The sequence below is a fragment of the Oscillatoria salina IIICB1 genome (assembly GCF_020144665.1).
Classification (GTDB): Bacteria; Cyanobacteriota; Cyanobacteriia; order Cyanobacteriales; family SIO1D9; genus IIICB1.
Genome location: NZ_JAAHBQ010000010.1, coordinates 1 through 57,671, shown reverse-complemented (window position 1 = coordinate 57,671; position 57,671 = coordinate 1). Strand labels below are relative to the sequence as shown.

The window sequence follows — 57,671 nt, the reverse complement described above, 5'->3', positions numbered from 1 at the left end:
ATTTGTACTGTAGCACCCATTCCCACAGCAATTCGGGCTGCTTCCGTACCGACAACACCGCCACCTAAGATTACTACTTTACCAGAACGAACTCCAGGAATACCGCCAAGTAAAACGCCTCTTCCTCCTTGTTGACGTTCCAAATACCTTGCGCCAAACTGTACGGAGAGCCTTCCCGCGATAATACTCATAGGTGTCAGTAAAGGAAGTCTACCATCAGGAAGTTCAACTGTTTCATAGGCGATCGCACTTACCCCCGAATCGAGTAACGCTTTGGTTAAACTGTGACTAGCGGCTAAATGTAGATAAGTAAACAATAGTTGCTCTTTTTGCAAATACTGATATTCTTCTGGTAGTGGTTCCTTAACTTTTACTACCAGTTCTCGGTTCCAAGCTGTTGCTGCATCGGAGACAATTTTCGCTCCCGCTTTTTCATAATCTTCGTCGGTAAAACCAGCACCAGTACCAGCATTCTTTTCCACAAACACGGTATGATTTTTGTCGCACAGCAGCCGTACGCTGTCGGGACTCAAACCAACTCGAAATTCTTGGTCTTTGGTTTCTTTTGGTACACCTATTTCCATAATCGCTCTCTATTCATTACCTTTACTACTGTAGGACTTGCTGCTGGTTAGTTTTGTATTTTCAAGCAAAATTGGGGATTTTGGTGATTGGGGACTGGGGAGGTGGGGATTGGGGATTGAGGATTGGTGATTGGGGACTGGTGAGTGGTGACTGGGGATTGGGGACTAGTGAGTGGTGACTGGGAGAGGATGATGACAAAGAAGCTGACAAGGGAATATTTTTTCGCTTCATGTGATTGATTTTCAGCCGGGAAAGCTAAGGAAATGGGGGAAAATAGAGCAGGTAAAACTTAGGAAATTTCGCCCTTAATTTTTGCTCCGATTCGCGTCAGTGCTTGAAAAGCATACACTGGTGAGAGGGAGAAGAATTGAGCGAATTGGAAGGTAAACTAATAACTGGTCGCTGAAAACTGCTAAATGCACCCTACGTGAAAATTAATCCCCAGTCACCACCTCCCCAGTCACCACCTCCCCAGTCACCACCTCCCCAATCACCACCTCCCCAATTTCGGTAGAATAGGAGAAACAAGTAAAGATTTGTAACTATGAGCGAGCAGGAAAACGCCGTGACGACTACAGAAGCAAAAACCCAACCCACAGTTACACCCAGCTTAGAAGAACCAAAATTTGGGTTTAACGAATATGCAGAACGATTGAATGGTAGAGCAGCGATGATTGGCTTTGTGCTAACCTTGGCGATTGAATATTTTACTGGTCAAGGATTATTATCTTGGTTAGGGTTGCAGTAGCCAGTAGCGATCGCCACTATCGCCAATTCTAACTCGTAAATCAATTTTGTATCTTTCCCCGATCTTAATTTCGGGGTCACTCTAGAATTTTTATTTCCTCATCTCAAATCAAATGTCAGCAAATCGCTAGTAAACTAAGTAATTTTCTCTACTACGGTATAAGCCATTTGGTGGGTAGATAAGATAATCTGAAATTAGAATCAAGCAGAATCTGGATATAAACCAACGTGATGAACGCATTGTTGCCTCGGTTTGTGAAGTTAGCCTACCGTAAAGAGCCGATTTCAAGCTTTATATTGATTATCGGTGTAGTTGATGCGGTAATAGGCGGCGTAGGCGAACGCTGGACGTTAGCAAGTTTTGGTATAACGGTAATGTTAGCAGCGATCGCGGTGCGTTGGTGGCAAACTCAACGTCACCATGATAATACCCCCGATGAAGGCGTAAGAGCTTTTCTTCCTCCAAGTTCGTCAAATGCTCCTTTACCTCTACTCACAACGCAAAAAAAACGCCGTCATTAAGTTAAAAAAAGAGGGAGAGACACTGGAAAGAGAGTTTATGATTTGATTTGCTGCGTATTCCTGACGATGTCACAGCTAAATAACAGTAAGATATGCAATCTATAGTGCAATTACTTAAAATTGGTGAAGTAGCTAAAACTAGCGGTTTACCAGTAAAAACGATTCGTTACTACGATGATTTTGGCTTATTAACTCCGGTAGTACAACGCTCTCCCTCTGGCTATCGTCTTTTTCAGGAACCAGTTTTTAATCGACTAGCCTTTATTAAACGGGCGCAATCTCTGGGATTGGATCTCAAGGAAATTAAGGATATACTAGAAGTTCACGATGCGGGGCAATTGCCTTGTGGCGTTTTAAAAGAACATCTCCTAACCAAATTAAAGGTTATTCAAGAACAAATCGAAGCTCTCGAACTTTTACAACAAGAATTACAAGGTATCCTCTCTGGATGGCAAGATTCGCCCCCAAAAAACTTAGCTAACCGCACGATTTGTCCGAATATTCAATCTCAGTAAACAGAATCTATGCTCTTGAGTAGGAAAAGATTGGCGTTAGTATGGGCTATAGCTATTTTTGCTGCTGGTTTACCTCGTTTATCTACGGCTGAGGAATTTAGCGAACCTTTACCACTACCAGATTATCTTCCGGAAATTGACAAGTTACCAGCTTCGGAACCTTGGGAAAAAGTAGAATTATTTCGTACTCTCCAAAGTCACGAAACTACTGTGGATGCGCTAACTTTTAGTCCTGATAGCCAAATGTTGGTTAGTGGTGGTAGTTATAATGAGGGACTATTGCGATTGTGGTGGGTAAGAACAGGAACCCAAATCGATCGCTTCCGCATTCACAATACCAGAGTTTTAGCAATGGCGTTAAGTCCCGATGGGGAAATTTTGGCTAGTAGCGGACAAGATACGAGAATTAATCTCTGGAAATGGGACACTGGAGAATATACGCATACTTTTCTTAACCACTTTCATAATGTGCTTTCTCTCGCAATTACTCCTGATAGTGAAGTGTTGGTTAGTGGTGGTTTGGATGGAATTAGACTGTGGAATTTAAAGACGCAACGACCAATTTATACTTTAGTTCGTTTCGAGAGTCCGACTTACTCGTTAGCTATTAATCCTAATGGCTTTATTTTAGCTAGTGGCGGTCGGGAAGGTGAACTTAAGTTGTGGAATTTGCGAACCGGAGATTTGATCTCGGAAAATATCGGTCATGGGGGTAAGGTTACGGCTTTGGCGTTCACCCCAGATGGTAATATTCTGATATCCGGTAGTAGCGATCGCACGATTAGAGTTTGGGATATTGTTCAAGGTGAGTTACTTTATACTCTCATTGGACATACTGGGGAAATACGCTCGATTGCTATCCATCCTGACGGACAAACCCTTGCTTCTGGTAGTCGCGATGGGGTGCGTTTGTGGAATTTAGCTACGGGTAGGTTACTCACTCAACCTCAAGGACATTCTGATTGGGTACAGTCGGTTACTTTTAGTCCTAATGGACGCTTTCTGGCTAGCGGTGATTTTCAAGGTAAAATTATTCTCTGGCAAGATGCTCGCGTTAAACTTGTTTCTGACGATAATTGATTATGTCTCCCCAACCAGACCAAAAACATCCACGAGAAAAAAGCGATCGCGAAGAGGTTAACCGCATTTTACAGGAAGGACGCAGCGATTACAACCTTGCAGAAGTCGCCCGCTTGCAAATTCGCTATCAGCATTTTCCCGGAGCAAGAGAAATTCAAGCCGATTTAGCTAAAATTCTTAATAATTGGGGCTTGACAGAAGATGAATTGTATGAAATTACTCGCAAGTTACATTCCCAACAAGCAGTTTACAAACCTCGTACCAATGAAAAGGAACAACAAGATTGGAGTTAAAATAACTAAATTTAGCTTGTCTTACCTTTGAGATCAAATCTGAACCTCTCAGCTCGTCTTCTGGAAACAATTATCTCTCAATCGGGATGATTTTCTTTTCTATTAAGGGAAAAGAAAATCATCCCAAATTTATTATCAGTCTCAGTCTCTCATCACCAATTGTTAATTTTACAATATTTTAAGTTATTCCAACAATTCAATTTATTTTGAAATTTAAGTTTTACAATAGGAATAGCCAATTGATAGATTGACAATTAGCGGTAAAAATATTTTTCTTGGTTACATTTGTCTAAAATTGCTCGGTAAATAATTATTAATTTTACTTGAAATCTCAACTCTGAGCTAGTAAAGAGCGCCTCGATGAACTCAAAAAAAATTTTATTTCCAGTGCAAAAAACTGTTCGTAAAATACCATTGCGTTTAATCTTAGCAATTCCATTTGTCTTGCAAATTTTTGCTGCGGTGAGTTTAACTGGATGGCTATCTTTACACAACGGACAAGAAGCAGTTAATCAAGTCGCTACTCAACTACGCAGTGAGATTACTACTCGGATTAAAGAGAAATTACAAAATTACTTGGAAACTCCCCATTTAATCAATCAAATTAATGCTAATTTACTACATTCTAATTTACTAAACAAGCAAAATATTGCCAATTTAGAAAATCATTTTTGGCAGCAAATCCAATTATTTGAGACAGTAAGTTATATTTATTGGAGTAACGAAGAAGGAGGATTTACCACAGTTGCACGAGAAGAAAACAACCAACTAGTAATTTATACAACACCAGGAATGGTTGCGGGAGATTTAATTAAATATACAACTGATAGTCAAGGTTTGCGTCACAACAAATTAAGCGTTACTCCTAATTATGACCCGCGAATTCGCCCTTGGTATCAAGAGGCAAAAAAAGCCAAGAAACCAAGATGGACAGACATTTATTTATTAGTTCCCGAACTTGAATTAGCTATCTCAGCCAATCAACCTTTTTACGATCGAAATGGTCAACTTGAAGGTATCTTAGGAACTGATTTAGTTTTAACCCAATTTACCGATTTTTTACAAAGTTTAGAAATTGGTCGTACGGGAAAAACATTTATTCTCGAACGTAGCGGGAAAATTGTTGCTAGTTCGACAACAGAATTACCTTATTTAGTCACTGAAGACAGCGAAAAACAACAAAGACTGAAAGCCACAGAAAGTCAAGAAGCTTCGATTCGTTTGACCACAGAATTTTTGCTAAAAAAATTTGGCAATCTTCAAGAAATTGACAGTAGCAAACAACTAGATTATCGACTAAAAGGACAGCGCCAATTTGTTCAAGTCACACCGATTATCGACCCTCGGGGCATAGATTGGTTAATTGTCGTAGTCGTACCAGAAGCTGATTTTATGGAACAAATTCAGGCTAATACACGCACGACAATTTTATTATGTTTAGCAGCCTTATTTTTAGCTACTGAACTAGGGCTAATTACCTCTCGTTGGCTTGCTTCACCTATCCTAAAAATGAGTATTGCCTCGGCAGCAATTGCTAAGGGTAATTTAGCACAAAAAGTCCCAGAAAATTCAGTTAAAGAAATAGCAATTTTAGCTAATTCTTTTAATCAAATGGCAAAACAACTGCAAGAATCTTTTACTGCTTTACAACAAGCAAATTTAGCTTTAGAGAAAACAAATGAAGAATTAGAAAATCGAGTCGAAGCACGTACAGCAGAACTAAAAAAAGCGAAAGAAACTGCTGATGCTGCTAATCGTGCTAAAAGCGAGTTTTTATCCAATATGAGTCACGAGTTAAGAACTCCTTTGAATGCTATTCTAGGTTTTACGGAATTACTAAATAATAGTTCGCTAACTTGGGAACAACAGCAAGAATATTTGGGGATAATTAGTCGAAGTGGAGAACATTTACTAGCCTTAATTAATGACGTGCTAGAAATGTCAAAAATTGAAGCAGGCAAAAATATTTTATCTGCAAAGATTTTTGACCTTTATAACTTGTTAGATAGTTTGAGAGAAATGTTTAGCTTGCGAGCTAAAGCCAAGGGTTTACAACTAATTTTCGAGAGGGATCGCGAGCTTCCTCAGTACGTAAAAACTGACGAGCAAAAAATACGTCAAGTATTAATTAATTTACTGTCAAATGCCATTAAATTTACAGAAGAAGGAGGTGTGTGTTTGCGCGTAAAAGTGGGAAAAAAGGAAAAGTGGGGAAATAAAGAGCGACCAGCAATTACCAACCAGAAATTATTAACCAGCGAACTAATTTTTGAAATTGAAGATACAGGAGTAGGAATTAATCCAGAAGAAAAAGAGAAAGTTTTTGCCGCTTTCATGCAGACAGAAATTGGTAAAAAAGCTGCCCAAGGAACGGGTTTAGGTTTGCCAATTAGTCGCAAATTCGTACAGTTAATGGGCGGAGAAATTACGTTTAATTCAGTTGTAGGTGAGGGGACAACTTTCCAGTTTAACATTTCAGTAAAAGTAGCCGAAGCAGGAGAAATTCCGACTAAATTTACAAGAAAGCGAGTAATTGGACTTATGCCTAATCAACCAATTTATCGAATTTTAGTAGTTGACGATGCTTTCGAGAATCGACAACTACTTGTTAAAATTTTAGAACCACTAGGATTTGAGGTAAAAGAAGCTAGTAATGGTGTAGAAGCGATCGCCATTTGGTCAAGTTGGCAACCACACCTAATTTGGATGGATATGCGAATGCCAGTGATGGACGGCTATGAAGCAACCAAACAAATTAAATCACATCTTAGAGGTCAAGCTACAGCGATCGTTGCTTTAACAGCCAGTGCTTTTGCAGAAGAGCGATCGCTGGTATTATCAGTTGGTTGCGATGATTTTGTCCGTAAGCCATTTCGACAAGAAGTTTTGTGGGCAAAAATGGCAGAACATCTGGGATTGAGGTATATGTATGAAGAAGAAGCGTTGACTGATTTATCCCAGCAATCGCCAAAAGCCGAGTTAACCAGCGAAAGCTTATTGGTAATGCCGAGAGAGTGGATAGAGCAACTAAACCAAGCTGCAACTAAACTCAATTCCAAGTCAATCTTAGCCGCGATCGCGGAAATTCCCGACGACGATCTCGAGCTTGCCCAAGCTTTAACCAAGTTAGCAAATAATTTTCGCTATGACATAATAATTGATTTAACCAAAAAAGCTCTTAGCGTATGAGTAGCGATCGCACCGATACCTTCAACGGTAAAATACTGATTGTTGACGATCTACCAGATAACTTACGCTTGCTGGCTAATGCTTTGCAAGAGCGAGGTTATGAAGTTCAGTGTGCCATCAATGGTGAACTAGCATTGTTGGGAGCAGTTGCCGATCCACCTGAGTTAATTTTACTCGATCTTAAAATGCCCGAAATGGATGGTTTTGAGGTTTGTCGCCGTCTCAAAGCTAACCAAGAAACCAGCGAAATTCCCGTAATTTTTATTAGCGCCTTAGAAGAAACTTTCGATAAAGTTGAAGCTTTTGCAGTTGGAGGAGTAGACTATATTACGAAACCGTTTCAAGTCGAAGAAGTTATTGCGCGAATCGAACATCAGCTAACTATTATAAGAGCAAAAGCCGAAATTATTCGCTTAAACAGCGAACTCGAACAAAGGGTAGAACAGCGCACAGCAGAACTTCGAGAAGCTTATGTAGAATTGCAAGCAAGCGAAGAACGCTTTCGTTTGATGGCAAATGCTGCACCGGTGCTGTTATGGATGACTGATACAGAGGGAAACTGTAATTTTTTAAATCAGGGTTGGTTAGATTTTACCGGACGTAGCCTCACTCAAGAGTTAGATGACGGTTGGGTAGAAGGAATTCATCCAGACGAAGCACAAAAGTGTTCAACTCAGTTTCGCGCTGCCTTTGAAGCGCGGGAAACCTTTAAAATGGAGTATCGCCTCAAACGAGCAGACCAAAAATATGTGTGGATTTTAGATACTGGCGTACCCAGGTTTTTAGCCGATGGAACCTTCGTCGGCTATATTGGTGCTTGTATCGAGATTAGCGATCGCAAAGAAGCCGAAAAAAACTTAGCGCGAGAAAAAGCCCATCTCGTCGCCGCCCAACAAGTAGCTCATGTTGGTAGTTGGGAATACGATCTCCTCAATCGGAAAATTTGGTGGTCTCAAGAGACTTTTCGCATTTTTGGGCTTGAACCAGCCAAATCCGAAACATCAAGCTTACCGGCTGATTCAGAGACCTTACAGCCAATGTCTATCCAGCAGTTCAAGCGGCAAATTCATCCCAACGATCGCCCCTTGTATAAACAAGCGATTCAAGAAGCGATCGCCTTCGGGAAAACTTATGAATTTGAGTTTCGCATTCGACGACCAAATCGAGAAGTAAGACTGGTTTTTACCAAAGGAAGACCAATTTGTAACGAACAGGGACAGGCGATCGCCTTATTTGGTACAGTCCTCGATATTACCGAACGCAAGCAAGCTGAAGCAGCACTCTTAGAAACCGAAGAACGTTATCGCCGATTATTCAACAGTACCAACGATATAATCTTCGTCCATCACTTTAACTCAAAAGGAATGCCGGGAAAGTTTATCGAAGTCAACGATCGCGCTTGCCAAAAACTCGGCTATACCAGAGAAGAATTATTGGAATTATCCCCAGCAGAAGTAGACATTCCCGAACAAGAAAGCGAGACAAAGGCGCTCGTCGAAGAGCTAAAAATCAAAAAATTTCACGTTTTCGAGCGAGTATTATTAGCTAAAGACGGACGCCGAATCCCCGTAGAAAATAGCACCCAAGTGTTTTTTTTCAAAGGGAAACTAACTTGTTTGACAATTTCTCGTGATATCACCGAACGCAAACAAGCAGAATCAGCTTTACTCAAAAGCGAAGAACAATTTCGTCTCGCTTTTGAACTAGCACCAATTGGAATGGCGATCGAAACCCTAACAGGTGAGTTCATCCAAGTAAATCAAGCATTATGTAAAACTCTTAGTTATCGCAGTCACGAATTACGCAATCGAACCTGGTTAGATGTAACTTATCCAGAAGATTTAGCAGTTTCTCTAGCTTTACATGAAAAGTTATTTAAAGGAGAAATATCTCACTTTCAAATCGAAAGTCGCTACTTAACAAAACAAAATCAGATCGTCTATGCAGTATTACAAGTTGCCGTAGTGCGAGATGCTCGGGGCGAACCTTTACACTTGCTCGGTCAATTTTTAGATATTAGCGATCGCAAACGAGCAGAAGAACAATTAATTTACGATGCACTGCACGATGCTTTAACAGGTTTAGCAAATCGAAACTTATTAATGGAGCGTCTCGAACTCGCTCTGAAACGCAAAAAGCGACATCCAGATTATTTATTTGCCGTCCTATTCCTAGATTTAGATCGCTTTAAAGTCGTCAATGATAGTTTAGGGCATTTAGTCGGCGATTGCTTGTTGATCCAAGTTGCTAATATTCTTAACAAAGTTGTCCGCTCAACCGATTTAGTTGCTCGCCTTGGCGGAGATGAATTTATTATTCTCTTAGAAGAATTAAGAGGAATTAGCGATGCAACTCGCATCGCCGAACGAATTTTAGCAGAAGTACGAGAGCCATTTTTACTTGACGAGCGCGAAGTCTTTACTACTGCAAGTATTGGCATTGTCTTCAGTTCCTCAGAATACCAACAAGCATCAGAATTGCTCCGGGATGCAGATATCGCCTTATATCGGGCTAAAGAAAAAGGTAAAGCACGATCTCAAATTTTTGACCGCGAAATGCACTTCCGCGCCCTTCAACAATTACAACTAGAAAATGATTTACGTCAAGCACTAGAAAATCAGGAGTTTTTAGTTTATTATCAACCTATTGTCTCCTTAGTTACAGGTATGCTGACAGGTTTTGAGGCACTAATTCGCTGGCAGCATCCCCAGCGAGGTTTAGTTTCTCCTGATGAGTTTATCCCCATTGCTGAGGAAACCGGATTGATTGTTCCCATCGGTAAATGGGTGCTACACGAAGCTTGTCGAAGGGCGAAAACTTGGCAAGAAAAATTTCCTCGTCAACAGCCGTTGAGAATGAGCATTAATCTTTCCGTGCAACAACTGCGAGAAACCGACTTAATCGCACAAATTGACGAAATTCTCGCGGCTACACAACTAGACGGCAGCAATCTAACCTTAGAACTAACCGAAAGTATGCTTGTCGAAAACGTCGAATCAGCGATCGCTTTAATGCACCAGCTCAGATCCAGAAAAATACAACTCTCGATCGATGACTTCGGTACGGGTTACTCATCCTTGAGTTATTTATATCGTTTTCCCGTTAACGCCCTGAAAATCGACCGCTCCTTTGTCAATCGGATTGGAGAGGGCTGCACCGATCTTGCCGTACGCGGCTCAAATCGCCAAATCGTCGAAACAATTATCACCTTAGCACGCCAACTCGGCATGGAAGCGATCGCTGAAGGAGTTGAAACTCCCCAGCAACTCGCCCAACTCAAAGCTTTATCCTGTCAAAAAGCCCAAGGATACTTTTTCTCCCCCCCACTCAATCGCCAATCCGCAGAAGCTATACTGCTTGCCAATATACGCTGGTAGATTAGCAATTCTGAAACTGGAGAGTGGTGATTAAAGAAAAACAATGAGGAGGGGGAAGTCAAGAAAGATACACTGATAACTGATAACTAATAACTGATAACTCGATATGCTTGTTCCGTTTCAACTCAATTTGGATACTACCACTATTGCAGGAGTTTCTCTCTGGGCGCTTGCTTTATATTTGTTTTTACCGTCACTAAGAGATTGGATCGCTAAACAAATTAACCGATGGTTAAATTTCGCCGAGCGATCGCTCTACTTTTCTGCGGAGGAATTCGAGAAAACTCGCCCCGCTAGAGAGTCTCAAAATGCTTTTTACGCTTCGCTGTTGAGTATTTTTCCCTTTTTAGGCGCCGGAATTTTCTGCAACTGGGGTATTGAAGTTAGTCTCGGTCAAAGTTGGGCAATCAGCACAGGTATACTTGCTTGTATGGCTTTAGGCGTTTACGAGTTGGGGCGTCAATCTCAAATGTAATTTTGCTCGCTCCTTGCCAAATTACCCTTGCTTTACCTCTCGATCTCAGTTTTGCCGCTTTTTCTCGCCAAAAAGCAACAAGTTCTCATCAGTTAAGTATTTTTTCTGAAGAGAGAAAAATATCGCGATCGCCTCACTAGCAGAGATTTTTCTTCAATGTATTTTAGAACACCACATTACCCACTCTGAACCACTAAAACTAAATTGCTTCCCCAAATCATTGCACTTAAAATAAATATAAGTTATAAAATAACTTACTGAGTGATAGATTCAGAAACAGCACAGCCTAGATTTAAGCTATTCAGATAACAAGTAGTAATTAAAAACAACTTAATGTATTATATCTTACTTTTTTCAAGCAGCTATTTCGAGTCGCCAAGAAGTGCGACTATCTCAATATTACCAAAATATTTAAGATTCGCTCAAACAATGACCATTGCCAAACAAATTTACGCGGCACCAGCCCGGCAAATTAGTCTAGCCATTGCCAACTCTAACTTTTTCCTGAAAGTAGAGTGGAAAAAACGCGATCGGATCTTTTTAAATCTAATCAACTGACTAAATTTCTTTCCTTGACTAACTACGTCAAGGATTTTTTTTTCTTAGATTGAACTTACCCCATTTTTTGAGATGAAAGTCAATCAACCAAACTTAATTTTTATCGTTGATGACAACTCCAATAATCTCCGAATTTTATTTAACTTCTTAAAATCTACAGGTTTTCGAGTTTTAGTATCAACAAATGGAGAAGATGCCTTAAGAAAATTAACCGAAATTTCTCCAAATTTAATTTTGTTGGATGTCAGAATGCCAACAATTGACGGCTTTGAAGTCTGTCGTCGTCTGAAAAAAAATCCAGCCACCCAACACATTCCCATCATCTTTATGACAGCCCTTGCCGACCTAGACAATAAAATACAAGGTTTTGCTTTAGGAGCAGTAGATTATATTACCAAACCTTTCCAACAAGAAGAAGTTTTAAGTCGTATTTCCCTACACCTAAGACTACACGAATTAACTTCCACTCTCCAAGAAACAAATCAGCAATTAACCCAAGAAATTGCCGCCAGAAAAACTGCTGAAAACCAATTAAAACAACTCAATCAACAACTAGAACAGCGAGTTATCGAACGTACTCGAAAATTAAACGAAACTCTACAAAAATTACAAGCACGAGAAGAAAAACTAATTTACGAAGCTTCTCACGATTTACTGACAGGTTTATTAAATCGTGCTTGGTTAATGCAACATTTATCGGAAATTCTCGGAACAGAGCAACTTTTAAAGCGTGATTGCGCAGTCTTATTTCTCGACTTAGATCGCTTTAAAAGTATTAACGATCGCTTCGGACACCTCCAGGGAGATGAATTACTTAAAAAAGTTGCCAAGCGGCTACAAACAAGCCTCGATTCTAGCGCCAACATAGTTCGATTAGGAGGAGATGAATTTTTGATTTTATTAGCGGGTAAATGGCAATTAGATCGACTAAACAAAATCGCCAATCATCTTCTATCACAACTGAGAAATCCTTTTTATATGACCAACTATCAAGTATTCTTAGATGCTAGCATTGGTATTGTTCCTTCAATTACTAGTTATCTTCAACCCACAGCAGTTTTAAGAGATGCTGATATCGCTATGTATCAAGCCAAAGCTAGAGGCAGAGGTAATTATGTTTTTCTAACTGCTAAAATGCAAACTAAAGCCATAGCAAGAATTCAACTAGAAGCCGATTTGCAGCGTGCAATCAAACAAGAAGAATTTTGTCTTTATTATCAACCAATTTTTGAGCTTGCTACCCAAAAACTCGTTGGTTTTGAAGCCTTAATGCGCTGGCGACATCCCGAAGAAGGACTTCTCTCTCCAGCAAAATTTATTACACTAGCAGAAGAAATTGGACAAATTCAAGCACTCGATCTTTTAGGCTTTCGGTTAGCTTGCGAACAATTAAAAAATTGGCAAAATCAATTTGGTGCCCAAAATTTACCCACAATCAATGTTAATTTTTCGCCAACTCAATTTCAGAAATCGGAACTTTTTGAGCAAATTAGTTTAATATTAAATCATGCCGAAATTGTTCCCCAATTTATCAAAATTGAAATTACCGAAAGTGTTTTTTTAGAAACCGCTAGTAAAGCCATCCAGTTTCTTCATCAAATTCACAACTTAGGAATTAAACTTTGCATTGATGATTTCGGTACTGGTTATTCTTCCTTAAGTCGCCTACATTCTTTTCCTCTAGATACTTTGAAAATTGACCGTTCTTTTATCCTCCGTTTGCAAGAAAACTCCGAGGGAACCCAGATTGTCCAAACAATTATTTCTCTCGCCCATAATCTCGGAATAGATGTAGTTGCCGAAGGAATTGAAACGGAAGAACAGCTAGCCAAATTAATTGAATTAGAATGTGAATTTGGACAAGGATATCTTTTTGCCAAACCTATTTCTAGCCAACAAGCAACCCAACTTTTAAACGATCGCCTTCACCTTTTTTTAACGATTAACTAATTTATGAATCTTGACCAACAAACCACCCTGCTAATTGTCGATGACAATCCCACCAACATTAAAGTTCTCTTTAATTTTTTGAAGAACGCAGGATTTAGAGTTTTGGTGGCAAAAGACGGTAAAGATGCTCTGAAAAAAGTAGAAGTCGCAATTCCTGACTTGATTTTATTAGATGTCATGATGCCAGGAATTGATGGTTTTGAAACCTGTCGTTTTTTGAAAGAAAATCCTCAATATCACGATTTACCTATTATTTTTATGACCGCTTTGGCTGACACAAAAAACAAAGTCAAAGGTCTTTCACTAGGAGCAGTAGATTATATTACTAAACCTTTCCAGCAGGAAGAAGTATTAGCGAGAATTAACCTCCATTTGCAACTTTGTTTCTTAAGGAAAGAACTGGCTGAAAAAAACGAGCGCTTAAGCGAACTTAATACTCAATTAGAACAAAAAGTTTTAGACCGAACTAGCCAACTTGCAAAACTTCAATCTCAATTAATTTTAAATGAAAAAATGTCTTCTTTAGGACAATTAGTTGCCGGAATTGCTCATGAAATTAATAATCCAATTAGCTTTATTGTTGGCAATCTGACTCATGCAGAAGAATATGCCCAAGACTTGATTAATTTAATTCAATTATATCAAAAATACTATCCCGAACCTGCGACAGAAATTGCTGAGAAAATGGCAGCTATCGAATTGGATTATTTAACTAAAGATTTTTGTCAACTTATCACTTCAATGCAGTCAGGAACCAAACGTATTCTGCAAATTAGCCATTCCATGCGGACTTTTTCTCGTGCTGACTTAAATAAGAAAGTAAAATTCAATCTTCACGAAGGACTTGATAGTACCCTTTTAATTCTGAAACATCGGCTCAAAGCTAATCGCAATCGTCCGGCAATTGAAGTGAAGAAAAAATACGGTAATTTACCAGAAATTGATTGTTATCCCGGACAGCTAAATCAAGTATTTATGAATTTACTTTCTAATGGAATTGATGCTGTTGAAGCAGCTAATTGTGGAGTTAGTTTTGCTGAGATCCAAGCCAATCCAAATTGCTTGATAATTGAAACCAAATTGTTACCAACAGAACCAGAAATTATGATTATAATTAGAGATAATGGCATCGGGATCGAACCAGAAGTACAAGCAAAAATCTTTGACTATTTGTTTACGACCAAAGAAGTAGGTAAAGGTACAGGTTTGGGGCTAGCTATTGCACGTGAAATTGTCGAAGATAAACATGGCGGAACGATCGCCTGTTCCTCAAAAAAGGGAGAAGGAACTGAATTTAGGGTCATTTTACCAATACAATCGAGCTAAAACTTGAGAATAACTACTTGAGGTGATTCATCATGAAAAGCTTAGGAAAATCTCAATTATATTCTATACCAAAAACTCTCCTAGGGATCGGGATAGTAACTGTAACTTACTTTGTCATAGCACAACTAGCTCTATCTTTAGCTACATTATCAGGAAAAGTGAGCGTAATTTGGCCCGGTTCTGGTTTAGCGATCGCGGCAGTTTTGCTTTGGGGATATCGACTTTTACCCGGTATTTTTCTGAGCAGTTTGCTCTTAGTAATTACCACACAAGAACCGACACTTGTTGGTTTAGCGATCGCAGTAATTATTCCAATAGCTAATACGACAGAAGTTTTAATTGGTGCATTTTTAGTCAACCGTTTTATCGGTTATCGTTACTGGTTAGACAAATCTCAAAACTTATTTAAATTTATCTTTCTTGCTGCCCTAATCAGTCCAACAGTAAGTGCAACTATCGGCATAACAGCACTTTGCCTGGCTGGTCAAACTCCTTGGAGTAACTACGGCGAATATTGGCAAACTTGGTGGACGGCAAATGTAGTGGGTATTCTTGTTTTTACACCTTTATTATTAACTTGGGGAAAAAATCAGAGAAAATTATGGAAAAATTTTCTGGGGGAGTTTTGGCTATTACTTGGAGTTTTACTTGCTATTAGTTACCTGGCTTTTGGGCAAAGTTATCCGGTAGAATATATGCTGATCCCAGTGCTTATTTGGGCAGCATTTCGCTTTGAAGCTTCAATTGTAACCTTATTAATAGCGATCGCTGTTTTGATTGCTATTATTGCTACTGCCCAAGGTTACGGTTCCTTTGTTAATAAAATTCACAATCCGAATATCGCTTTATCAATCTTAGAGTTAAATCATCAATCGCTGGTGTTACTGCAATCTTTTATTGGTGTTGTTACTGTCACTACCCTAGTTTTGAAAGCTTTAGTGACAGAAAATAAACAGGCAGAACTGAAATTGAAAAAAGCCAATCAAGAGTTAGAGGAACGAGTACGACAAGAAACAGCTTCCTTAAGAAAAAGTGAAGAGCGTTTTACGGCGATCGCCAGTCAAATGCCAGGAGTAATTTACCAATCTAGTTATCGCAATGGTAATTGGCAAATCGACTATGTCAGCGATCGCATTATCGATCTTACAGGGGTGAGTGCTGTTGCGATCGCTGAAGACTTTAATAACTGGATTGAAGCAGTACATCCCGAGGACCGAGAAAATTATTTAACTTCTTCTGTTGCAGCCGCAGTTGAGGAAGAAAAATCTTGGCATTACCAAGGACGTATTTTAAAGACTAATGGTGAAATACGCTGGTGTCAAGCTGATGCTACTATCTGTCGCAACGAACGAGGCGAAATTTTTTCCTATGGTGTAATCACTGATATCAGCGATCGCGTTCTTGCTCAAACTGCTTTAGAAGCCAAAAATACGATTTTAAGTAATCAAAATCGGGTTTTAGCAGAACTTACTGCCGATCCTGCATTACGTCAAGGAAACTTACAAACTAACTTGCAAAAAGTCACTGAAGCTTGTGCTAAAACCACCTTTACCGAACGAGTTAGCATTTGGTTATCCGAACCAGAAAATAATTTGCATTGGTCTTGTCTGGATCTTTATCAGTTAAGTTCAAATTCTCATTCCTTGGAACCAGATTTGCATCTTGCAGACTATCCTAATTATTTTCAGGCTCTACAAACTGAACAAGTTATTGCTGCTAGCGATGCGCAAAACGATCGACGTACTTGTGAGTTTAGGGAATCTTATCTAATTCCTTTAAATATTACCTCAATTTTAGAAATTCCTATTCGGAGTAACGGTCAAACAGTTGGGAGTTTTTGTCTCGAACAGATTAATCAACTCCGCAGTTGGACTATTGAGGAAGAAAGTTTTGCTCGTTCTCTTGGGAATTTAGTTACTCTGGCGATCGAAGCTTACTATCGTCAACAAGCCCAAGAAAATTTAAAAATAGCGAAAGAAGCAGCCGAAGTTGCTAACCAAGCAAAAAGCGAATTTCTCGCTAATATGAGTCACGAATTGCGTACTCCTCTTAATGGGATTTTAGGCTATACTCAAATTTTGCAACGCGCTGAAGACCTTAATTTCCATCGTTCAGCTATTAAAATTATCGAGCAGTGTGGAACTCATTTGTTAAATTTAATTAATGATGTTCTCGATTTTTCTAAAATTGAAGCTCGCAAAATGGAGCTTTATCCCCAAAATTTTAATCTCCCTTCTTGTTTATCTGGTGTAGTAGAAATGTCCCGTATTCGTGCCGAACAAAAGGGTATTGATTTTGACTATGTCCCTGACAATGATTTACCAGAAGTAGTCTGCGCTGACGATAAACGTTTGTGTCAAGTTTTGATTAATTTATTAAGCAATGCAATTAAATTTACCGATCTAGGTTTTGTGACTTTTTCTGTCCGTAAGCTGAAAATTAATTCTTCGGTTGTTTCCCTGCGTTTCTCAGTTCAAGATACAGGTGTTGGTATTCCAGCAGAGAAACTTGAAAGTATTTTTCTACCTTTTGAACAAGTAGGTTTATATTCTCGTCGCAGTGAAGGTACTGGTTTAGGATTGGCGATCGCTCAAAAAATTGTTCGGATGATGGGTAGTAGTTTAGAAGTTAGTAGTATTCTAGGTCAAGGTAGTACGTTCTGGTTTGATGTTGAGTTGCCAATCTCTCATGAATGGAAACATAATATTACTTTTACCGAACGCGGTAAGATCGTTAGTTATCATGGCAAAGTACGCAAAATTTTGATTGTTGACGATCGACAAGTTAATCGTGATTTTTTATGCGAACTTTTGACTTGTTTAAATTTTAATTGTGCTGTGGCTTCTAATGGTGAGGAAGGATTAAATTTAGTTGCTGATTTTGAGCCTGATTTAGTTATTACTGATTTAGTAATGCCTGTCTTGGATGGTTTTGAATTTAGCCGCCGTTTGCGTCAATCTCAACGCTATCGAAGGACGATTATTATTGCTTCTAGCGCAAGTGTTTTGAATGAAGATCGAGCTAAAAGTGTTGAGTCAGGTTGCCATGATTTTCTTCCTAAACCTGTGGAGGTGGAAAAACTTTTACTCTGTTTAGAAAAATATCTCGATTTACAATGGATTTATGCAGAAAATAAGCTTGATTCTGCTGAGGATCTTTCTTTAGGAGAAACTACACCTGCTGATTTGATTTTACCTCCTAAAGAACTATTGCAAATAATTTATGCGGCGGCGAAAATTGGCGATATCGAACAAATTGAAACTGAAGCGATCTCTCTGCAAAGGGCTAATCCACAATATCAAGCTTTTGTCAAGCGAATTTTAGAGCTTGCTGCTAATTTTGAAGACCAAGCTATTGTCGATTTGATTGACCAATCTTAAACTAAAATTTAGTTGATTATTTCCAGTTCTTCCCCAATTATCTTAGCTAATTTTTCGGCTGCACCAATTTCTCCGCGTACTTGTCTGAGTCTCTCGCGCATTGACTCTAATTTTGTTGGATTTTCTAAATAATCGATCGCCATTCCAGCGACATCTTCTGCTTGCAAATTTCCTACTAATTCTGGTACAATTTCCGCATTCGCCCAAATGTTAGCCCAAGCATAAAAGTGTTTTTTTCGCAAGACTAACCAGTTAATTATTTTGGCGAAATTACCACCGATTAGTGGTAAATTAGCAAGTAGACCCGGGATGCCATCCCAGGCTCGCATCACATCTAATTGTTGTGTCGGTAGTAAAACGATCATTGGGACAGCTAAAGCAGCTAATTCGGCTGTATTAGCGCCAACCGTAGTTAAACAAAGAGAACATTTGGCTAATAATTCGTAAGCAGGAAATTCGGTGAAAAGTTCTATTTTTAAACCGTTAATTGTTTCGAGATAAAAGTGAGATTCATCGGTAACTAATTTAGCACTAACATTACCGAATTTAGGAATTACTGGGTTATGTTGGCGATCGCCAAATCGTGCTAAAGTTTCTATATCGAGCGTCGGTGCAACTGGGATGACAAAACGAGTTTGCGGACGTTGAGAATGAATGTATTCGGCGATCGCACAAGTAAATGGTACTCCCGGAATTAGCTTCAAACTCTTCGATCCCGGTAAAATACCAATTATTTCCTCTTCTCTCTCATCGCTCACCTGGGCAATATCTGCCATTAAGTCGCCAACTACGGTAAACTTAGGATGGTATTTTTCTGGCACTTTCGCAATTATTTCCGGTTTCCTGACCCCGAAGCGATCGCCGAACTGATACCAACGTGCTTCCACTTCAGCGTAAATAACTGTACGATAACCCAAACGCTTACCGATAACAACGGGAAAAAATTGATCCCCGCCTAAAAAGACTACCACGCCCTTATCGCACCAGTCCCAATTTTGAGCCGTTTTCCCCCAAAGTAAAAACGGGAAAAAATCCTTTGCTGCTTGCGTTCGGTCTACTTCTGGGTAACTTTGCGCGACTTGTGCTTCAGTTCCGGTAGCATGACTACAAGGAGATAATACCACCGAGATTCTGATTTGTCTGGTCTGACTAGCTAACTTTTCTCGTAAAGCTTTCACCACAGGTCGCACCCAAGTCGTTACTTCTCCGGGTCCGTTAGCTAAAATCAGGATGTCATACTTTACCATTTTGTTTGGGACTGGGGACTGGGGACTGGTGACTGGGTTCAGTGAACAGTTATCAGTTATCAGTTATCAGTTTATACTCCTTGTCTCCCTAATCCCTAATCCCTAATCCCTAATCCCCAATCCCCAATCTCAAAGAGTAAACACTCACATATTTGTAAATAATTGTAAAGAAAATTTGCAAAATTGTTATCGAATTGTGTCAAATCAAGCAGAAAATAGCTAAAAGGTAAACATTTTTTGATAAAAAAATCCTAAGTGCCTTTTTTCAGCAGTCAATGGTGATAAACTGCTGAAGCCTCGATCTGACGCGACAAAGAGCGTGTCTGTATCTTTACCAGCCATTGCTTCAACGAAGGAGAATAACTGAATGTTCACATCAGTAAAGTCCACCATTCGCCACATAGCACCAGATAACCTAAATGGACGATCGCTTGTCAAGGTGGTCTATGTCGTGCTAGAGCCTCAGTATCAAAGCACATTATCAGCCGCCGTGCGATCGCTGAATGAGAATTATACTAATGTAGCTTTTGAAATCAGTGGCTACTTAATCGAAGAGTTGCGCGACAAGGACAATTACGAAGATTTTAAGCGAGATATTGCCGAGGCGAATATATTTATTGCTTCGTTGATTTTTATTGAAGATTTAGCGGATAAAGTAGTAGAAGCAGTACAACCCCATCGCGATCGCTTGGACGCAGCCGTCGTCTTTCCCTCAATGCCCCAAGTAATGCGCTTAAATAAATTGGGCAGCTTTTCGATGGCACAATTAGGACAGAGTAAAAGTGCGATCGCGCAATTTATGCGGAAGCGGAAAGAACAATCTGGGTCTAGTTTCCAAGATGGTATGCTCAAACTGTTGCGGACATTGCCGAAAGTCCTGAAATATATGCCGATTGATAAGGCACAGGATGCTCGTAATTTTATGCTCTCGTTCCAATATTGGCTAGGAGGTTCGGACGAAAACCTGGCAAACTTCCTGTTAATGTTGGCGGATAAATATGTTTTGAAGTCTAAGGATGGACAACCCGGTTCAGTTGCTAGGGAAAATATTAAATATTCCGATCCCGTAGTATATCCCGATATGGGTATTTGGCATCCTCTCGCACCGAAGATGTTTGAGAATGTAGAAGAATACTTCGCTTGGTTTAATTCTCGCACGGATATTCCGAAGGATTTAAAAGACCCCCTTGCGCCCTGTGTAGGTTTAGTCTTACAACGAACCCATTTAGTTACCAGAGATGACGCTCATTATGTCGCAATGGTACAAGAATTGGAGTCGATGGGGGCGAGAACGATTCCGGTGTTTGCTGGGGGATTAGATTTTTCTAAGCCTGTGGATGAGTTTTTCTGGGATACCACGACACGGAAGGAAAAAACGCCTCTGATTGATGTAGTAATTTCTTTGACTGGTTTTGCGTTGGTGGGTGGACCCGCACGACAAGACCATCCCAAGGCGATCGAATCGTTAAAACGTTTAAATAAACCTTACATGGTGGCTTTGCCCCTTGTGTTCCAAACTACGGAGGAATGGGAGGATTCTGACTTGGGGCTGCACCCCATTCAGGTTGCGTTACAGATTGCGATTCCAGAGTTGGATGGGGCGATCGAACCAATTATTTTATCAGGTAGAGATGGCGCAACAGGACGCGCGATCGCACTCCAAGATCGGATCGAAGCTATAGCGCGACGGGCGCTGAAATGGGCGAATTTGCGCCGGAAGCCGAAACTGAATAAGAAAGTAGCAATTACCGTCTTTAGTTTCCCACCGGATAAAGGTAACGTGGGAACGGCAGCTTATTTGGATGTATTTGGCTCAATTTACGAAGTAATGCGATCGCTCAAACATAATGGTTATGACGTCCAGGATTTACCGGATTCGCCTGGAGAGTTGATGCAGCAGGTAATTCACGATGCTCAAGCTCAGTATAGTTCGCCAGAGTTGAATATTGCTTATCGGATGTCGGTGATGGAATACGAGCGCTTGACACCATATTATCAGCGTTTGGAGGAGAACTGGGGCGAAGCGCCGGGACATTTGAATACTGACGGACAGAATTTGCTGGTTTACGGTAAAGAATTTGGGAATGTCTTTATTGGGGTGCAGCCGACGTTTGGTTATGAAGGGGACCCAATGCGGTTGTTGTTCTCGCGTTCGGCTTCGCCCCATCATGGGTTTGCAGCTTACTATACTTATTTGTCAGAAATTTGGCAAGCTGACGCGGTGCTGCATTTCGGGACTCACGGTTCGCTAGAATTTATGCCCGGGAAACAGATGGGGATGTCAGGGGAATGTTATCCAGATAATTTGATTGGTACGATCCCCAATTTGTATTATTATGCGGCGAATAATCCTAGTGAGGCGACGATCGCTAAACGTCGGAGTTATGCAGAAACGATTTCTTATTTGACTCCTCCGGCGGAAAATGCGGGTTTGTATAAGGGTTTGCAAGAGTTGAGTGAGTTGATTGGTTCTTATCAAACTCTTAAAGATACAGGACGCGGTGTAGCGATCGTGAATACGATTATGGATAAGTGTCGGCTGGTGAATTTAGATAAGGATATCGATTTACCAGAAGTTGACGCAAAAGATATGAGTTCCGAAGAGCGAGATAATATCGTCGGTTCGGTGTATCGTAAATTAATGGAGATCGAATCGCGGTTATTGCCTTGTGGTTTGCACGTCATTGGGAAACCACCAACAGCAGAAGAAGCGATCGCTACTTTAGTCAATATTGCTGCTCTGGATCGCGAAGAAGAAGGTATGCTGAGTCTACCTCGGATTATCGCCGAAAGTCTGGGACGAGATATTGAGGAGATTTATCGTAACAGCGACAAAGGTATCCTGGAAGATGTCCAACTCTTGCAAGAGATTACCTTAGCCACTCGCGCGGCTGTTGCTGGTTTAGTACAAGCGCAAGTAGACGCAGATGGACGCATCGCTAAAGTTGCGAAACTCAATTTCTTCAAAATGGGTAAAAAAGAACCTTGGACTGAAGCGTTACACGACCTCGGTTACACCCAAATTAAACCAGAAACCCTCAAACCTTTGTTTGAATATCTGGAGTTTTGTTTACAGCAGGTTTGTGCAGATAACGAACTGGGGGCTTTACTCCAAGCATTAGAAGGCGAATATGTCCTTCCCGGACCCGGAGGCGACCCCATCCGCAATCCGAATGTCTTACCAACAGGCAAAAATATCCACGCCTTAGACCCCCAATCGATTCCGACGTTAGCGGCGGTCAAATCCGCGAAAATTGTTGTAGACCGCTTATTAGACCGACAAAAGGCAGAGAATGGCGGCAAGTACCCAGAAACGATCGCTTGTGTCTTGTGGGGTACAGATAATATTAAGACTTACGGCGAATCCTTAGCGCAAATTATGTGGATGGTTGGGGTAAAACCTGTACCCGATGCGTTGGGACGAGTGAATAAGTTAGAGTTGATACCTCTCGAAGAATTAGGTCGTCCGCGCATTGATGTAGTCGTGAATTGTTCCGGTGTGTTCCGCGATTTGTTTATCAACCAAATGAATTTGCTCGACCAAGCGGTGAAAATGGCTGCGGAAGCGAACGAACCAACAGAAATGAACTTTGTTCGCAAACACGCTTTAGCACAAGCTGAAGAGATGGGAATTAATCTGCGTCAAGCAGCAACTCGCGTCTTTTCTAATGCTTCTGGTTCCTATTCTTCTAATGTCAACCTCGCGGTGGAAAATAGCACTTGGGAGGAAGAATCGGAGTTACAAGAAATGTATTTGAAGCGCAAATCATTTGCATTCAATTCCGATAATCCAGGAATGATGGATGAAAAGCGGGATGTCTTTGAAGCTGCTTTAAAAACAGCCGATGCGACGTTCCAAAATTTGGATTCCTCGGAGATTAGCTTAACCGACGTTTCCCACTATTTCGATTCCGACCCCACCAAAATTGTCGCCAGTTTACGCAAAGATGGCAAGAAACCGAGTGCATACATTGCCGACACTACCACAGCAAACGCACAAGTACGGAGTTTAGAAGAAACAGTACGTTTAGATGCGCGGACAAAACTGTTGAACCCGAAATGGTACGAGGGAATGCTGAACCACGGTTATGAAGGAGTTCGGGAGTTATCGAAGCGACTGGTAAATACAATGGGCTGGTCAGCAACCGCAGGCGCAGTAGATAATTGGGTATATGAAGATGTAAATACCACCTTTATCGACGACCCCGAAATGTGCAAGCGGTTGATGAATTTGAACCCAAATTCCTTCCGCAAATTAGTCGGTACATTATTAGAAGTAAACGGACGCGGTTACTGGGAAACCAGCGAAGGGAATTTAGATCGTTTGCGCGAATTGTACCAAGAAGTCGAAGATAGAATCGAGGGAATTGATTAATTCATCCTCCCTTGTAGAGACGTTGCATGCAACGTCTCTTATTCTCTATTTCGATAATCAATCTAAAATTTCTTTGCTCTTTCGATAAAAATCTGTTATGATATTTATTGTTAGCACAAATTAATTAGTTGCAACTTATTATAATGAATAGTAACTAAGCTTGGATAATATAAAAAGATAGCTGACAAATTCTCTATCCTTAATTCTTTTACTCTTTCCTGCTTTCACAATTTATTAATTAATAAAAATACAGGAAAGAAACAAGAATGGATAAAAGAAAAATTGATTATTTATTTAATCAAAATATTGCCTCAGATGCTCATAATACTCCTCGCGCTGCTAGTAATTTTCAGCAAATCCAGCGATTAGGTTTTTGGAATACTAGCGAAGATAGAGAAATAATTATAGATCATCTTCAGCAAGTTATGCAAACTCCTAATAATATTACTCAGGAATTTACTAAAACCTTTAGAGATAGAACAGGTATAGTAAAAGAAGCTAAAATTGAAGTCCGTGAGTCTTTGCTTGCAGGAAGATCCGGCAAATTTGCTAAAGTCAAAAGTTCCTGGGAAATAATGACAGATGGAACACGAAGATTCGTAAGTGCAGAATTTTATGGAAGTTGAGTAATCAACTGAGAGTATAATTTTCTCTAGAGATGTGGTATAATCCATGTCTCTTTTCCTCTCTAAAGTTTGTTTCCGATCTAAATATAGTAAAAGAAGCTAAAATTGAAATACGTGAATCTTTGCTTACGGGAAGCTCCAGTAAATTTGCTAAAGTCAAACGTTCTTGGGAAATAATGTCAGATGGAACGCGAAGATTCGTGAGTGCAGAATTTTATGGAGGTGGAGATTAAAATGAAAATGCAGTTACGAGAAAAACTTGACCATTTAACCTTACTAGAACTATTCTGGACAGAACCGAAAATTGCTAATCCCGAAGATGGTTACTGGTGTTACGAAACTCAGGATGAAGCGGGAACATTCATCAGATTTGGGATAGATATAATTCAAGAGTCGGTACAAATCGATCTAAAAGTTGCTGAAAACTCCTTATTAACATTTACCTATGAATTGGTAGAAAGTCTAGAAATTATCGATCGCGAAAGGGGTAAATTTGCTTTTACTGTCGCACCTCAAATTAACGCGATAAAGACGAGGATAGAAATTGAATTAAGACCTTGTATTAAAATTCAAGGATATACTTTGAGAAACGATTACTAGAGTAGATATTGATTACTAATCCCATTCTCGTCTGAGCGATCGCTGAAAATCAAGCCCATCGACGCACTTTAGTAAAAATCCTTGCCATTTTTGACTAACTGGTGGTGTTTGATTAACGTTGGATGCAAGACGATGACGTGCGATACTTGCTAGTTCTTCTAGTAACCGCAATTGTTCATCAGGAGTCAGGTTTTGAACTTGATTCAGGACTTCGTAATATGTAGTCATAATGGGACTTAATAGCTATAAATATTCTCTATAGACATTACCCGTAATGTCTATTCACTTTGATTAGCTTGACGAACTTCCTTGATTTTATCTTGCATGACTCGCTCAATTTCTTCCAAAGGTAAATCTGGTGGGTAAACTGTCGGGTTAGAATTCCGACTCATTAACTCGCTTAAAGCTTCGCTAAATCGAGAGTTATTATTTCTATTCTCAGAAAGATACTGTTTGAGTTGCGCGGTAGTCATTTGTTTTAAATTATTCATTAGACAAAACTCCAACTTCCGTCTGGGAAAACAATGAGCGCTATATCATCAGTAGTACCAGCTTGCAGATAAAGGGTTTTGATTTTCGCATCGTAACGAAAAATATTAATCGGCTGGTATCCATTTGACAACCACTGACACAAAATTGCAGCTTGAATTGCTTGTGCTGCTGTGGGCAAACTTCTTTACTCCTCACTTTAATGGCATAGCTAAAATTTTGACATCACTGGTGCTTGGTGCAATGACTCTCTTTCAATTTTAACTTAATCAAAGATAACCACAGAGTTACCGCAAAGTCAGTGTCAAGTACAACCTGTCTCCAACTTAGTTCAGCAAAGAATACTTTTGTAACTAGCTTCAGAAAAACCCCAGCAAGGGCGATATGCTAATTAGATCATCAAATGACCGATCTAAGCTTATTTTCTACCAAGTGAAGATACTTCTTGGACAATCAAGCTTCTCCAGCCTATCCTGTATTCTTTACCTCATTTTTCTCAGACTATGCTAAACTATTCCCTGTAAAGGGAACAATTTTATCCTGAAAAATGTCAGCAATTTTTACCCCGAACGAAGCAGCCGCCTTTGTTCAGTTACCAATCAAACGAGTTTATGCGGTCATAATTTTGCGACAATTTATACAGGGCTGCGCCTTCTTCACGAAACAAACGGATAATATGAGGATTGTGCTTTTGTTGCGGCTTAATTCGCTTGACAACACATTTAGGTTTCGGGCTAGTGGGAATATCTAAATCAATTGCGACATAGGTTTCCCCCATGCCACCGCTTCCCAATTCTTCAGTAATCTGGTAACGTTGCCGTAGCACTTTTCCAACTAAAGAGTTAGTCGGTTGATTTTCTCCACCACTAAATATCTGTCGTATTTTGCCAAACACGATTTTTTTTCCTGCTGTAAATCCTTATTTGTTGATTGTGGCACAATTTTCCGAGAAATGTAGAGATGTTGCATACAACGTCTCTACAACAAATTTCGCGAATGATTTACCATTGCTCTAGACAATAAAAATTGATTACTCATCCCATTCTCGTCTGCGCGATCGCTGAAAATCAAGCCCATCGACACGCTTCGGTAGAAATCCTTGGTAATTAGCCGGAACAATATTGTTCAGCAGCATTAATTCAGGAATCATCTGCCGAAGTTTAGTGGTTAGAGATTCAATTGTCTCAGCCTTTGACAATTCTTCAGCAAACCCTATCTAAAGTATTTAAAGAGTACCTAAAAATAACTCAGCAGTAATAGTAATTTTATTAAGCGATTTGCTCTCTCACCCAAGCGCGAAATGCTTTCATCGTCTTATTTCTTCCCTCAGTTTTTACCCGATCTAAATATTGGGGAATAGCTGACTGTAGAAGAAAATTAGGAAAATGAGGACTAAATTCGACTTCCGTATATTTGCCAGCTTGCAACACATTAATTTGTAACTTTCCTTTCTCGAAACGCCATAATTCAGTCACACCTAACGCTGCATAAATATTAGGATGGGTTCGAGAAGTAACATCAATTTCTAATGCTAAATCTGGCGGTGGATCAACTGTTAGATCGAGTCGATTTTTGCCTCTCACTGCTGCTTCATTTTCGATGTAAAAGCAGTTATCTGGTTCAATTCCCTTCAACATTTCTTTATTCTTGAAAGTAGTCGAACCAAGGGGATAAAAATCTATGTCTAATTCTTCCAAAAGACATTCTACAAAGTTAGTGATAAATACTTTACTAATTTCGTGTTCTGGTAAAGGAGTCATAATTTCTAATGTTCCGTTGTCATAAGCAATTCTCGAACCACGATGTTCTCCTAAATCTACTAAAATTTCTTCTAATTCCTGCCAAGTTACGTTATGTAACCAGATTTTTTGTCCTGGTGGAATCGTAAATCGTTTCAGTTCTAGTAACATATTTTGCCTATTTTGTCAAGGGTTTTCGACTTAAAAGCGTTGATGCCAAATATTATAGCTGTGGGAAGTTTAGGCGATCGCTAGTCACGAGTCTTAAACTAATTGATCGGCGATCGAGGAATGAAGATGATGCACAGGTAAAATTTAACGTATTTTGAAACACCACCTGCCTTGAGGTAATAAAGGCTCAAGGCAAATCCATCCCTTTGATAAAGGGGCAGCAAGGGATGCAGAGCCGCTCCCTATCACTCCAAACTCCGCCTCAACTCCCGAATTGCCGCGCTTGTGTTCCGCTCATAGGCTACCGTCAAAGCGCGCGTCACTATTTCCGACAGATTCAGCCCCCGAAAATAGCGACTCTGGGACTCCACAAGATAGGCATTTCCCTGGAGTTGATAAATTAGCAGTTGTTGGTTGCGAAACAGCCAAACTTCCGGCACTTCATAGGGTAGATAATCCTGCACGTCAGAATAACTGGTGATGTCAATTTCGAGTACCAAATCCGGTGGCGGGTCATTGAGCCAATCAATTCGTTCTTTACCTGAAATAGCTTGCCAATGGTCAATATAAAAACAATAGTCTGGTTCAATGCCACTTTCTTCTGGCAGTTGCATTGTTACGGGGGTAAATGCGTCATATTCCTGAGCTTGAAAATCCAGTAACGTCGTAATGATAGCCGCAATCAAATGGGCATCTCTACCATGTTTAGGTAATGGCGACATCAACAACACTTCTCCAGAACGATATTTAAGTCGAGGAATAGACCCATCACCTCGCTGCTCACATAGAGCCTGATACTCCTGCCAGGTAGCAGGCGATCGCATCACTGTCCCGGCTGAAAGATAAAGTTTTTCGGGCGAAACAACCGTCAGCATATCTCCTCCCTGTATCCTTGATACAATCTCAAATCATTGATAACTATTTAGCGGCAACTCTGAGTTACGCGATCGCGAATTCGGTAAACTTCCTCACGTCTGGTGGATGGAAAGCTAAGACAATATCTTCTTTCGGGATACCTTCTCTTAATAAATCAGTAGCAATTCCTTCCTCAGTCCAATCTTCTTCAATATAAATCTTGTTATTTTTAATCCTAATATGAACACGGGTATACTTATGTCGTTTACTTCCTTCCCAGTCAACAGTTAGCCATAAATAATGATCGTTATTCTCGTCAAAAACCAAACAAGTTTCAGTCTTACAACTAGAGGATTGAGAAGATAAATTATTGTATTCGGTAAGTATTTGTTTAATTAAAGTGCGATAATTAGTTAACTTATCCATTGTGTGACTTCCTCCTTTTCATTATTGAAAATAACCAAAGCAATTTGATTAATTTTTACAATTGCATTAACGGATTTTCTTTGAAAAAAAGTATTGTATACAGTATCTCTAACTGCTAAGTAAATTTCATAATCTTTATTTGTTAATCTTAGAAAATTACGATACAAAATATATTGACCTAACGCCATTTCAAAAGCACTCATCAGCGAAGGATTAATAAAGCTTTTGATTTCAATAATAATTTTACACTCACTTCCTTCGTTGGTAGTTCTTTTTTCTATTGCTAAATCTGCATAAAGTTCTGCATCTTCATATTGGATAGTATAAGGGTCGTCTGTAATTGTCCAGCCATCTTTAATTAAAGCATTTTTGACTGCATCATGATAAATATCTTTAGCTGGCATAAAATTAAGGAAAAACAAGAGCTTTAGAGAGTGAGATCCAAAGACTCACTCTAAAATTATAACTATTTAGCTGCAACCCTGAGCTACGCGATCGCAAATTCGGTAAACTTTCTCGCCTCTGGTGGATGGAAACCCAAAACAATATCTTCTTTCGGGATACCTTCTCTCAACAAATCAGTTGCAATTCCTTCTTCTGTCCAATCTTCCTCAACATAAATCTTCTCATTTTTAATTCTTACATAAATTGTAATTCCTTTCACTCTTTTTCCTTCGTCCCAGCCCACATTATACCATAAATACTGACTCTTATTATCGTCAAACACAAAAATCTCATCAATACCAGAAACTGGAACTTGTAAAGAAATTCGTTCATATTCATTTAATATTTTTTTGATAACAGTTTGATAATAAGTTAACTTATCCATTCAACAATTTCCTCCTTATCAAAATCAATAACTAATAAAAAAACTTGGTATTCCTGCAAAATAAATTTAATCGCTTTTTGCTGAAAAAAATCTTCATGAATCTTTTTACCAATCGCTAAATAAATTGTATAATCAGCTTTCTTGACAGAAAGAAAAGCGCGATAAATAAGATATTGACCTAACGCTGTTTCAAATTCACGCATTGCCGAACGACCCAGAAAACTTTTAACTTCAATCACAATTTGTTTTCCTGATTTCGTAGCAGAAAGAGTCTTTTCTCCAGCAAGGTCAGCAAAAAGTCGAATTTCTTGATATCTAATCGGATAAGGGTCGGCGGTAATCTCCCAACCATCCTTAATTAAAGCATTTTTCACAGCATCATGATAACTATCCTTCGCGGGCATAATTACTCAACTACACGGAGAAAAAATCAAAGAGTGAGCCAAAGCCCACTCTCCAATTATAACTACTTAGCCGCCGCCGTCGGCATACCCAAAATGTCTTCTATTTTGGGCATTTCTTCCAAAGGAATTACTCGCCCTTCATCTTCAAATCCAGCAATTTGATCGAAGTTGAGATAGCGATATAATTCATCGGCGAAGGGGTCAAGTTTTTCAGTGATTATTTCCAGGTATTCTTCCACCGTGGGAATGCGTCCTAATAACGCACAAACTGCGGCTAATTCTGCCGAACCAAGATAAACTCGCGCCCCTTTACCCATACGATTATTGAAGTTTCTCGTAGAAGTAGAAAAGACAGTTGCGTTATCTTCTACTCTGGCTTGGTTGCCCATACAAAGAGAACATCCGGGCATTTCTGTCCGCGCCCCAGCCGCAGCAAATACACCATAAACTCCTTCTTCGCGCAGTTGTTTTTCGTCCATACGAGTTGGTGGACAAATCCATAAACGTCCTTTAACTTTTCCAGCATTTTCTAACACTTTCGCGGCGGCGCGATAATGCCCAATATTGGTCATGCAGGAACCGATAAATACTTCGTCAATTTTGTCGCCAGCACATTCAGACATTAATTTAACATTATCGGGGTCGTTGGGTGCGGCAACAATTGGTTCTTTGATTTCGTTTAAGTTGACTTCAATGACATCAGTATATTCGGCGTTTTCATCGGCGGACATTAGTTCGGGATTTTGCAACCATTGTTCCATTTTGGCGATGCGACGGGCGAGTGTCCGCGAGTCTTGATAGCCCCGCGCAATCATATTTTTCATTAAGGAAATGTTGGAACGAAGATATTCTTTGACGGTTTCTTCGCCTAGTTTAATCGTACAACCAGCGCAGGAACGTTCGGCGGTTGCGTCGGTTAATTCAAAAGCTTGTTCGACTTTTAAGTCGGGCAAACCTTCCATTTCCATGATGCGTCCGTTGAAGACGTTTTGCTTATTTTCTTTGCCGACTGTGAGTTTACCTTGTTGCATGGCTACCCAAGGAATAGCATTGACGATATCTCGTAGGGTTACTCCGGGCTGCAATTCCCCGGTAAACTTGACTAAAACTGATTCGGGCATATCTAAAGGCATGACACCTAATGCCGCAGCAAAGGCGACTAAGCCGGAACCTGCGGGGAAGGAAATGCCCAAGGGGAAGCGGGTGTGGGAGTCGCCACCTGTACCGACGGTATCTGGTAATAACATCCGGTTTAGCCAAGAATGGATGATACCATCGCCGGGACGTAGGGCGACACCGCCGCGAGTGGCGAAGAAGTCGGGTAGGTTTTTGTGGGTTTGGATGTCAACGGGTTTGGGATAAGCGGCGGTGTGACAGAAGGTTTGGATAACTAAGTCTGCGTTGAAGCCGAGACAAGCGAGTTCTTTGAGTTCGTCGCGTGTCATGGGTCCGGTGGTGTCTTGGGAACCAACGGTGGTCATAATTGGTTCGCAGGATGTACCGGGGCGAACTCCGGGTAAACCGCAGGCTTTGCCGACCATTTTTTGGGCGAGGGTGTAGCCTTTTCCGGTGTCGGTTGGTAGTTGGGGACGGGTGAAGATGGTTGATGTTTCTAAGCCAATGGCGGCGCGGGTTTTGTCGGTTAAGCCGCGTCCGATAAGTAGGGGAATGCGTCCCCCTGCGCGAACTTCGTCGAGGATGGTATCGGGTTTGAGGGTGAAGGTGGAGATGGTTTCGCCTGCTTCGTTGGTAATTTTGCCTGCGTAGGGATGGATGGTGATGACATCTCCGGTGTTCATTTTGGTGACATCGCATTCGAGGGGGAATGCGCCGGAGTCTTCGCCAGTATTGAAGAAGATGGGGGCGATTTTTCCTCCTAAAATATAACCTCCGGCTCGTTTGTTGGGTACGAAGGGGATGTCGTCGCCGATGTGCCAAAGTAAGGAGTTGATTGCAGATTTACGGGAGGAACCTGTGCCGACGACATCGCCAACATAGGCAACGGGATGTCCTTTTTGCTTTAATTCGGTGATGGTTGCGATTCCCTCTGGCATGAGGGATTCTAACATGGCGAGGGCGTGAAGGGGAATGTCGGGGCGGGTGGTGGCGTGGGGGGCGGGTGATAAGTCGTCGGTGTTGGTTTCTCCGGGGACTTTAAAGACGGTGACTTTGATGGTTTCGGGGACTTTCGGACGACCGATGAACCAAGCGGCGTTTGCCCAAGCGTCGATTACTTGTTTAGCATAGGGGTTTTTTTCGCTTAGTTGCAAGACATCGTTGAAGCTATCGAAGACTAAGGTAATCTTGCTTAAGGCGGTAGCGGCTGCTGAGGCGATGTTGCTATCTTTTGCTTTGAGTAGGGTGACTAAGGATTGGACGTTGTAGCCGCCAATCATGGTTCCTAAAAGGAAGATTGCGGCTTGGGGTACAATCAAGGGACATTTGATTTCACCTTTGGCTACGGCGGTGAGAAATCCGGCTTTGATGTAAGCGGCTTCATCTACCCCAGGAGGGATGCGATCGCGCAATAAATCTAACAGATATTCTGCTTCTCCTTCGGGGGGATTTTTCAGCAATTCACACAATTCTGAGGTTTGCTGTGCGTTTAAGGGTAGGGGTGGTATCCCCATTGCTTCTCTTTCGGCTGTGTGTTGACGATATGTTTCTAACATTTGGTTGATTCTCCTCTCTTAGGTTAGGTATATGTAGCTTACTGCGATCGCCTATTTTGCATGGTTACTAGCGAACCAGTTTGGTTTCATTGTTACAATATGTTAAACGATTGGGCGATCGCAACTCTTGACCAAGCCAGATTTTCCCAGAAGCGCGAAAAATTATATCAAATACGGAAGAATAACCATAGTTAAAAAACAGCGACCAAGATGGGATCACTACAATACTAAACCATTTCACCTAGTGCGGGCATCTTACCCGCTATATGACTAATTAACCGGATTTGATATTATTTTCAATCGCTACTATCACCAACTGACCAAACTTTAATAATCCCATCTCCATCGCCACTAACTAACTTATTTCCCTGAAAAGTAACAGCCGCAACTTCACCCGAATGTCCGCTCAAACTCCGCACTAATTCCCCAGAACTTACATCCCATAAGTCAATTTTACCATAAACTCCGCTAGCTAAGATTTGTCCGTCGGGACTAAAACTAACTGAAGCAACTCCAACGGAACTACCAGCTAAAGTATGAATTAACTCTCCCGTTCCTAAATGCCACAATTTTAGGTTATTTCCGCCCGCAGCAAGTAACTGTCCATTAGGGCTAATTGCCAGACAAGAAATTAAAGCGTTGTCGCTAGTAAATGTATGAATTAATTCTCTTGTTGACAAACTCCACAATTTAATTTTATTTTCGCCACAACTAACAAAACTTTCTTCGTTTGGGCTACCAACAATTGCCGTAACTCCGCCTTGATGGGCGGGAATTTTTTGCGGTAAATTTCTGCCAAATAATTCTCGGATAGTAATATTTGTTTCCCAGCCTCCCGTCAAAAGTAATTGTCCATTACTATTAAATTCAACCGCAAAAATGGGTTCGCGATAATCTTGATAAATTCGCAAACATTCGCCATTGCGTAAGTACCACAAACGCACGGTTTTATCTTGACTGCCGCTCGCTAGAAGTTTCCCATCAGGACTAATTTTTAAAGATGTAACTGTAGCTGTATGACTGGTAAGAGTTCGCCACCATCTTCCGGTGGCTAAATGCCACAAACGAATCGTTTTATCGCCACTTCCACTAGCTAAAATTTGTCCGTCGGGAGTAATTGCTAAAGAGGTGATTTTCTTACTATGTCCAGTGAGATTGTAGCGACATGATAATAAACTCCAATCTATCACTGCTGGGGAATTTGCTGGTTCTGTTTCTTCTGCTTCGGTAGTTTCAATTCCCAGCCGTTTTTTAGTTCCTGCTAATCCACCTAAACTTGCACCATTTGTAGGGATTCCATTCATCATTGTGGGGGGATTAGGATTAGCTACCATTGTTACTCTTCCGAGTAAGATTTGCTTGGTTAGCAAGTCGCGAATTGTGAGTAATAAATTTCCTTGAGGATTGATTTCTACATCCAATTTAAGGCGATCTATTCCTGTTTGTGCGTTAGGATTTAGGTCGATAACACAAGCTTGGTTTGTCTCTTTTGAGAGTAAGTTAAATTCAGTTTGTTGGGGGAGTTCGTTGCTGGTAATTTGACCTTGAGAGTTATAAGTGACTTCGACTGCGGCGACGTTTCTGAGTTCTCCTATTTCTAATCTAATTTCTCTTTGGTTATTTTGGGCAGCTTGTAACGTAATTGTTTGCGGTTTTTCGGTTGGGTAGGAAGTCCCTTTGGCTAATAAAGTTTGATAAAAATAATTTTCTGTTTCGGGGTTCCAAAGGCGAATTGCATAACTGTGTTGAAGATAATTTTTTGTACCAATAATTTTTCCTAATTCTAGTGCGCCTTTGACTACGGCTACAAGAGACAAATCTGCTTTAATTTTTTCTTGTCCAAATTTATTAATAAATAATTGTTGTATGGGTGGAATTTGACAGCTACCGCCTACTAATAAGACTTGGTTGATTTGTTCTTGACTAATACCTTTGCCGAGGGCGGAAGCTAAAATTTCGGCGATCGCGTTTTCGATTTGTGGTAAAATTGAATTGGAGTGTAAAATTGCGGCAAACTCTCGCTGATTTAACTCGATCTCGTCGATCTTGGCTTCAGGGTTGGTAGCAAGTTGGATTTTGATTTGTTCGGCTGCTATGAGTAAATTTTGCCAATCGTTTTGTCGGGTGGAAGTTCGCGAGGAACCAATTTTTTGCAGATGGTTTTCCGCGATCGCGCGATCGATATCCACTCCACCTAAGAAAGCTTCTGTATGAGCGAGAAGTTCGGATTTTAAGACTTTTTGTCCTGGGGAAGCTGCAACAATATTCACCAAGCTTAAATCTAAACTAGTAGCACCAAAATCTACTACTAACACAATTGAACCAGGATTAGTTACTTTGTAACCATAAGCGGCTGCGGTCGCTTCGTCAATTATTTGCGTCGGGAGATTTAATTGTTCTCCTAAGTTTTGCAACCAGTTAAGATAACGTGGAAAAGTGGCAATTGGTGCAGTCAAAATTACTTGACTAGGTGTAATATTTTGTGCTAAGACTTTTTGCCAAATTTGTAAGAGGAAAAATTCCGCGATCGCTTCAGTCGTATAAGTTTCCCCCTCGATTTCCCTAGCTGGGGGTCTGTATTCGGCGGCTAAATCCTTTTTAAAGCCATGAAATAGTCGTTCTGGCGCGTCTTTACCCAAATTTTGTTTGCGAACAGCCTCACCAACTAACTTCGTCTCAGAATCGCGAATAAATACCACAGAAGGCACGACATTTACTTCACCATTTTGGCTAGTACATTGACGAGAAATTTCGGTTAAATTGAGCGTTTTTGTAGTTTCTTCTCCAGAGTCTAAACAAGAAACAACTGTATTAGTAGTACCGAAATCAATAGCTATAATAGTCATTTATCAGTTAACATTTATCAGTTAGCACGTACCCGCATTTACCAGTTATCAATTATCAGTTACCAAAATCCCTAATCCCCAATCACTAATCCCCAATTTCCTAATCCCCAATTTCCCAATCCCCAATCCCCAATCACTAATCCCCAATACCCTAATTTTCAAGATAACCATTAGTTGCGAGAAAATCTTGGATTCGAGTGATAAATTGTTCTTTATCTTCTCCTTGATAAACTTGTCTTACTCTTTCCCAACCATCCTCTTCTTGACCTAATAAATATTTATTTGCCATATAGCCGTATAAAAAAATCGGAGCAAAATTTTTATTACTTGCTTTTGCTTGTTGATATTCTCTCCAAAGTCGATAAGCATCATTATAAACCGAATCTGGATATTCGCGAGTAACATTTTCCAGTTTACCCTGACGATACTGCAAAATCAAAAGCGGATAAGCCGCAGTTAAATCTTTACCAACCAACTTTTCCCAAACCTGATTAATAGCGTGAAATTCAGGGACATTATTTTTATCTACATCTTGAATTTTGTAGTCACCATCGAACCAAGAATGTTCGCTAGCTGTATAGCGACTGCGTTCAGATTGATAGTCATAAATCAAAGAAATATTACAGCAATTTTGCTGAGGATTTGGCGCAAATAAATCGACAACAATTTCTGGTTCGCCGTTGCCATCTAGATCGCGAACAGTGCGTAATTTAACTAAATTCAGTTCGCGACTTTGTTCTGTAGAAAGGGCTTTAACTGGTCGATCTAAAAGCGTACTCCCGTAGCGAGTAACTTGTAAGCGAATATTAGCAGCCAGTGGTTTACCAGCTTCTAATTCGCCGCCTTTTTGATAAATAAGTTCCGCCTTGGTGCTACCTGATTCGGCTTTTTCAGAAATAGCTTCATAGCGGTCAGTTTTGGCGATATATTGTTGAGAAACTATGCTAGGTTCAATTAAGGCTTGACACAAAAAAGTAGCTAATTCAGCTCTAGTTACCAATTCGTTAGGATTAAGACGTTGGGTGCGAAAAGATTCCGAACCTGGTTTAATTACGACTAAATTATGTTCTGTAGCCGCAGCAATATCTTCGCGATAGAATTCGCGAATTTCATTAGCATCAGCGAAGGCAGAATTTAGGATTGCTGTAGCAGATTTCGTGGGAGAATAATTTAAGCCACTGGCTAAACCTGCTAAAGCTTGCGATCGCGTAATTTCTTCTCTCGGTCGAAATAAGCCACCTGGATAGCTAGAAATAAACCCTGTTTGATAAGAATTTTTAATCTTAACCGCCGCCCAATGGTTAGAAGGAATATCAACAAATTCTACTGGATTGCGTACTGTGGTAGCATCAGGGAAAGCATTGTTTGTCGCGACAGCAAATTCAGCCCGATTCACGACATTATTAGGTTTAAAAGTTCCATCAGGATAACCTTTAATAATTTGTCGCTGGGCTAACTGTTCGATGCAAACTTGTCCCCAGTGACCCCGAATGTCGCTAAAGTTTTGTGCTGATGCTGGTAAAGTTACTCGAAAACAAGTAAACACTGTGGATAAAATAGTCAGCGTTACTTTCGTTACCCCTCTCAATTGCTTTGCTTGCATCTGTTTACACCTCACGTCAGTTTAAATTTTAGTGAGACGTTTCGGTATTCAGCCTCCAATAATATGTATAAACTAGAATTACTCAAGATTGTAATAATTTTTCATAACTTTTATCAAGATGAGATATCACGTTATTTATGATGGTAACTGCAACCTTTGCGTAACTTTTACGCAACTCTTAGAAAACTTCGATCGCGCTCAGCTATTCGATTACACGCCGATGCAAAACGAAGAAATGTTGCAAAAGTTCGAGATTAGTCCCAAAGATTGCGAACTAGGGATGATTTTGATCGATAATGAAAAACACGATCGTCGCTGGCAAGGTGCAGCAGCAGCCGAGGAAATAGTAAATTTGTTACCTGCGGGGGATTTATTCATTGCCGCTTATCGATCGCTACCAGGAATGAAATGGATCGGCGATCGCGCTTACGAACAACTACGCGATAACCGTTACACTTGGTTTGGGAAAAGGGAGACAACGTATCATTCTCCTTTTGGGTGCGCTGCTAAGAACGCACCCAATTAAACTTAGCTATTGAATAACTCAAAAACCTGGCGGCAAAAGTTTTTCAGCTTTTCGCCCACATCTGGTGTAGGTTGATAATTACCCACTAATTGCCAGTTATCAACCGTTGAAAGTCGCCACGCTTGTCCTTGGTGATTAAATCCTGCGGTTTCCAAACCAATCAGTTTGGTCGATTTATCCAAAGGATCTTCGTAAAAACGAATCTGTACTAAGATGCTACGGCTTTGAATTTTTCTACTCCAACCAGGGAAGTGAAAGCCAATATCGATCGAGTCAGGATCGACCAACTCGCGGGTATCAGGGTCATTTTTCCAGGGTTTGAGATCGGCTTTTGCGTCGGGAAACTGAGACTTGAACAAAGTCACAATCGAGGCGATTTTACTAGCAACTTCTAAACCCTTTGCTTGTTCGGCTGCGTTCACGGAAAATCTCCTTTGGTTAACTGCAAGTAAATATCTACTTAACCATTTATTACCAAATATTTCGGGATTGGTGATTAGGGATTGGGGATTGCAGTGCGACCCCGCGCCGTCGCACGGCGCTAGGGAACGCGCACTGTTGGGGACTGGGGACTGGGGACTGGGGACTGGGGATTGGTGATTAGGAATTGTGAATGGGGAAACAAGAACAATTAACATTAATTTGCTTTATCTACGCTAGATGAAATTGTGTAGAGACGTTGTATACAACGTCTCTACAAACCCCAATCACTAGCCACCAGTCCCCTTCCGTAGGGGCAAACCCCCCGTGGTTGCCCTTCCCAGTCCCCAATTACCCTGTCGCCTCTGGTAAGCTAAACAACAACAATAGATTAGGGGTAAGGTTGAAGGTGTCTACGACGGAAAACTCGATCGCAGTTGGTTCGCTGAAGTGGTTTTATCGGGAAGCGCAACCGCAGCAGGAATATGAACAACCACCAGTGGTATTTTTGCATGGGATACCGGGTCATAGTTTTACCTGGTGCGAGATTATGCCTAAGTTAGCAGAAAAAGGAATGCGATCGCTCGCACCCGACTGGCTTGGTTTTGGTTTCTCGGACAAACCCGATCGACGTGAGTTTAAATATACCCCAGATGCTTATGTAGAAGGATTGACAGCTTTTCTCTCGGCTTTAGAAATCGAGTCATGTTTCTTGGTGGTGCAAGGATTTTTAGCTTCGGCTGGTTTACAATATGCCTTGAGAAATCCGGAGGCGATCGCGCGTTTGGTCATTTTAAATACACCGATTGACAAAACTGCTAAATTACCTTGGAAAATGAAACAGTGGGGTTTGCCGTTTGCGGGAGATATGTTAACCCAAGACCCATTGTTAGTAGATCGAACCCTCGAAAGTGGTAGTGGTTTCCAGATTTCCGATCGAGATTTAGCCGTTTTCCGTAAACCATTTTTACAGAGTTCTGGTGCAGGGCGATCGCTAAAAATGGCGATCGAAAACCTGAAACTGTCCTCAGCAATGACAGAAATCGAATCAGGATTACCCAATTGGGAAAAACCCACCTTAATTGTTTGGGGAATGGCAGATCCTTGGCTAGACAGCGATGCAGCCGAAAATCTTGCCCAAAACAACTCGAATATAGAATTAATCAAACTAGCAGAAGCCAAACACTATCCCCAAGAACATTGGCAAGAAGAGATTACCAGTTATTTGCTCACTTTTCTGCGTCGCCAAACTTAGACAAGGGAGAGAGGGAAAAAACTTCAATCTTTTCCCTCTCGCTGTAAAGACGAGAAAAACTGTTGAATATCCCCATCAAAGTTTTGGTAACACTCAGTTAACTGATTAGCTAATTCCAAAACTCTTTGACGCTCCCCTGCCTAAAGGCGCGGGGATTCTTGGTTCAACGACACTCCTTACAACTAAAAGGAATCAGTCTCGCCGATTCGACCCCTCCCTTGACAAATTAACAAAAAAGCAATTTTATCAAGAGCGGCAATTAGTTCCAGTGGGATATATCTCCCCAAGCGTAAATTCTCGTGCGCCCCACGATACTCGAAAAAGCAAATTTCTTAACCACTGGTTTTCGGTACTCTGTCGAGTCCGGTGCGTTTTTTAAGAGGTTGTTCGCGCCTCATGTACTGGTATCGCTTTACGTCGTCAACTTAAGACAGTACCGACGAATCCTGTCTGTACCAGGCTACTTTCTTAGAATAGCATCAAAGCCGTCCTATAAGGACGGGGCTTGAAACCCATTATTCTTGGTCAGGATCTAACTTATAAGCATAGAGACTGCGAACTACGTGACGGAAGCCACGAAATTCATTTAACTGCTCGTAAGTTATTTGAGAAACCACACTCGGACGCACTTCAGGAATATCTACTGCCATTTGAAGCAAAAGTTGTTTGTGCCAGTCACTTCCAGTAGGAATAACTCGATCGACTTCCTTCGCAATTTTCGGTCATTTTCTGATAGTCAAGCAACGAACCAAATAAGACAACGCGCTTGACTCGAAATTCTTGAAAAAGTATTCGCGCACACTGCTGTGCTACTTCCCAGCCTTTTTGCTGGCGCTGCTTCATTTGTAGCAAAAATTTTTCGCGATCGCTTCGGGCTGTTAGCACTCTCTGTCTCACTTGTTGGGCTTGGGTTTCGTCAATAAATGTCATGGGAATCTCAAGTATTTATTGATAAATTTTTACACATTCTACAAGTGAGAAACAAATTGAGTCCATCCTAGGAAATCGGCAAATTTTCAAAACTCTTACCCTGAAAAGATTGAAAAATATTCACAACTTCAACGACAATCTACCGAATGTTAGTTAAATTGGTTTCCAGCAATATTTCATCTGACTCTCAGATTGCTGAACACATAACCCATCTGAGCGAAGTGAACCTAGAGGATTTGCTTCACCAGTTTCTCGTCTACCGTCAATATAGACGTATAGAGTATTAGGTTGCCACCCACTTTCGCAACTGGTAGGAAGATAACATATAGCCCAACCAAACTCGAAGTTATCCTTAGAGAAGGAAGCAAAACTATTGTGCATATTGCCACAGGTACTCACTTCTCCGATTTCAAAAACTTCCACTGTTTTTCCAGTGGAAACATCTACTGACCATCCATAGGCGTTAAAATTTCCACAACCAGCATAAGCAGGTTGACTGGAAAATAGATCTAGTGACACCATAGTGCCAACAAAAATACTGGTAGCCCATAGTTTTGCAAGAGGAAAAGACATTGTTACGTGAGACTCCCACAATCTTGATTATTTTTATGATTCTAGCTAAGGGAAGGAAGGGTTGTCATCCAAGCGGGTGACGGCAGAGATGGACTTGAACAACTAATTTCGACTAAATTCGCGATCTTTACCCAAAAATCATTATCCTTATTTATGTGTGGGAGGCGTTTGCTAGCTACCTACACCGAGAAAATATCTTTAATTCGATCTAGTCGTTGAATTGCAAAATCTGGTTATGAAACATTTTCGGTCTATTCTTTCGTTAGTTTTGGTACTGGTGATGACGTTGTTGGTGAGTTGTGGAAGCCCGGAAGCGAAAGCACCGCCGACTTATACACCCGATCGCATCGCGCAAATTTCGCGATCGCTAACTCCTGTGGTTAATGTCAGAGAGCGTCTTCCCGAACTTAAGCAACTGATTCAAAAGCAAGATTGGATCTATGTAGGTAATTTTATCCACGGACCTTTGGGATCGTTGCGTCACGATCTTAGCTATGTTGCGCGTAATCTTTTACCTGGGGATCAACCTGTCGCTCGTGAGTTAGCGAAAGATATCGCGGTTCACTTTGAGAAAATTGATGGTGCTGCGAAAGAGGGAAACTATGCTGAAGCTGTACGCAACTATAATGAAGTAGTTGATGACCTGGATACCTTTATCGGTCAGGCTCCTAAATAAGCTGCATGATTAAAGTTGGGATAGTTGGGTGCGGTGTCGTGGGAGCGGCGATCGCTTATGAGTTAAGTCGGGTTGAGGGGTTAAATGTTACTCTCTTTGACCGACAAACTCCGGCATCGGGTTCCACTGGTGCCGCACTTGGCGTTTTAATGGGCGCTATTAGTCAGAAAACTAAGGGTAGGGGCTGGCGGTTGCGATCGGCAAGTATGCGCCGCTATGACTCGTTAATTGCTGAACTAAGGGAAATTACTGGGCAAGATCTGCCCTACAATCAGCAAGGTATTTTGCTGTTACGCTTTGCACAAGACGACCGCGATCGCTGGGAAAAATTAATTCAGGTACGCAACTCTCAAGGCTGGAAGTTAGAGTTATACGAGATCGCCTCTCTTCGCCAAAAATGTCCCCAGTTACAAAATGACCGTATTGTCGGTGCTGTCTATTCTCCTCAAGACAGACAAGTCGATCCCACTGCTCTTACTCAAGCACTCGTTACTGCTGCCCGAATTAACGGCGTCAACTGTAATTTTGGACTTGAAGTGCAAAATTTTGCAACTACCACTGTTACAGGCTCAAATGAGCGTCTTTGCCAGCAAATTTACACTACAGGTGGAGCATTTGAGATAGATTGGTTGGTTATTAGTGCTGGTTTGGGTTCTCTTCCCTTAACGACATCTTTAAATCAAAAAGTAGATCTTCGTCCTGTTTTAGGACAAGCATTGCACGTCAAATCAAAACAGCCATTAGGAAACCCTAATTTCCAACCCGTAATTACTGGCGACGACGTGCATATTGTACCTTTAGGAAACCAAGAATATTGGCTCGGTGCGACTGTAGAATTCCCTGACGATACAGGTGAAATAAATGCTAATTCTGCCTTATTAACACAAGTCAAACAACAAGCAATTTCCTTTTGTCCTGCCTTAGCTGATGCTACCATTCTGCGTACTTGGTCGGGCAAACGTCCCCGTCCCGAAGGACAAAGCGCCCCAGTAATTAGTAAACTAACAGGATATCGTAATGTTTTACTTGCTACTGGTCATTATCGTAACGGAATCTTACTCGCACCCGCTACCGCATTACAAATTAAAGAAACGATTTTGAAAAATCAGGAAAATTGTTAGTTTTCACCCCGATTTGGCAGCGTAAAATAAAAAACTGAACCGCCTTCAACTGAAGAATCAACCCAAATTCTCCCCCCGTGACTTTCGACAATTTTTTGACAAATTGCTAAACCTATACCCGTACCGGGATATTCTTCTTGAGTGTGTAAGCGTTGAAAAATTTGGAAAATGCGATCGCGGTATTTAGGATTAATCCCAATTCCATTATCTCGAACGGCGAAACACCAACCATCTTCCTCCAGAGTAGCACTAATTTGAATAACTGGAGGCGCTTCGCTACGGTATTTAATTGCATTACTAATTAAATTTTGAAATAACTGTATTAGTTGAGATCTATCGGCAATTAAAGTAGGTAGAAGCTCGTTAATAATTGTAGCTTGATTTTGGCGAATTATTTGGCGGAGATTAGATTTTGCTTGCTCGATAATTAAGTTACAATCAGTTAATTGCAAAGCTTTGGTATTTCTACCAAGTCGCGAATATGCTAGCAAATCATTAATTAGTGCTTGCATCCGACTGCTACCGCTAGTTATGTAATAAAGATACTTTTTAGCTTTCGCATCTAATAGATTGCTGTAACGTTTTTCTAAGAGTTTGACATAACTAGAAATAGTTTGTAAAGGCTCTTGTAAATCGTGAGAAGCCACATAAGCAAACTGTTCTAATTCAGCATTAGAACGAGCTAATTCTTGTGAATAACAAGTTTTTTGCTCTAATAATTGTGCTTGGGAGAGTGCGATTCCTAATTGGTTAGCAAATTGAGTAACTAACTCTATTTCCCAACTCGTCCATTTTCGCGGTTGACTGCATTGTTGGACGCAGAGTAATCCCCATAATTGAGGCGGATTTTCTAGTTGTTCGCTATATTCAGATGGTACTTGCTTAGACTTCATCAAAATAGGTACAACTAAGTTAGCACGAATTTGATATTTTTCGAGCCATTCTCGATAACATTCTGGTGGTTCGGTAGCCAGAAGATCGGCACAAGTATAAATAAATCCATTGCGATATTTACCCAGAAATTCAGATAAATTTTCATCAAAAATAATTTCTCCCAACATAGCAGGAAATGCAACTTCTATAGCTTCATTAACAATTTCTCCGGAACCATCATCAAGAAGCCGAAAGAAAACAACTCTTTCCGCAGCGAGAGTTACTTGTAATTCCGTGACAGTAGTTTCCAGAATTTGGTCGATTGAGAGCGATCGCCGAATTTTTAAAGTTAAAGCTGCAAGTAATTGGCGATCGCGGGAAGCTCGTTCTTGTTCGAGACGCGATCGCTGTTTCTCCTGATAAGTATAAATTAGATCGCCGACAATTTGCAGCATTTGCACGTCTTCGTCTGACCAAGTTTTCCGGTTTTCCGTGTTATTGTCAAAACTAATACTTCCCCAAAGTTCACCCTCAGAAGTAAAAATCGGGACAGCTAACAATGAACCAATATTATTAGCAGCGAGTAATCGTTGTTCAGCACTTGCCGTAGCAGGTAAATTGCGTAGATCGTTAATTACAATAGCTTGGTTAGCCTTTAATTGTTCGATCCACCAAGAAAACTTAGAAGTAGGTAAGTTTTGGTAACTCTCAATTTCCGAAGCAACACCTTCATTGCACCATTCGTAAATAGCGTCAACAAATCTACCCTCATTGCGGAAACGATCGATAAAAGCGCGATCGCTTCCGACTACCTTTCCTAAAATACCCAAAATTTGTCCAAAGTCTACCGCATCATTAGTCGCCAATTCTCTCGACACTTGCGCTAAAGCTGTTTCCAAATTAAGACGATAGCGTAACTTTTCTTCAGCTTGACGGCGATCGCTAATGTCAGTAATTAAAGCATAATATCCTCTCACTTGTTCGTTCTCGTCAAAATCGGGAATTAACGAACCGATAATGTAGCGTTTTCCAGTAGTATAAGGCAATTCGGTTTCATAACTAACTAACTCACCAGTCAAGACTTGCTCGATCTGCTCGCGTACCCTAGCAAATGCTTCTTTGCCAATTATCTCCCAAATTGGTCTACCATAAATCTTAGCACGGTTAATGCCAAACCAAACTTCGTAAGTTTGGTTAACAAACTGATAGCAAAGATTAGCATCAATATAGGAAATACAAACAGGTAAAGCATCAGTAACTAAGCGCAACTGCGATTCACTTTGACGCAGTTGAAACTCAGCTTGTTTGCGTTCGGTAATATCTTGAATTACAGCAATCGTATATTTGGGTAGTCCTGATTCAGAAGATACTAAAGAGACAGTTATATTAGCCCAAAAAAGCGAACCGTCTTTACGAAGATAGCGCTTTTCGAGGGAAAAAGTGGCGATTTCGCCAGCAAACATCCGTCGTGCTAATTCGATATTTTCTGCTAAATCTTCTGGATAGGTGATTTGCTGCCAAGTAAAGTTTAAAATTTCTGCTTCCGTATAGCCAAATAAGTTACAGAAGCGTTGATTTACTTGCAAAAATTGACCAGTAGGAGATGTTTGCGCGATCCCAACCGCAGCTTGCTCAAAAATGACTCGGAAACGTTCTTCACTTTCTCTTAAAGCTTCTAATGTCAACTTTTGGGGAGTTATATTTTGGCTCATTACCAAGACAAATTCTACAGAATTGTCCGGAGCATATTCGGCAACTAAATGAGATTGATAAGTTTTTAATCCTTCTGGGGTGGGGAAATCAAACTCTAAAGATTCTTCGATACCAGTTGCAAATACTTTTTGTAAACTAGCTGACCATAAAGATACCAAATTTGCTGGCATTCCTAATTCTGTATTTGTTCTCCCAATGAAACTTTGATGAGGGATGCCCGTTGCCTGTTCTACAGTGGGGTTAACGTAAACATAGCGCAAATCTCGGTCAAATCGAGCAATTACTTCGGGAGAATTTTCAGTTAAAGTTCTAAATTGGCGTTCCTGTCGAGATAACTCTTCTTCTGCAAGCAAACGTTCTATTTTTAAAGCAACTGCTGCTGCGGCTATTTGCAAAAGTGCTACTTCTGATGCTTCCCATTCACTCGCTTCGCTACAGTTGTCAAAGCCGATCGAACCAAAAAAGCGATCGTTAACGAATAGAGGCAAAATTAAGATAGAGAGAATTCTTTGTGGTTCGAGAAAATCACGCTCTTCTTGTGGAAGTTCGGCGACAATACCACTAATAAAGTTTCCTTGTAATAAAGCTTCTTGCCAGCGAGGGAAAAATTGATTGTCAGGTAGATTTTGTAGTCGGGGATTATTTATTTCTGGGGGGATCTCTTCAGCACACCACTCAGCTTTTTGACTTGTTAGTAAGCGATTTTGTCGATCGAAGTGATTTTCAAAGATATAAACGCGATCGGCATTTGCTGCTTCTCCGAGCGGTTGTAAAATTTGCTGATAACAATTGGTAATATCTGAACAAGCTAACAACCGTCGTTGTATTTCTACCAAAGCAGTTAAGTAACGTTCCCGCTTGCTTAATTTTAATTCAGCTTCTTTGCGTGAGGTGATATCCTCGCTGATACCCCCAAGACGGTAAATATCTCCAGTTTCAGTGCGAAGAAAAAAGAGGCGATCGCGTCTCCACCTAATTTCACCGTCACGTCGCACGATTCGATATACTTTGTCTCTACCTTTGGGAATTTTACCTTCAATTACTTCTCGAACAACTTCGCTCATCCACTGACGATCTTCAGGATGAATGCTTTCTAACCAAGTTGAAGGATTTTTGGATAAACTTTCACAGCTATATTGCCAAATTTGCTCGTATTGCGGGCTAATGTAGAGAATCTGCTGAAAATCTGGTGTGGCTAGCCAAAAAACTGCTTCGATATTCTCGGCTAACTGACGAAATTGGGCTTCGCTTGCTTGTAATTGTTGAGTTTGCACTTGAATCTGAGCAAGTTTACTTGTCAGTCGCAGCGATCGCTCTAATTCCTTAACCCTGAGTTGTTCTTTCTCTAAATAGTCTGTCGCTCCTCTCGCTAATGCTTCTCTACCGTTAGTTTGATTTTCGCACAAGTAAATGACTGGTACTAGATTGTTTTGTTCTACAATAGTTGGGAGCCATTCTAAGTCTAGTTGACAGTCTAGCAAACAAACAGTTACACTTTTTCCCGTCTGCCTTAAATTTGCTAACGTGGCTCTTAAGGTTCCTACAATTGTTAGCTCGCATCTTGGTTCGCTAATGACTGCAAGCAGTTGTCCGATCTTGCTAATTAGTTCTCCATTCGCTGTTACTAACAGTATCTTAAGGGGAAGGCTACTTAAAAAGTTCTGCTGTCCGTTTGTCATAGGTACAACTTTTATAATTAATTTTTTGGGCGCGATCTTTATTTGCTGAAAGTTGCCTATAAGCCAATTTGGTTTTTTAAGCTGGAAAACTTTCTTTCTAAGCGATCGGCAAAATGTCAAGGGGATCGATATATTTTTACTTTAACTAACGAATAAATATCTTTTCTTAAAGTATTATTCAATCAGACGACAATCTTTAAGTAAATTTACGGATAAGTATATTCTCGTAACTATTTTCCTATCTAGTCATAAATTTAATTGGTTACTCTTTCTGAGTTTTGTTTCCTGACAAAAACCAAATTAGCATTAGCTTAATTAAGCAATTGCTGGGAAAATTTAACTAGATTTGAGTTTCTGATTCTAAGTCAGATAATTTTTTTCAGAGTATTTTTGCTAGCTAGGGATTAGTTTTTTTTTATTTAAGCTGACTAAGCTAGTTATTCTAGGTAAAATTAACTAAAATAATTGGCTAAGTCTTTAAAGAATTCATATTTTTAATTGCTCGTTATGCTTTTCTGTTAGCTCACTCGATGACTTTTTTTGTAACAAATGTTAATTTTCGGACATAGCAATTTAACGAACCTTGGGCTTGGCATCTGTCAAGAGAGAGATTTATCAATAATTTTTATCTAACTATTTCGACTACGGCTTGTACCACAAAATAAACACTTTTTTGAGATCTTTTCACAAAAATTGACAAAAAAAACTTGGCTATTTCCTACTTAAGGAAGAGAAAAAATCAGGAAAAAAAAAGGGAAAATTAAATTAAATTGCGGATTGTTTAGATAAAAAAACTAGCAACTTGTTAAAGGCGCTAGTTAAATAAACCAAAAAATACTTAGGAAGCGCTTGAGTAGCTAATAGTCAGAGCGCCGTGGAGATAAGTATACTACTTCTAGAGTGCAATGGTTGAAATATATTCGCCAAAGCGCCAGGAAAATAAATATCATTAGAAAAAATTTTCAATCCAGGTAAAGAAGAAAATCGTAGGAAGATGAACTTAAAAGAATTTAACGAGCGATATTTAGAATTAACAAGGGATTTTAGCGGCACGAATTTTTTAATTGAAGAACCCTCAAGTCCAGTATCCAGCCAAGGAGAAGAATACAACAGTAACATCTTATCAATTCCTACGGCGGTACCAGCGCTAGTAGGAGCGATGTGTATTTTTCTGGGCATAAAATTCAATAAAATCATTCAGAAACGGTTCGGAAAATTCAAGAAAATAAGTCAAAATCTTCCTTGTAGTAACTGTAAATATTTTCAAAATAATCCTTATCTGAAGTGTGCAGTGCAACCCAATTTGGTACTTAAACAAGAAGCCAAAAACTGTCAAGATTATCTGCCTAATACCGAAGATGAAAGCCAGATAAACGAAAACCAAAAATAACCAAGGAAACTTTTTCGATCTAGCGGTGAGAGTGTCAACAAAAGCGAGCGAAAATTACCAGACAAAGATTGCCTTAGCTATCAGACAGCGACTTAAGTCACTGGCTGGCTAATCCCAACCAAAAAATAAGTAGTCATTTCGCCCTTACCTTTAATCGGAACTAAACCCCTAGTTTCAAACTTAAATCGATCTTTTAAGCGCTCGTAAACCGTGGCTGTCACCTGAATTTTACCAGGAACCCCGCTAGATTCCATCCGCGAAGCCACATTTACTGTATCGCCCCAAAGGTCGTAAATAAACTTAGTCTTACCAATTACCCCAGCCACCACAGGACCGATATTAATGCCAATTCTCAGTTGAAAATTCTCGTTAGTTTGGCGACTGAAATCAGCAATACTAGCTTGCATCTCCAATGCCATTTGCGCGATCGCGATCGTATGCTTTGGATGTGCATCGGGTAAATTGCCAACTACCATATAAGCATCGCCAATAGTTTTAATTTTTTCTAACTGATATTTTTCTGTCAACCGATCGAAGCGACTAAAAATTTCATTGAGAATTTTAATTAGTTCTGTCGAAGTTTTTTGAGCGGAAAAGGCAGTAAAACCCACTAAATCGGCAAATAAAACGCTAGCATCGGCATAGTCATCAGCAATAATTTCCGGATTACTTTGCAAGCGTTGAGCCACAGGACGTGGTAAAATATTTAATAAGAGTTGTTCGGTTTGTTCTTTTTGATTTTTTAACTCATCTTGAGCTTGTTTGCGTTGCATAAACGAACCTAACTGAGTTGCTACCCCGCTCACCAATTGAATTAACCAAGAACTACTAGAAAAAGACTCTTGTTTAAAGAAAAATAACCAAGCTAAAACTTGATTGTCGCCTAAAATTGGCACGGCGCCTGCCGCTTGAAAACCAACCGCCATTGCTTGCTGAAAGCGAGAAAAATTTTGCCAATCTTCTTGGGAAATATTTTTCGTCCAAATCGGCTTTTTCGAGTGGAAAAGTTTAGCAAGCAAACCAACTTCAGTGTTTAAACTAGAATCTTGGCTTTGGCTGTGGAAACTAGCCAAACTGCGATCGCGACTATAGTAACTTTGGCTACATTGTAACTGCCGGCGAGAGCCATTGAAAATCCAAGCCTCTGCATAATCCCAATGAATCGTCAGACAAACCAAAGGTAGTACATCTGCTAAAGCCGAGTGAATATCTTCAGCTTGATTAATTTTTTGGACGATCGCCAATAAAAGCCGAATTTCCGCTTCTTGCTTGCGAAGTAAACGATTGCGTTTTTCCAATTCTAACTGAAGCGATCGCAACCGTAAATGATTCTCAATTCGAGCTAAAACTTCTCTTTCCTCAAAAGGTTTGGTAATATAATCTACACCACCGAGACTAAAAGCTTTTACCTTATCGATCGCTTCATGCACCGCAGTCAAAAAAATAATTGGTATCTGCTGAGTTTCTGGATTAGCTTTTAGCTGTTCGCACACCTGGTAGCCGTCCATTTCTGGCATAAGAATGTCCAGTATAATCAGATCGGGAAAATGTGCTTTTACTGACTTGAGAGCTAAGCTACCATTCGGTGCCACCCTAACATGATAACCCTGCTGAGATAAAAGTTGAGTTAACAACTTTAAATTAGCGGGATTATCGTCAACCACTAAAATATTTTCTTGAGGCATCAGCGATCGTGCTTGATTCATAGGAAACTGCGGTTAAACTTAAGAGTTGCTCGAACTGATATCGAGCTGCTAAATCTAGTAATGTCCGAGCAATAGTTTCGTATTGAGGTTGAATTTCTGCAATCAAAGACTCAATTAAAGTTATATCTCCTTCAAGAGTAGCTTGATGTAACTGGGATCTCCATTTTAGAGGTAAGACTTCTAAATCTTTGCTACTTAGAGGAGTAAGAGATGATTCTAATTGATCGCCAAAGAATTCCTGATAGATATAAGATACTCCTAGATATTCATTGACATGGGGGGCGAAAACGATCGCCGGGTTGTGATGGACTTTGGTAACGTCTTTCGCTTCGACTATATCCACAGGAATGTCAAAGATGAAAGTTGTACCTTTACCAACTTCGCTTTGGAAATGAATACTGCCACCCATAAGTTGGATAAAATTACGGCTAATTGCCAAACCCAAACCCGTACCTTGTGCTAAATCTTGTCCCGATTTGGTTTGGCTAAAAGCTTCAAATAATTTATCTTGTTCTTCTGGAGCGATTCCTCTACCAGTATCTTCAACGCTAAAGATAATTGTGGAGTTTTGCCGCGATCCTAGTTTCACTTTTACCGCTACTCTGCCTCTAGAAGTGAATTTTACGGCATTATTAATCAGATTAATTAAAATTTGACGTAGTTTGATTTCATCGGTGCGGATATAACGAGGAACGTCATCAGAACGGAGGAAATGCAAATCTAAACGCTGAGTTTCCGCCCGCAGATGAAACATATCTTCTAAATCTTTTAAAAGGCGATAGAGGTCAAAATTGTGGAGATTGAGGACAGTTTTTCCAGCTTCGATTTTCGCTAAATCTAAAATATTATTAATTAAAGCAAGTAAATGTTCGGCGCTGCGGCTAATAATGTTGATATTTTCTCGTTGTTCTAAGGAGAAGTTGGGATCTCGCTCTAGCAGTCTCGCAAAGCCAATAATGGCGTTAAGGGGAGAGCGCAATTCGTGGCTAAAATTGGCAATGAAGTTACTTTTGGCTTGATTAGCGGCTTCAGCTTTGGCTTTAGCTTGGGTTAATTCAATTATTTGAGCTTTGAGAATGGAAGAAGTTTGTTGGTTGGGGCTAAGTTCTTGTAAGGTAGCGATCGCTTCAGCGAACTTGCTCTCTTCAGCGATCGGCGTGGATAATAAATATGTCAGCTTCACTGCTAGGGCGATCGCGCTTGCTGTTGTCACTGCTACCAACCCCACAAACAGCGAGCGGTTGAGAGTGATTTCCGCTACACTGAGGATCGCGATCGGTACTAAAGCCATCAGCAGAAACCCTAGCAACATTTGAGTGCGAAAAGAAAGTTGAGTAACTCGAATCGATAATTGTTTTTTTAGTAGCGCGATCGCCAGTCTCTCAGAAGTACAAGCCGACTTGTCAAGTGGAAGTAATTCTTGTCTGGTTGGAAATCTCACTTCTGGTTGAATCATAGCTCTTAATGCTCCTCTACGCGCTGAAGAAAAATCCTTCCTCAAGCACTCTTAACTATCTTTTGCTGTACATTTACTAACTTTTGGGAAAAATTGATTTTGCTCAGTGTCCGAAATCAGACTCTGAGAAATTGTTGTCTGTGGAAGGCTTAATTGAGGTAAAAGATTTATCCAGGCAGATCCTAAGCCCCAACGAGCTTGAGGGACTCTGCCCCAGTAGTTTTTACCTAAGCAAAATTGCCTAACTGCTCTGGTAACAGCCCAGAGTTGTCCGCGATCGTTCTCTTTCATCCATCCAGTTACTCCAAAATTAACGCTTGAAAGTTAATTTTTGGTAAATGCGCCCTTTCTACTGGAAGTTTCCAGAAGGAGAATCGCTTAGTATCCTTACAAGTTTGGTTAAAACTTCCTATATCCAAGATTGTAGATGTTATTTTCCCTATCGTCGATATTACGGAAATTAAGTTCCTCTGACAGGAGAAAATATTCCGCAACAGAGCAAGTAGAGTTGTGCAGTGAATAATTTCGGGTTGTCGAGTGTCAAAGCAACGGAGACAGTAAACGAAAACCTCTAACAGCTAACTTAAACCAAAGGGGCTTTTGTTGGTATTCAGAGAACTGCACAGAAGACGAGGATGCTAAATCTGACTTTAGCATCGTTTCGACACTACGCACAAAGCGATCGCCTGCGTGTAGCAAGCGTCGCGAATCAACTACACACCTGTGAAGGCGATCTCCACAATTACCTCACGATCGCCAAGCTTCGGTATACAACTAGAAAGAGAAAGCTAAACGAGCAATCCGCGCAAACCATGAATCAACTTGAGTTTACCCAAGCATTCCTCAATCTCACTCCCAGACAAGAGGAAGTCTTGCTAAAAATTTTAGCGGGTGAGAAAGATGCAGCGATCGCGCAAACATTGCATATTACTAAAGATACCGTTCGCAAGCACGTGGAAAATATCTGCAAAGCTTTCGCTCTTTCAACTCCGGAAGATTCCGGTCACTCCCATCGTCCGGAGTTAATCTCTCTGTTTGCTAAGTATAGACCAGATTTATTCAGCACTACCCAAGAGCAAAACAAATCTCGCTTGCAGATCGTTCTCAGCTACCATCAAATTAAAGAAGCAGAAGTAGAAGCGATCGCGCAATTAGAAACCGCCTTAAAAAACCAAGGATACGACATTTTCCTCGCCAATAATAGTCTGCGGGCGGCTTCCAATGGCTTACAATCACTTTACAGCGCCCTCAGTAACTGCGACTGCTTGCTATTGCTACTGTCACCCTTAGCCGCTTGTAGTGAAATGGTGACAGAAGAAGTGCGACTGGTCAAAACTTTGCGAGATAGTAGAAATGACTCCAAACCAGCGATCGTTTCTATTCGTCTCAATTGTCCTTTAAGTTTACTCAACCACGATCTGCGAGGTTATTTACAAGGTACGCCTCTGGTAGAGTGGAACCAACCAGCCGATACAGAAAACACGATTCAAAGCGTCTTCGAGTTACTCGCCTGCAAAGGATACACTGGAAACAGCCAGATTTACACCCACAGCCAAACCCAATCGATCGCTCCTTATGCAGTTATACCCGATCGCCCGCCCCAACCCGTCGCCGAACCAGAATTACCACGGGGACAAGTAGAACTCGCCTCTGCATTTTACATCGAAAGACCGGGTAGCGATCGCCGCTCTTACGAAGCCATTAGCAAACCTGGTGCATTAATTCGCATTAAAGCACCCAGACAAATGGGTAAAACTTCTTTAATGGCAAGAATAATGCACTACGCCCAAGTTCAAGGATATGCTATCGTTCCCTTAAGCTTTCAACTCGCCGACCGCAAAATTTTTCGCGACTTAGAGTTATTCTTAAAATGGTTTAGCATTAATGTAGCGCTTCAACTAGAATTACCCGACTGTTTAGAGCGACATTGGCATAGTCTTTTCGGTGACAAAGTCGCTTGTAAAGCCTACTTTGAAAGATACATTTTAGCCAAAATCGATCCAGTTTTAGTTTTAGGTTTAGATGAACTCGATGTCATCTTTAAATATCCCGAAATTGCTGCCGACTTCTTTGGTTTATTGCGAGCATGGCATGAAGAAGCCAAAAATCAAGAAATTTGGCAAAAACTTCGTTTAATTATCGTTCATTCCACTGAAGTTTATGTCCCGATGGATATTAACCAATCTCCCTTTAACGTCGGACTTCCCGTAGAATTACCCGAATTCCAACCCGAAATGGTTGTTGATTTAACCAGAAGACATGGATTAACTTGGTGCCAAAATGAAGTTGACCAACTGATGAACTTAGTTGGCGGACATCCTTATTTAATTCGCCTCGCACTTTATCACATTTCTCGTCAAGAAATTACCTTAACAGAATTACTCAAAACTGCCGCCACAAATTCGGGATTATATAACGATCATCTGCGACGACATTTATGGAATTTAGAACAACATCCCGAGTTAGCTACTGCCTTGAAAAAAGTAGTTAATAGTGACAGCCCGGTACAATTAGAGTCAAGGCAATCGTTTAAATTACACAGTTTAGGATTAGTGAATTTACATGGCAATCAAGTAACACCACGCTCTCGCCTCTACCGCCAATATTTTCAAGTTAATTTAGCCACTAATTAAATGGCAACCAAAGAATAATCTCAGGTTCCAGACTCGAAGAAAAATATTGGCAAAAAATTCCAAATAAAGATAAGCTAGAACAAATTTATGTTTAGGTTGAGAATTAAAACCAGATCGAGGTGCATCAATGGAGTTATCATTTAACTCAGCCTATAGTTATCAAGTCGGCGGTAGTTTACCTGTAAACTCACCAACCTACGCAATTAGAAAGGCTGATGCTGAATTATATCAAGGAATACGAGCAGGAGAATTTTGTTATGTTCTTAATTCGAGACAAATGGGGAAATCAAGTTTGCGCGTGCGCACTATGCAAAGATTGCAAGCTCAAGGGATTTGTTGTGTTGCGGTAGATTTAACAGCTATCGGCAGTCAAAATATTACTTCAGATCGATGGTATGCGGGTATTACCTATACTTTAGCTAGTAGTTTTCATCTCTTAGAGAAAATCGATCTAGGTGATTGGTGGTGTCAGCGAGAATTCCTCTCTCCAGTGCAGCGTTTAGACGCATTTTTACAAGAAATTTTACTGCCAGAAATTGCCGAAGAAGTGGTAATTTTTATTGATGAGATTGATAGTGTACTTAGTTTGAATTTCCCAGTTAATGATTTTTTTGCCTTAATTCGTGCTTGTTATAATAAACGTGCTTACAAATCAGAATATCAACGTCTTACTTGGGTATTGTTAGGCGTAGCAACTCCCTCAGAATTAATTACAGATAAAGATTGTACTCCTTTTAATATCGGTCGTCCCATTCGTTTAACAGGTTTTCACTTAGGTGAATGTGCTGGATTAGCGAGAGGATTAGCTAACAAAGCAGATAATCCTTTAGCAGTGTTGAAAGTTATTTTAGCTTGGACGGCAGGCAAACCTTTTTTAACTCAAAAAATCTGCCATTTAGTGCAAACAAACAGCGAATTTATTGCTCAAGGAAAAGAAGTAACTATAATCGAAAAAATTGTGCGATCGCAGATTATTGAAAACTGGGAAGCACAAGACGAACCAGAACATTTGCGCTCGATTCGCTCTCGTCTACTCCACAAGGGCGATCTGAGCGTAAAATTGCTAACCCTGTATCAAGAAATTCTCGAACAAGGCGAAATTTTAGCCGACGAAAGTAGCGAACAAATTGCTTTGCGCTTATCAGGATTAGTAGTAAAAGTGCGAGCGGGAAAGCGCTACAATAAACCAGTTCTTAAAGTTTATAACTCGATTTATAAGTTAGTATTTAACCTGAATTGGGTGAAAGAAGAACTGAAAAAACTTAATCCCAGTGTGGATTTTCCCGAAATCAATACACAACCAACCAGTAGCGACGAACAAATTCTTTACGATCATTGGCTCGATTTAGTCGAAAAAGAGACTCCAGAAGCTTTACTTAAAAGGTTTCGTCAGTTGTTTATCGATGGGAAAAACTATCCTAATCCAGAGATTGAAGCAGCTTTATATCGCATTGTTGCCTTCTTAGATAACCCGCAAAATTTTAAGTATATACTCAATCGTTGCTGCACTATTTTAATCAACCATTGGCAAAGACGTTCCCAACGAGAAACCGCAATATTTAGTTTAGTAGATATGTTGGAAAACGCCTCGCCTCGTTCAAGAATTATTGCTTCTTATTCTTTAGTTGTTAGGCGCTTACAACAACTGAGACAAATATTTATTCAAAGTGAAGAATTTCTCTCGCTCAAACGTTTACTTCACGTTGTCGAACCCCATCCCAAAATTGTTGATTTACAAACCGATATTCCTTTAGGTCAACTAATTCGTCGCTATCCTTATCTTTACAATCATTATCTGATGTGCGAGACAAGTTCTTACGAACAAAGACAAGCTATTCGCGATCTGCAAACGCAACAGCAACGAGAGTTTGAAATTAGCCTGTCTCAATATGCAACTTACCTCGTCAGACAACTGCACGCATCGAAAAATAGTCCCAGAATAGTTACACCTTTATCCAATCCTACCTTATTAAGCGATCGCGAACTCTATGACGCACTGAAGCAGTTTATCGGTAAAGTTGATGGTTCCTACTCTTACCGGGACTTAGCGCAAATTTTCTTAACACGAACTACTAGAACTCACTCTTATAAAGATTTTAAAGCCGATCTCTACGAATATTTAGTTGCTAATATTGACCCCAAATATGGGAATAATTATTTTAATAAACGTTTAGAAAGACAACTACAAGATACTTTTCCAGAAAGCGAAAATTTACCTTTAAATGAAATGTTACTTATGCGAACTTGTAGCAAATTATTTAAATTTTTAGTTGAAACCCCAGAGCATCCTAACTATTATCTTTTTATCGATTTAGTTTCCAATTTAGGAGTAGTGAGAACGATGGGTTTGCTCCTAAAAATTGCCTTGTTATCCCGCCCAGTTAAGCCTCATTTAGAAAAACAGTTTTCCCTGTTGTTTAACTATTATGAATCCCAGCGAGTGGAAGAGATTTCTTGGCTGGTTTGTTCTTTAGAAAATCTCAATGTAGCTCTAGTAACTAATTTTGGGACAATTGACCTTTCTTTTCTGGAGCGTAATATACAGAAATAATTCTTAATCGGGGTTTGGTTTGTTCCTATCTCCTGTCCAGACAAATCAGGAGCAAGAATGTGGTAGCGATCGCTACACGATTCTGCTAATCTAAGTTAGACTATGGCACAATCAGCTAAACTGCGCAAAAGCAGAAGTGGTTCGTTGCCTCGATCCGACTCTCACTAACTGGAAATCGAATGTAGAAATTTAACGAAGAGCAAAATTGATAGTTCGGCTATGATTGAGATTGTCGTCTTAAAACGGTTGTGTGATATGACAGTAGAAACTGCTGAACTTCTTTTAGGGACAATCAGGAAAAATTACCTTTATCGGGATTAGCGATCGCCACTGAAGACTATTGCCAAAGTTCTCTAGATTTACTGATTGATGCTAGATAAGAGTGCTATCTCACAAAAACAGTAGTTATGACTACTTTAAACCTCGGCGAAGCGATGTGTAGCCATTCCCTAAAAATTCTTTTAATCGAAGATAACCTCGCTGAGACAGAATTGATCGAGGAGCTTTTGGCTGAGGTAGACAGCGATCTTAGCTTTGAATTGACAGCGTTTAATCGCTTGGAAGAAGGGCTAGATTATTTAACTCGGCAGGAAGCTACCCAGTGTTCGATTGAAGTTATTTTATTAGATTTGTCTCTACCGGATAGCAAAGGACTGGGAACTATTGCGGAAGTAAAAGCTAAGGCACCCTATATTCCGATTGTAGTCTTGACGGTTCTTGATGATGAGACAGTTGCACTCGAAGCAGTACGACAGGGAGCGCAAGATTATTTGGTTAAGGGAAATTTTGATGGTGAGTTGCTAGCACGAGCAATGCGCTATGCGATCGAACGTCAAATGGATGTGATTGCGCTCAAACAACAAGCAGAAAGAGAGAAGTTGTTAGGGAAAATTTCCGAACGCATTCGCCAGTCGTTAGATTTAAAAGAGATTTTAGAAGCTACAGTCGCCGAAGTGCGGCAATTTCTCAATGCCGAACGAGTGTTAGTCTGTCGTACTCAATCGGACAACTCTGGTATTGTGGTTGTCAAATCAGTGGCTAGTTGCGATCGCCCGTTGTGGAATCCAGAGGTAGCGGCGGCTTTAAATATTGTCGTTCAACAGTCTTCTAATTCGGAAGTAATTGAATTTGGCGAAAATGTCGCTGGTGAGGAACTGGAAGAGGAACAAATGGATCTGATCGCCAATTCTCTAGTTAAATCACTCTTAACAGTACCGATCTGGCAATGCGAACCGACACTGAAGGGGAAAAACGAAGAACTGCAAGGGGAAAGTTTTCTTTGGGGAATGT

45 protein-coding genes (1 of these 45 running past the window's edge) are annotated in these 57,671 nt (G+C 40.4%); 23 read left to right on the top strand and 22 right to left on the bottom strand.

The genetic code is table 11. The features are described 5' to 3' along the window. Positions 1-584, bottom strand: the 5' portion of a protein-coding gene (ald, locus tag G3T18_RS03820) for an alanine dehydrogenase (protein WP_224409203.1). The gene continues 505 nt to the left of window position 1, outside the view; only the first 584 of its 1,089 coding nucleotides appear in the window; its start codon is at positions 582-584; the stop codon falls past the left edge of the window. 545 nt (positions 585-1,129) lie between these two features. Here ald and G3T18_RS03815 point away from each other — a divergent pair. The 12 genes from G3T18_RS03815 to G3T18_RS03760 all read left to right on the top strand — a co-directional run bounded on the left by G3T18_RS03815 (position 1,130) and on the right by G3T18_RS03760 (position 17,997). Then, the gene (locus G3T18_RS03815) at positions 1,130-1,333 is read left to right on the top strand and encodes a hypothetical protein (protein WP_224409202.1); all 204 of its coding nucleotides are present in this window, start codon (positions 1,130-1,132) and stop codon (positions 1,331-1,333) included. A 230-nt stretch (positions 1,334-1,563) separates the two neighbouring features. Further along, a complete protein-coding gene (locus tag G3T18_RS03810) occupies positions 1,564-1,854 on the top strand; it encodes a hypothetical protein (protein WP_224409201.1) in 291 nt (96 codons plus the stop codon). A 92-nt stretch (positions 1,855-1,946) separates the two neighbouring features. After that, positions 1,947-2,369, top strand: coding sequence for a heavy metal-responsive transcriptional regulator (locus tag G3T18_RS03805; protein ID WP_224409200.1), 423 nt, complete (start codon positions 1,947-1,949; stop codon positions 2,367-2,369). Between the two features lie 30 nt (positions 2,370-2,399). Continuing rightward, entirely contained in the window at positions 2,400-3,449 is a 1,050-nt protein-coding gene (locus G3T18_RS03800; protein WP_224409199.1) for a WD40 repeat domain-containing protein, read from the top strand. Between the two features lie 2 nt (positions 3,450-3,451). After that, positions 3,452-3,742 (top strand): DUF3288 family protein, encoded by a 291-nt coding sequence (locus tag G3T18_RS03795; RefSeq protein ID WP_224409198.1) that lies wholly within the window; start codon positions 3,452-3,454, stop codon positions 3,740-3,742. A gap of 360 nt (positions 3,743-4,102) precedes the next feature. Continuing rightward, on the top strand, positions 4,103-6,931 hold the full coding sequence (locus G3T18_RS03790) for a hybrid sensor histidine kinase/response regulator (RefSeq protein ID WP_224409197.1): 2,829 nt from the start codon (positions 4,103-4,105) through the stop codon (positions 6,929-6,931). Beyond that, the gene (locus G3T18_RS03785; RefSeq protein WP_224409196.1) at positions 6,928-10,308 is read left to right on the top strand and encodes an EAL domain-containing protein; all 3,381 of its coding nucleotides are present in this window, start codon (positions 6,928-6,930) and stop codon (positions 10,306-10,308) included. Before G3T18_RS03790 ends, G3T18_RS03785 begins: the two co-directional genes overlap by 4 nt. 106 nt (positions 10,309-10,414) lie before the next feature. Next, a complete protein-coding gene (locus G3T18_RS03780; protein WP_224409195.1) occupies positions 10,415-10,783 on the top strand; it encodes a hypothetical protein in 369 nt (122 codons plus the stop codon). 2 nt (positions 10,784-10,785) lie between these two features. Beyond that, positions 10,786-10,923 carry a hypothetical protein gene (locus G3T18_RS03775; RefSeq protein ID WP_224409194.1) on the top strand — a complete coding sequence of 46 codons (138 nt, stop codon included), beginning with the start codon at positions 10,786-10,788 and terminating at the stop codon, positions 10,921-10,923. Between the two features lie 490 nt (positions 10,924-11,413). Further along, entirely contained in the window at positions 11,414-13,291 is a 1,878-nt protein-coding gene (locus G3T18_RS03770; RefSeq protein ID WP_224409193.1) for a two-component system response regulator, read from the top strand. A gap of 3 nt (positions 13,292-13,294) precedes the next feature. Further along, positions 13,295-14,617, top strand: coding sequence for a hybrid sensor histidine kinase/response regulator (locus tag G3T18_RS03765; RefSeq protein WP_224409192.1), 1,323 nt, complete (start codon positions 13,295-13,297; stop codon positions 14,615-14,617). Between the two features lie 32 nt (positions 14,618-14,649). Continuing rightward, on the top strand, positions 14,650-17,997 hold the full coding sequence (locus tag G3T18_RS03760; protein WP_224409191.1) for an MASE1 domain-containing protein: 3,348 nt from the start codon (positions 14,650-14,652) through the stop codon (positions 17,995-17,997). A gap of 8 nt (positions 17,998-18,005) precedes the next feature. Here G3T18_RS03760 and G3T18_RS03755 read toward each other — a convergent pair whose 3' ends face one another. Then, positions 18,006-19,244: a glycosyltransferase family protein gene (locus G3T18_RS03755; RefSeq protein ID WP_224409190.1), complete on the bottom strand. Its 1,239-nt coding sequence runs from the start codon at positions 19,242-19,244 to the stop codon at positions 18,006-18,008. Positions 19,245-19,611: 367 nt separating this feature from the next. Between G3T18_RS03755 and G3T18_RS03750 the strand changes: the two genes are divergently transcribed. The 3 genes from G3T18_RS03750 to G3T18_RS03740 all read left to right on the top strand — a co-directional run bounded on the left by G3T18_RS03750 (position 19,612) and on the right by G3T18_RS03740 (position 24,845). After that, the gene (locus G3T18_RS03750) at positions 19,612-23,619 is read left to right on the top strand and encodes a magnesium chelatase subunit H (protein ID WP_224409189.1); all 4,008 of its coding nucleotides are present in this window, start codon (positions 19,612-19,614) and stop codon (positions 23,617-23,619) included. Positions 23,620-23,885: 266 nt separating this feature from the next. Beyond that, entirely contained in the window at positions 23,886-24,245 is a 360-nt protein-coding gene (locus G3T18_RS03745; protein WP_224409188.1) for a hypothetical protein, read from the top strand. Between the two features lie 234 nt (positions 24,246-24,479). Then, positions 24,480-24,845 carry a hypothetical protein gene (locus tag G3T18_RS03740; protein ID WP_224409187.1) on the top strand — a complete coding sequence of 122 codons (366 nt, stop codon included), beginning with the start codon at positions 24,480-24,482 and terminating at the stop codon, positions 24,843-24,845. Positions 24,846-24,860: 15 nt separating this feature from the next. Here G3T18_RS03740 and G3T18_RS03735 read toward each other — a convergent pair whose 3' ends face one another. The 13 genes from G3T18_RS03735 to G3T18_RS03670 form a co-directional block, all read right to left on the bottom strand. After that, positions 24,861-25,073 (bottom strand): hypothetical protein, encoded by a 213-nt coding sequence (locus G3T18_RS03735; RefSeq protein WP_224409186.1) that lies wholly within the window; start codon positions 25,071-25,073, stop codon positions 24,861-24,863. 50 nt (positions 25,074-25,123) lie between these two features. Next, positions 25,124-25,336 (bottom strand): DUF6887 family protein, encoded by a 213-nt coding sequence (locus tag G3T18_RS03730; RefSeq protein WP_397333907.1) that lies wholly within the window; start codon positions 25,334-25,336, stop codon positions 25,124-25,126. Next, entirely contained in the window at positions 25,336-25,515 is a 180-nt protein-coding gene (locus G3T18_RS03725) for a DUF6888 family protein (RefSeq protein ID WP_224409184.1), read from the bottom strand. The genes G3T18_RS03730 and G3T18_RS03725 overlap by 1 nt, the downstream gene beginning before the upstream one ends. A gap of 411 nt (positions 25,516-25,926) precedes the next feature. Beyond that, a complete protein-coding gene (locus G3T18_RS03720) occupies positions 25,927-26,229 on the bottom strand; it encodes a hypothetical protein (protein ID WP_224409183.1) in 303 nt (100 codons plus the stop codon). Between the two features lie 373 nt (positions 26,230-26,602). Next, entirely contained in the window at positions 26,603-27,244 is a 642-nt protein-coding gene (locus G3T18_RS03710; protein WP_224409181.1) for a Uma2 family endonuclease, read from the bottom strand. Positions 27,245-27,489: 245 nt separating this feature from the next. Then, positions 27,490-28,119 carry a Uma2 family endonuclease gene (locus tag G3T18_RS03705; protein WP_224409180.1) on the bottom strand — a complete coding sequence of 210 codons (630 nt, stop codon included), beginning with the start codon at positions 28,117-28,119 and terminating at the stop codon, positions 27,490-27,492. Between the two features lie 64 nt (positions 28,120-28,183). After that, positions 28,184-28,525 (bottom strand): XisI protein, encoded by a 342-nt coding sequence (locus G3T18_RS03700; RefSeq protein WP_224409179.1) that lies wholly within the window; start codon positions 28,523-28,525, stop codon positions 28,184-28,186. Then, positions 28,513-28,929: a XisH family protein gene (locus tag G3T18_RS03695; protein ID WP_224409178.1), complete on the bottom strand. Its 417-nt coding sequence runs from the start codon at positions 28,927-28,929 to the stop codon at positions 28,513-28,515. The genes G3T18_RS03700 and G3T18_RS03695 overlap by 13 nt, the downstream gene beginning before the upstream one ends. A gap of 83 nt (positions 28,930-29,012) precedes the next feature. Continuing rightward, positions 29,013-29,354 carry a XisI protein gene (locus G3T18_RS03690; protein ID WP_224409177.1) on the bottom strand — a complete coding sequence of 114 codons (342 nt, stop codon included), beginning with the start codon at positions 29,352-29,354 and terminating at the stop codon, positions 29,013-29,015. Beyond that, positions 29,342-29,758, bottom strand: coding sequence for a XisH family protein (locus G3T18_RS03685; protein WP_224409176.1), 417 nt, complete (start codon positions 29,756-29,758; stop codon positions 29,342-29,344). The genes G3T18_RS03690 and G3T18_RS03685 overlap by 13 nt, the downstream gene beginning before the upstream one ends. Positions 29,759-29,820: 62 nt before the next feature. Further along, positions 29,821-32,430 (bottom strand): bifunctional aconitate hydratase 2/2-methylisocitrate dehydratase, encoded by a 2,610-nt coding sequence (acnB, locus tag G3T18_RS03680; RefSeq protein WP_224409175.1) that lies wholly within the window; start codon positions 32,428-32,430, stop codon positions 29,821-29,823. Between the two features lie 296 nt (positions 32,431-32,726). Beyond that, positions 32,727-35,276: a WD40 domain-containing protein gene (locus G3T18_RS03675; protein WP_224409174.1), complete on the bottom strand. Its 2,550-nt coding sequence runs from the start codon at positions 35,274-35,276 to the stop codon at positions 32,727-32,729. Positions 35,277-35,427: 151 nt separating this feature from the next. After that, positions 35,428-36,879, bottom strand: a complete 1,452-nt coding sequence (locus G3T18_RS03670) for an S-layer homology domain-containing protein (RefSeq protein WP_224409173.1) — start codon at positions 36,877-36,879, stop codon at positions 35,428-35,430. 118 nt (positions 36,880-36,997) lie between these two features. On the opposite strand from G3T18_RS03670, the gene G3T18_RS03665 reads away from it, so the two are divergent. Next, positions 36,998-37,405 (top strand): thiol-disulfide oxidoreductase DCC family protein, encoded by a 408-nt coding sequence (locus tag G3T18_RS03665; protein WP_224409172.1) that lies wholly within the window; start codon positions 36,998-37,000, stop codon positions 37,403-37,405. A gap of 2 nt (positions 37,406-37,407) precedes the next feature. On the opposite strand, the gene G3T18_RS03660 is transcribed toward G3T18_RS03665, so the two are convergent. Then, complete coding sequence (locus tag G3T18_RS03660) at positions 37,408-37,827, bottom strand: hypothetical protein (RefSeq protein WP_224409171.1); 420 nt, start codon at positions 37,825-37,827, stop codon at positions 37,408-37,410. Positions 37,828-38,234: 407 nt separating this feature from the next. On the opposite strand from G3T18_RS03660, the gene G3T18_RS03655 reads away from it, so the two are divergent. Further along, positions 38,235-39,080: an alpha/beta fold hydrolase gene (locus tag G3T18_RS03655; RefSeq protein ID WP_224409170.1), complete on the top strand. Its 846-nt coding sequence runs from the start codon at positions 38,235-38,237 to the stop codon at positions 39,078-39,080. 515 nt (positions 39,081-39,595) lie between these two features. Here the strand turns inward: G3T18_RS03655 and G3T18_RS25435 are convergent. The 3 genes from G3T18_RS25435 to G3T18_RS03645 form a co-directional block, all read right to left on the bottom strand. Continuing rightward, a complete protein-coding gene (locus G3T18_RS25435; RefSeq protein ID WP_397333906.1) occupies positions 39,596-39,739 on the bottom strand; it encodes a ribonuclease toxin HepT-like protein in 144 nt (47 codons plus the stop codon). 16 nt (positions 39,740-39,755) lie between these two features. After that, entirely contained in the window at positions 39,756-40,010 is a 255-nt protein-coding gene (locus G3T18_RS03650) for a hypothetical protein (protein WP_224409169.1), read from the bottom strand. Positions 40,011-40,163: 153 nt separating this feature from the next. Then, on the bottom strand, positions 40,164-40,583 hold the full coding sequence (locus G3T18_RS03645; RefSeq protein WP_224409168.1) for a hypothetical protein: 420 nt from the start codon (positions 40,581-40,583) through the stop codon (positions 40,164-40,166). Between the two features lie 235 nt (positions 40,584-40,818). Here G3T18_RS03645 and psbQ point away from each other — a divergent pair, with 235 nt between their 5' ends. Both psbQ and G3T18_RS03635 read left to right on the top strand, forming a co-directional pair. Beyond that, the gene (psbQ, locus tag G3T18_RS03640; protein ID WP_224409167.1) at positions 40,819-41,259 is read left to right on the top strand and encodes a photosystem II protein PsbQ; all 441 of its coding nucleotides are present in this window, start codon (positions 40,819-40,821) and stop codon (positions 41,257-41,259) included. A 5-nt stretch (positions 41,260-41,264) separates the two neighbouring features. Continuing rightward, entirely contained in the window at positions 41,265-42,380 is a 1,116-nt protein-coding gene (locus G3T18_RS03635) for an NAD(P)/FAD-dependent oxidoreductase (RefSeq protein ID WP_224409166.1), read from the top strand. Here the strand turns inward: G3T18_RS03635 and G3T18_RS03630 are convergent. Beyond that, positions 42,377-46,645, bottom strand: coding sequence for a PAS domain S-box protein (locus tag G3T18_RS03630; protein WP_224409165.1), 4,269 nt, complete (start codon positions 46,643-46,645; stop codon positions 42,377-42,379). The genes G3T18_RS03635 and G3T18_RS03630 overlap by 4 nt on opposite strands. Positions 46,646-47,639: 994 nt before the next feature. Here G3T18_RS03630 and G3T18_RS03625 point away from each other — a divergent pair. Next, on the top strand, positions 47,640-48,035 hold the full coding sequence (locus G3T18_RS03625) for a hypothetical protein (protein ID WP_224409164.1): 396 nt from the start codon (positions 47,640-47,642) through the stop codon (positions 48,033-48,035). Between the two features lie 92 nt (positions 48,036-48,127). Here the strand turns inward: G3T18_RS03625 and G3T18_RS03620 are convergent, their stop codons facing one another. Then, positions 48,128-49,741: an adenylate/guanylate cyclase domain-containing protein gene (locus tag G3T18_RS03620; protein ID WP_224409163.1), complete on the bottom strand. Its 1,614-nt coding sequence runs from the start codon at positions 49,739-49,741 to the stop codon at positions 48,128-48,130. Beyond that, positions 49,692-51,197, bottom strand: a complete 1,506-nt coding sequence (locus tag G3T18_RS03615; protein ID WP_224409162.1) for a sensor histidine kinase — start codon at positions 51,195-51,197, stop codon at positions 49,692-49,694. The genes G3T18_RS03620 and G3T18_RS03615 overlap by 50 nt, the downstream gene beginning before the upstream one ends. A 635-nt stretch (positions 51,198-51,832) precedes the next feature. On the opposite strand from G3T18_RS03615, the gene G3T18_RS03610 reads away from it, so the two are divergent. The 3 genes from G3T18_RS03610 to G3T18_RS03600 form a co-directional block, all read left to right on the top strand. Beyond that, positions 51,833-53,830, top strand: coding sequence for an AAA-like domain-containing protein (locus tag G3T18_RS03610; RefSeq protein WP_224409161.1), 1,998 nt, complete (start codon positions 51,833-51,835; stop codon positions 53,828-53,830). A gap of 127 nt (positions 53,831-53,957) precedes the next feature. Beyond that, positions 53,958-56,381, top strand: coding sequence for an AAA-like domain-containing protein (locus G3T18_RS03605; RefSeq protein WP_224409160.1), 2,424 nt, complete (start codon positions 53,958-53,960; stop codon positions 56,379-56,381). A gap of 407 nt (positions 56,382-56,788) precedes the next feature. After that, positions 56,789-57,671 (top strand): response regulator (locus G3T18_RS03600; RefSeq protein ID WP_224409159.1); only part of this gene is annotated, 883 nt, incomplete at its 3' end.

Excerpts from the sequence above, each read along its gene's own strand:
- G3T18_RS03815 (WP_224409202.1), top strand. The coding sequence starts at position 1,130 with ATGAGCGAGCAGGAAAACGCCGTGACGACTACAGAAGCAAAAACCCAA.
- G3T18_RS03810 (WP_224409201.1), top strand. The coding sequence starts at position 1,564 with ATGAACGCATTGTTGCCTCGGTTTGTGAAGTTAGCCTACCGTAAAGAG.
- G3T18_RS03805 (WP_224409200.1), top strand. The coding sequence starts at position 1,947 with ATGCAATCTATAGTGCAATTACTTAAAATTGGTGAAGTAGCTAAAACT.
- G3T18_RS03795 (WP_224409198.1), top strand. The coding sequence starts at position 3,452 with ATGTCTCCCCAACCAGACCAAAAACATCCACGAGAAAAAAGCGATCGC.
- G3T18_RS03790 (WP_224409197.1), top strand. The coding sequence starts at position 4,103 with ATGAACTCAAAAAAAATTTTATTTCCAGTGCAAAAAACTGTTCGTAAA.
- G3T18_RS03785 (WP_224409196.1), top strand. The coding sequence starts at position 6,928 with ATGAGTAGCGATCGCACCGATACCTTCAACGGTAAAATACTGATTGTT.
- G3T18_RS03780 (WP_224409195.1), top strand. The coding sequence starts at position 10,415 with ATGCTTGTTCCGTTTCAACTCAATTTGGATACTACCACTATTGCAGGA.
- G3T18_RS03770 (WP_224409193.1), top strand. The coding sequence starts at position 11,414 with ATGAAAGTCAATCAACCAAACTTAATTTTTATCGTTGATGACAACTCC.
- G3T18_RS03765 (WP_224409192.1), top strand. The coding sequence starts at position 13,295 with ATGAATCTTGACCAACAAACCACCCTGCTAATTGTCGATGACAATCCC.
- G3T18_RS03760 (WP_224409191.1), top strand. The coding sequence starts at position 14,650 with ATGAAAAGCTTAGGAAAATCTCAATTATATTCTATACCAAAAACTCTC.
- G3T18_RS03755 (WP_224409190.1), bottom strand. The coding sequence starts at position 19,244 with ATGGTAAAGTATGACATCCTGATTTTAGCTAACGGACCCGGAGAAGTA.
- G3T18_RS03750 (WP_224409189.1), top strand. The coding sequence starts at position 19,612 with ATGTTCACATCAGTAAAGTCCACCATTCGCCACATAGCACCAGATAAC.
- G3T18_RS03745 (WP_224409188.1), top strand. The coding sequence starts at position 23,886 with ATGGATAAAAGAAAAATTGATTATTTATTTAATCAAAATATTGCCTCA.
- G3T18_RS03740 (WP_224409187.1), top strand. The coding sequence starts at position 24,480 with ATGAAAATGCAGTTACGAGAAAAACTTGACCATTTAACCTTACTAGAA.
- G3T18_RS03735 (WP_224409186.1), bottom strand. The coding sequence starts at position 25,073 with ATGACTACATATTACGAAGTCCTGAATCAAGTTCAAAACCTGACTCCT.
- G3T18_RS03730 (WP_397333907.1), bottom strand. The coding sequence starts at position 25,336 with ATGAATAATTTAAAACAAATGACTACCGCGCAACTCAAACAGTATCTT.
- G3T18_RS03710 (WP_224409181.1), bottom strand. The coding sequence starts at position 27,244 with ATGTTACTAGAACTGAAACGATTTACGATTCCACCAGGACAAAAAATC.
- G3T18_RS03705 (WP_224409180.1), bottom strand. The coding sequence starts at position 28,119 with ATGCTGACGGTTGTTTCGCCCGAAAAACTTTATCTTTCAGCCGGGACA.
- G3T18_RS03700 (WP_224409179.1), bottom strand. The coding sequence starts at position 28,525 with ATGGATAAGTTAACTAATTATCGCACTTTAATTAAACAAATACTTACC.
- G3T18_RS03695 (WP_224409178.1), bottom strand. The coding sequence starts at position 28,929 with ATGCCAGCTAAAGATATTTATCATGATGCAGTCAAAAATGCTTTAATT.
- G3T18_RS03690 (WP_224409177.1), bottom strand. The coding sequence starts at position 29,354 with ATGGATAAGTTAACTTATTATCAAACTGTTATCAAAAAAATATTAAAT.
- G3T18_RS03685 (WP_224409176.1), bottom strand. The coding sequence starts at position 29,758 with ATGCCCGCGAAGGATAGTTATCATGATGCTGTGAAAAATGCTTTAATT.
- acnB (WP_224409175.1), bottom strand. The coding sequence starts at position 32,430 with ATGTTAGAAACATATCGTCAACACACAGCCGAAAGAGAAGCAATGGGG.
- G3T18_RS03675 (WP_224409174.1), bottom strand. The coding sequence starts at position 35,276 with ATGACTATTATAGCTATTGATTTCGGTACTACTAATACAGTTGTTTCT.
- G3T18_RS03670 (WP_224409173.1), bottom strand. The coding sequence starts at position 36,879 with ATGCAAGCAAAGCAATTGAGAGGGGTAACGAAAGTAACGCTGACTATT.
- G3T18_RS03665 (WP_224409172.1), top strand. The coding sequence starts at position 36,998 with ATGAGATATCACGTTATTTATGATGGTAACTGCAACCTTTGCGTAACT.
- G3T18_RS03650 (WP_224409169.1), bottom strand. The coding sequence starts at position 40,010 with ATGACATTTATTGACGAAACCCAAGCCCAACAAGTGAGACAGAGAGTG.
- G3T18_RS03645 (WP_224409168.1), bottom strand. The coding sequence starts at position 40,583 with ATGTCTTTTCCTCTTGCAAAACTATGGGCTACCAGTATTTTTGTTGGC.
- psbQ (WP_224409167.1), top strand. The coding sequence starts at position 40,819 with ATGAAACATTTTCGGTCTATTCTTTCGTTAGTTTTGGTACTGGTGATG.
- G3T18_RS03635 (WP_224409166.1), top strand. The coding sequence starts at position 41,265 with ATGATTAAAGTTGGGATAGTTGGGTGCGGTGTCGTGGGAGCGGCGATC.
- G3T18_RS03630 (WP_224409165.1), bottom strand. The coding sequence starts at position 46,645 with ATGACAAACGGACAGCAGAACTTTTTAAGTAGCCTTCCCCTTAAGATA.
- G3T18_RS03625 (WP_224409164.1), top strand. The coding sequence starts at position 47,640 with ATGAACTTAAAAGAATTTAACGAGCGATATTTAGAATTAACAAGGGAT.
- G3T18_RS03620 (WP_224409163.1), bottom strand. The coding sequence starts at position 49,741 with ATGAATCAAGCACGATCGCTGATGCCTCAAGAAAATATTTTAGTGGTT.
- G3T18_RS03615 (WP_224409162.1), bottom strand. The coding sequence starts at position 51,197 with ATGATTCAACCAGAAGTGAGATTTCCAACCAGACAAGAATTACTTCCA.
- G3T18_RS03610 (WP_224409161.1), top strand. The coding sequence starts at position 51,833 with ATGCTAAATCTGACTTTAGCATCGTTTCGACACTACGCACAAAGCGAT.
- G3T18_RS03605 (WP_224409160.1), top strand. The coding sequence starts at position 53,958 with ATGGAGTTATCATTTAACTCAGCCTATAGTTATCAAGTCGGCGGTAGT.